This is a genomic window from Streptodolium elevatio, from assembly GCF_053592165.1.
This window is the reverse complement of sequence record NZ_JBSFVE010000009.1, coordinates 119,577-174,708: the sequence shown is the minus strand read 5'-3', so window position 1 is coordinate 174,708 and position 55,132 is coordinate 119,577. Positions and strand designations below refer to the sequence as shown.

General features: G+C 71.4%; 60 protein-coding genes, 1 tRNA gene and 1 pseudogene (2 of these 62 only partly in view). 32 read left to right on the top strand and 30 right to left on the bottom strand.

Translation table 11 applies throughout. The annotated features are described in order from the left end of the window. The 5 genes from ACWD12_RS18600 to ACWD12_RS18580 form a co-directional block, all read right to left on the bottom strand. Positions 1-1,026, bottom strand: partial view of an MFS transporter gene (locus ACWD12_RS18600; RefSeq protein ID WP_450100417.1) — the 5' portion only. 315 nt of this gene lie to the left of the window's left edge; 1,026 of the gene's 1,341 nt are visible here — the first part of the coding sequence; it begins with the start codon at positions 1,024-1,026; the stop codon falls past the left edge of the window. A gap of 306 nt (positions 1,027-1,332) precedes the next feature. After that, positions 1,333-3,537, bottom strand: a complete 2,205-nt coding sequence (locus ACWD12_RS18595) for a BTAD domain-containing putative transcriptional regulator (RefSeq protein WP_450100416.1) — start codon at positions 3,535-3,537, stop codon at positions 1,333-1,335. A gap of 250 nt (positions 3,538-3,787) precedes the next feature. Next, positions 3,788-3,864, bottom strand: a tRNA-Met gene (locus tag ACWD12_RS18590). Positions 3,865-3,972: 108 nt separating this feature from the next. Next, positions 3,973-4,956, bottom strand: a complete 984-nt coding sequence (locus ACWD12_RS18585) for a hypothetical protein (protein WP_450100415.1) — start codon at positions 4,954-4,956, stop codon at positions 3,973-3,975. Between the two features lie 63 nt (positions 4,957-5,019). Further along, positions 5,020-5,181: a hypothetical protein gene (locus ACWD12_RS18580; RefSeq protein ID WP_450100414.1), complete on the bottom strand. Its 162-nt coding sequence runs from the start codon at positions 5,179-5,181 to the stop codon at positions 5,020-5,022. Between the two features lie 207 nt (positions 5,182-5,388). Here ACWD12_RS18580 and ACWD12_RS18575 point away from each other — a divergent pair, with 207 nt between their 5' ends. From ACWD12_RS18575 to ACWD12_RS18565, 3 genes are all read left to right on the top strand, one after another. Further along, positions 5,389-5,535: a hypothetical protein gene (locus ACWD12_RS18575; RefSeq protein WP_450100413.1), complete on the top strand. Its 147-nt coding sequence runs from the start codon at positions 5,389-5,391 to the stop codon at positions 5,533-5,535. A gap of 192 nt (positions 5,536-5,727) precedes the next feature. Beyond that, on the top strand, positions 5,728-6,270 hold the full coding sequence (locus ACWD12_RS18570; protein ID WP_450100412.1) for an Asp23/Gls24 family envelope stress response protein: 543 nt from the start codon (positions 5,728-5,730) through the stop codon (positions 6,268-6,270). Positions 6,271-6,565: 295 nt separating this feature from the next. Beyond that, positions 6,566-7,198, top strand: a complete 633-nt coding sequence (locus ACWD12_RS18565; protein ID WP_450100411.1) for a M15 family metallopeptidase — start codon at positions 6,566-6,568, stop codon at positions 7,196-7,198. Positions 7,199-7,327: 129 nt separating this feature from the next. Here the strand turns inward: ACWD12_RS18565 and ACWD12_RS18560 are convergent, their stop codons facing one another. From ACWD12_RS18560 to ACWD12_RS18540, 5 genes are all read right to left on the bottom strand, one after another. After that, positions 7,328-8,986 carry a hypothetical protein gene (locus ACWD12_RS18560; protein WP_450100410.1) on the bottom strand — a complete coding sequence of 553 codons (1,659 nt, stop codon included), beginning with the start codon at positions 8,984-8,986 and terminating at the stop codon, positions 7,328-7,330. Positions 8,987-9,578: 592 nt separating this feature from the next. Next, positions 9,579-10,472 (bottom strand): IclR family transcriptional regulator, encoded by an 894-nt coding sequence (locus ACWD12_RS18555; protein ID WP_450100409.1) that lies wholly within the window; start codon positions 10,470-10,472, stop codon positions 9,579-9,581. 175 nt (positions 10,473-10,647) lie between these two features. Continuing rightward, positions 10,648-12,267 (bottom strand): FAD-dependent oxidoreductase, encoded by a 1,620-nt coding sequence (locus ACWD12_RS18550; RefSeq protein ID WP_450100407.1) that lies wholly within the window; start codon positions 12,265-12,267, stop codon positions 10,648-10,650. 63 nt (positions 12,268-12,330) lie between these two features. Next, a complete protein-coding gene (locus ACWD12_RS18545; RefSeq protein WP_450100406.1) occupies positions 12,331-13,098 on the bottom strand; it encodes a glucose 1-dehydrogenase in 768 nt (255 codons plus the stop codon). A 362-nt stretch (positions 13,099-13,460) separates the two neighbouring features. After that, positions 13,461-14,048, bottom strand: a complete 588-nt coding sequence (locus ACWD12_RS18540; RefSeq protein WP_358363636.1) for a GNAT family N-acetyltransferase — start codon at positions 14,046-14,048, stop codon at positions 13,461-13,463. A gap of 603 nt (positions 14,049-14,651) precedes the next feature. On the opposite strand from ACWD12_RS18540, the gene ACWD12_RS18535 reads away from it, so the two are divergent. The 13 genes from ACWD12_RS18535 to ACWD12_RS18475 all read left to right on the top strand — a co-directional run bounded on the left by ACWD12_RS18535 (position 14,652) and on the right by ACWD12_RS18475 (position 26,469). After that, positions 14,652-14,915, top strand: a complete 264-nt coding sequence (locus tag ACWD12_RS18535; protein ID WP_450100404.1) for a universal stress protein — start codon at positions 14,652-14,654, stop codon at positions 14,913-14,915. A 79-nt stretch (positions 14,916-14,994) separates the two neighbouring features. After that, positions 14,995-16,116: an acetate/propionate family kinase gene (locus ACWD12_RS18530; RefSeq protein ID WP_450100403.1), complete on the top strand. Its 1,122-nt coding sequence runs from the start codon at positions 14,995-14,997 to the stop codon at positions 16,114-16,116. Between the two features lie 301 nt (positions 16,117-16,417). Further along, positions 16,418-16,813 carry a hypothetical protein gene (locus ACWD12_RS18525; RefSeq protein WP_358363629.1) on the top strand — a complete coding sequence of 132 codons (396 nt, stop codon included), beginning with the start codon at positions 16,418-16,420 and terminating at the stop codon, positions 16,811-16,813. A 65-nt stretch (positions 16,814-16,878) separates the two neighbouring features. Then, positions 16,879-19,092: a hypothetical protein gene (locus tag ACWD12_RS18520; RefSeq protein ID WP_450100402.1), complete on the top strand. Its 2,214-nt coding sequence runs from the start codon at positions 16,879-16,881 to the stop codon at positions 19,090-19,092. A gap of 18 nt (positions 19,093-19,110) precedes the next feature. Further along, positions 19,111-20,427 carry a hypothetical protein gene (locus tag ACWD12_RS18515; protein WP_450100401.1) on the top strand — a complete coding sequence of 439 codons (1,317 nt, stop codon included), beginning with the start codon at positions 19,111-19,113 and terminating at the stop codon, positions 20,425-20,427. Beyond that, positions 20,424-21,602, top strand: coding sequence for a serine/threonine protein phosphatase (locus ACWD12_RS18510; RefSeq protein ID WP_450100400.1), 1,179 nt, complete (start codon positions 20,424-20,426; stop codon positions 21,600-21,602). Before ACWD12_RS18515 ends, ACWD12_RS18510 begins: the two co-directional genes overlap by 4 nt. Further along, a complete protein-coding gene (locus tag ACWD12_RS18505) occupies positions 21,599-22,837 on the top strand; it encodes a protein kinase domain-containing protein (protein WP_450100399.1) in 1,239 nt (412 codons plus the stop codon). Before ACWD12_RS18510 ends, ACWD12_RS18505 begins: the two co-directional genes overlap by 4 nt. A 30-nt stretch (positions 22,838-22,867) precedes the next feature. Then, positions 22,868-23,578: a vWA domain-containing protein gene (locus ACWD12_RS18500; RefSeq protein WP_358364355.1), complete on the top strand. Its 711-nt coding sequence runs from the start codon at positions 22,868-22,870 to the stop codon at positions 23,576-23,578. After that, positions 23,575-23,994 carry a hypothetical protein gene (locus tag ACWD12_RS18495; RefSeq protein ID WP_358364353.1) on the top strand — a complete coding sequence of 140 codons (420 nt, stop codon included), beginning with the start codon at positions 23,575-23,577 and terminating at the stop codon, positions 23,992-23,994. The genes ACWD12_RS18500 and ACWD12_RS18495 overlap by 4 nt, the downstream gene beginning before the upstream one ends. A 246-nt stretch (positions 23,995-24,240) precedes the next feature. Continuing rightward, the gene (locus ACWD12_RS18490; RefSeq protein ID WP_450100398.1) at positions 24,241-24,513 is read left to right on the top strand and encodes a hypothetical protein; all 273 of its coding nucleotides are present in this window, start codon (positions 24,241-24,243) and stop codon (positions 24,511-24,513) included. Positions 24,514-24,721: 208 nt separating this feature from the next. Continuing rightward, positions 24,722-25,183, top strand: a complete 462-nt coding sequence (locus ACWD12_RS18485) for a hypothetical protein (RefSeq protein WP_450100397.1) — start codon at positions 24,722-24,724, stop codon at positions 25,181-25,183. A gap of 119 nt (positions 25,184-25,302) precedes the next feature. Further along, the gene (gene fdxA, locus ACWD12_RS18480) at positions 25,303-25,656 is read left to right on the top strand and encodes a ferredoxin (RefSeq protein WP_450100396.1); all 354 of its coding nucleotides are present in this window, start codon (positions 25,303-25,305) and stop codon (positions 25,654-25,656) included. 165 nt (positions 25,657-25,821) lie between these two features. Beyond that, positions 25,822-26,469, top strand: a complete 648-nt coding sequence (locus ACWD12_RS18475; protein WP_450100395.1) for a BlaI/MecI/CopY family transcriptional regulator — start codon at positions 25,822-25,824, stop codon at positions 26,467-26,469. A 45-nt stretch (positions 26,470-26,514) separates the two neighbouring features. Here the strand turns inward: ACWD12_RS18475 and ACWD12_RS18470 are convergent, their stop codons facing one another. After that, entirely contained in the window at positions 26,515-26,985 is a 471-nt protein-coding gene (locus ACWD12_RS18470; protein WP_450100394.1) for an ROK family protein, read from the bottom strand. On the opposite strand from ACWD12_RS18470, the gene ACWD12_RS18465 reads away from it, so the two are divergent. Then, positions 26,984-27,301, top strand: a complete 318-nt coding sequence (locus ACWD12_RS18465) for a hypothetical protein (protein ID WP_450100393.1) — start codon at positions 26,984-26,986, stop codon at positions 27,299-27,301. The genes ACWD12_RS18470 and ACWD12_RS18465 overlap by 2 nt on opposite strands. An 86-nt stretch (positions 27,302-27,387) precedes the next feature. Here ACWD12_RS18465 and ACWD12_RS18460 read toward each other — a convergent pair whose 3' ends face one another. The 5 genes from ACWD12_RS18460 to ACWD12_RS18440 form a co-directional block, all read right to left on the bottom strand. Next, the gene (locus tag ACWD12_RS18460) at positions 27,388-29,085 is read right to left on the bottom strand and encodes a DUF6297 family protein (RefSeq protein WP_450100392.1); all 1,698 of its coding nucleotides are present in this window, start codon (positions 29,083-29,085) and stop codon (positions 27,388-27,390) included. Beyond that, positions 29,073-29,744 (bottom strand): ABC transporter ATP-binding protein, encoded by a 672-nt coding sequence (locus tag ACWD12_RS18455; protein ID WP_450100391.1) that lies wholly within the window; start codon positions 29,742-29,744, stop codon positions 29,073-29,075. Before ACWD12_RS18455 ends, ACWD12_RS18460 begins: the two co-directional genes overlap by 13 nt. A 275-nt stretch (positions 29,745-30,019) precedes the next feature. After that, positions 30,020-30,937 (bottom strand): DUF4232 domain-containing protein, encoded by a 918-nt coding sequence (locus tag ACWD12_RS18450; protein WP_450100390.1) that lies wholly within the window; start codon positions 30,935-30,937, stop codon positions 30,020-30,022. A gap of 581 nt (positions 30,938-31,518) precedes the next feature. After that, the gene (locus ACWD12_RS18445; protein ID WP_450100389.1) at positions 31,519-31,974 is read right to left on the bottom strand and encodes a MarR family winged helix-turn-helix transcriptional regulator; all 456 of its coding nucleotides are present in this window, start codon (positions 31,972-31,974) and stop codon (positions 31,519-31,521) included. A 13-nt stretch (positions 31,975-31,987) separates the two neighbouring features. Then, positions 31,988-33,280, bottom strand: a complete 1,293-nt coding sequence (locus ACWD12_RS18440) for an amidohydrolase family protein (RefSeq protein WP_450100388.1) — start codon at positions 33,278-33,280, stop codon at positions 31,988-31,990. Between the two features lie 210 nt (positions 33,281-33,490). On the opposite strand from ACWD12_RS18440, the gene ACWD12_RS18435 reads away from it, so the two are divergent. Next, positions 33,491-34,009 (top strand): hypothetical protein, encoded by a 519-nt coding sequence (locus ACWD12_RS18435; protein WP_358357062.1) that lies wholly within the window; start codon positions 33,491-33,493, stop codon positions 34,007-34,009. A gap of 40 nt (positions 34,010-34,049) precedes the next feature. On the opposite strand, the gene ACWD12_RS18430 is transcribed toward ACWD12_RS18435, so the two are convergent. Continuing rightward, a complete protein-coding gene (locus tag ACWD12_RS18430) occupies positions 34,050-34,478 on the bottom strand; it encodes a hypothetical protein (RefSeq protein ID WP_450100387.1) in 429 nt (142 codons plus the stop codon). A 269-nt stretch (positions 34,479-34,747) separates the two neighbouring features. After that, on the bottom strand, positions 34,748-35,572 hold the full coding sequence (locus ACWD12_RS18425) for an IclR family transcriptional regulator (protein ID WP_450100386.1): 825 nt from the start codon (positions 35,570-35,572) through the stop codon (positions 34,748-34,750). Between ACWD12_RS18425 and ACWD12_RS18420 the strand changes: the two genes are divergently transcribed. Beyond that, positions 35,562-35,687: a hypothetical protein gene (locus tag ACWD12_RS18420; RefSeq protein WP_450100385.1), complete on the top strand. Its 126-nt coding sequence runs from the start codon at positions 35,562-35,564 to the stop codon at positions 35,685-35,687. The genes ACWD12_RS18425 and ACWD12_RS18420 overlap by 11 nt on opposite strands. Here ACWD12_RS18420 and ACWD12_RS18415 read toward each other — a convergent pair. From ACWD12_RS18415 to ACWD12_RS18400, 4 genes are all read right to left on the bottom strand, one after another. Next, a complete protein-coding gene (locus ACWD12_RS18415) occupies positions 35,661-36,464 on the bottom strand; it encodes an alpha/beta fold hydrolase (protein WP_450100384.1) in 804 nt (267 codons plus the stop codon). The two genes, ACWD12_RS18420 and ACWD12_RS18415, sit on opposite strands and share 27 nt — an antisense overlap. Beyond that, complete coding sequence (locus tag ACWD12_RS18410) at positions 36,461-37,756, bottom strand: amidohydrolase family protein (RefSeq protein ID WP_450100383.1); 1,296 nt, start codon at positions 37,754-37,756, stop codon at positions 36,461-36,463. Before ACWD12_RS18410 ends, ACWD12_RS18415 begins: the two co-directional genes overlap by 4 nt. A gap of 115 nt (positions 37,757-37,871) precedes the next feature. Beyond that, positions 37,872-38,648 (bottom strand): SDR family NAD(P)-dependent oxidoreductase, encoded by a 777-nt coding sequence (locus tag ACWD12_RS18405; protein WP_450100382.1) that lies wholly within the window; start codon positions 38,646-38,648, stop codon positions 37,872-37,874. A gap of 99 nt (positions 38,649-38,747) precedes the next feature. After that, positions 38,748-39,494, bottom strand: a complete 747-nt coding sequence (locus ACWD12_RS18400; RefSeq protein WP_450100381.1) for an SDR family NAD(P)-dependent oxidoreductase — start codon at positions 39,492-39,494, stop codon at positions 38,748-38,750. Between the two features lie 241 nt (positions 39,495-39,735). Here ACWD12_RS18400 and ACWD12_RS18395 point away from each other — a divergent pair, with 241 nt between their 5' ends. The 4 genes and pseudogenes from ACWD12_RS18395 to ACWD12_RS18380 form a co-directional block, all read left to right on the top strand. Then, on the top strand, positions 39,736-40,317 hold the full coding sequence (locus ACWD12_RS18395) for a carboxymuconolactone decarboxylase family protein (RefSeq protein ID WP_450100379.1): 582 nt from the start codon (positions 39,736-39,738) through the stop codon (positions 40,315-40,317). Continuing rightward, entirely contained in the window at positions 40,314-41,273 is a 960-nt protein-coding gene (locus tag ACWD12_RS18390; RefSeq protein WP_450100378.1) for a fumarylacetoacetate hydrolase family protein, read from the top strand. The genes ACWD12_RS18395 and ACWD12_RS18390 overlap by 4 nt, the downstream gene beginning before the upstream one ends. A gap of 4 nt (positions 41,274-41,277) precedes the next feature. Next, positions 41,278-42,117 carry a fumarylacetoacetate hydrolase family protein gene (locus ACWD12_RS18385; protein WP_450100377.1) on the top strand — a complete coding sequence of 280 codons (840 nt, stop codon included), beginning with the start codon at positions 41,278-41,280 and terminating at the stop codon, positions 42,115-42,117. 66 nt (positions 42,118-42,183) lie between these two features. Continuing rightward, positions 42,184-42,291, top strand: a pseudogene (locus tag ACWD12_RS18380) (pentapeptide repeat-containing protein); the annotation flags it as partial. A 66-nt stretch (positions 42,292-42,357) separates the two neighbouring features. Here ACWD12_RS18380 and ACWD12_RS18375 read toward each other — a convergent pair. Then, a complete protein-coding gene (locus ACWD12_RS18375) occupies positions 42,358-42,861 on the bottom strand; it encodes a hypothetical protein (RefSeq protein WP_450100524.1) in 504 nt (167 codons plus the stop codon). 328 nt (positions 42,862-43,189) lie between these two features. Between ACWD12_RS18375 and ACWD12_RS18370 the strand changes: the two genes are divergently transcribed. After that, positions 43,190-43,765, top strand: a complete 576-nt coding sequence (locus ACWD12_RS18370) for a GNAT family N-acetyltransferase (RefSeq protein ID WP_450100376.1) — start codon at positions 43,190-43,192, stop codon at positions 43,763-43,765. Between the two features lie 183 nt (positions 43,766-43,948). Continuing rightward, the gene (locus ACWD12_RS18365; protein WP_450100375.1) at positions 43,949-44,782 is read left to right on the top strand and encodes an alpha/beta fold hydrolase; all 834 of its coding nucleotides are present in this window, start codon (positions 43,949-43,951) and stop codon (positions 44,780-44,782) included. An 80-nt stretch (positions 44,783-44,862) separates the two neighbouring features. On the opposite strand, the gene ACWD12_RS18360 is transcribed toward ACWD12_RS18365, so the two are convergent. From ACWD12_RS18360 to ACWD12_RS18350, 3 genes are all read right to left on the bottom strand, one after another. Then, a complete protein-coding gene (locus tag ACWD12_RS18360; protein WP_450100374.1) occupies positions 44,863-45,237 on the bottom strand; it encodes a DUF3703 domain-containing protein in 375 nt (124 codons plus the stop codon). 357 nt (positions 45,238-45,594) lie between these two features. Further along, positions 45,595-46,449 carry an SAM-dependent methyltransferase gene (locus ACWD12_RS18355; protein WP_450100373.1) on the bottom strand — a complete coding sequence of 285 codons (855 nt, stop codon included), beginning with the start codon at positions 46,447-46,449 and terminating at the stop codon, positions 45,595-45,597. Positions 46,450-46,815: 366 nt separating this feature from the next. Further along, positions 46,816-47,013 (bottom strand): hypothetical protein, encoded by a 198-nt coding sequence (locus ACWD12_RS18350; protein ID WP_450100372.1) that lies wholly within the window; start codon positions 47,011-47,013, stop codon positions 46,816-46,818. A 237-nt stretch (positions 47,014-47,250) separates the two neighbouring features. On the opposite strand from ACWD12_RS18350, the gene ACWD12_RS18345 reads away from it, so the two are divergent. After that, a complete protein-coding gene (locus ACWD12_RS18345) occupies positions 47,251-47,604 on the top strand; it encodes a VOC family protein (RefSeq protein WP_450100371.1) in 354 nt (117 codons plus the stop codon). Between the two features lie 63 nt (positions 47,605-47,667). On the opposite strand, the gene ACWD12_RS18340 is transcribed toward ACWD12_RS18345, so the two are convergent. Beyond that, a complete protein-coding gene (locus tag ACWD12_RS18340) occupies positions 47,668-48,021 on the bottom strand; it encodes a MerR family transcriptional regulator (protein WP_358357069.1) in 354 nt (117 codons plus the stop codon). A gap of 65 nt (positions 48,022-48,086) precedes the next feature. Here ACWD12_RS18340 and ACWD12_RS18335 point away from each other — a divergent pair, with 65 nt between their 5' ends. Further along, positions 48,087-49,304, top strand: coding sequence for an MFS transporter (locus ACWD12_RS18335; RefSeq protein ID WP_450100370.1), 1,218 nt, complete (start codon positions 48,087-48,089; stop codon positions 49,302-49,304). A gap of 32 nt (positions 49,305-49,336) precedes the next feature. Further along, positions 49,337-50,134, top strand: coding sequence for an alpha/beta fold hydrolase (locus tag ACWD12_RS18330; protein ID WP_450100369.1), 798 nt, complete (start codon positions 49,337-49,339; stop codon positions 50,132-50,134). Positions 50,135-50,709: 575 nt separating this feature from the next. On the opposite strand, the gene ACWD12_RS18325 is transcribed toward ACWD12_RS18330, so the two are convergent. After that, a complete protein-coding gene (locus ACWD12_RS18325; RefSeq protein WP_450100368.1) occupies positions 50,710-51,615 on the bottom strand; it encodes a S41 family peptidase in 906 nt (301 codons plus the stop codon). A gap of 57 nt (positions 51,616-51,672) precedes the next feature. On the opposite strand from ACWD12_RS18325, the gene ACWD12_RS18320 reads away from it, so the two are divergent. The 4 genes from ACWD12_RS18320 to ACWD12_RS18305 all read left to right on the top strand — a co-directional run bounded on the left by ACWD12_RS18320 (position 51,673) and on the right by ACWD12_RS18305 (position 53,705). Beyond that, positions 51,673-52,212 carry an ArsR/SmtB family transcription factor gene (locus ACWD12_RS18320; RefSeq protein ID WP_450100367.1) on the top strand — a complete coding sequence of 180 codons (540 nt, stop codon included), beginning with the start codon at positions 51,673-51,675 and terminating at the stop codon, positions 52,210-52,212. A 176-nt stretch (positions 52,213-52,388) separates the two neighbouring features. Next, positions 52,389-52,553, top strand: coding sequence for a hypothetical protein (locus ACWD12_RS18315; protein WP_450100366.1), 165 nt, complete (start codon positions 52,389-52,391; stop codon positions 52,551-52,553). 208 nt (positions 52,554-52,761) lie between these two features. Beyond that, a complete protein-coding gene (locus tag ACWD12_RS18310; protein WP_450100365.1) occupies positions 52,762-53,220 on the top strand; it encodes a nitroreductase family deazaflavin-dependent oxidoreductase in 459 nt (152 codons plus the stop codon). 59 nt (positions 53,221-53,279) lie between these two features. Next, positions 53,280-53,705, top strand: coding sequence for a nuclear transport factor 2 family protein (locus tag ACWD12_RS18305; RefSeq protein WP_450100364.1), 426 nt, complete (start codon positions 53,280-53,282; stop codon positions 53,703-53,705). A gap of 41 nt (positions 53,706-53,746) precedes the next feature. Here the strand turns inward: ACWD12_RS18305 and ACWD12_RS18300 are convergent, their stop codons facing one another. Both ACWD12_RS18300 and ACWD12_RS18295 read right to left on the bottom strand, forming a co-directional pair. Beyond that, positions 53,747-54,994, bottom strand: a complete 1,248-nt coding sequence (locus ACWD12_RS18300; protein WP_450100363.1) for a cytochrome P450 — start codon at positions 54,992-54,994, stop codon at positions 53,747-53,749. Between the two features lie 11 nt (positions 54,995-55,005). After that, positions 55,006-55,132 carry the end of a 2,4'-dihydroxyacetophenone dioxygenase family protein gene (locus ACWD12_RS18295; protein ID WP_450100362.1) on the bottom strand. Its footprint extends 335 nt past the window's final position, so the window shows 127 of its 462 coding nt (coding positions 336-462); the start codon falls outside the window, past its right edge — the gene reads right to left on this strand; the stop codon is at positions 55,006-55,008.

Here is a 55,132-nt window from a genome sequence, read left to right as displayed (position 1 = left end):
GATTCCGGCGCCGACGCCGATCTGGGCCGCGGCGAGCAGCCAGACCGGCCAGCCGAGCACGATGCCGAGCGGGTAGAGCGGGTACGCCAGCATCGCCACGGCACCGGCGGCGAGCGGCCGTTGGGGCTTGTAGCGGATCGCCAGCAGGCCACCGGCCACGGTGCCCGCGCCCAACGCGCAGTTGAGCAGGCCGAAGGCGGTCGCGCCGTGCTCGGGCACGATGACGCCCGCGGCCACCGAGAGTTGCGGCCCCCAGGAGAGCACCGCGAAGACCATCCAGATGACGATCACGCCCCAGAGCCAGCTTCGCGAGCGGAACTCCCGCCAGCCGACCGCCAGGTTGCGCCACAGGGTCTCGCCGACCGGCGGGGCGGGCACCGGCCCCAGCCGGAGCACGAAGAGGCAGACGGCGCTGGTCCCGTAGGCGACTGCGGACATCACCATCACCCAGCCGGTCGCCCCGAAGCCCACCAGCGCCCCGGCCAGCGCCGGGCCGCCCAGTCCGGTGACCGCCTCGGAGGTACGCAGCACCCCGTTGGCCCCCTGCACGTCCCGGGACACCAGCGGGACGGTCGAGGAGGCGCCCGGCTGGAACATCGCGTTGGCGGTGCCGGCCACCACCAGGAGCGCGTACAACTGCCAGAGGCGGTCGATGCCGTGGATGAACAAGAGGGCGAGCAGTATGTGGGCGGCGAGGTTGGCCAGATCGGCGGCGATCATCATCCGGCGGGCGGTGAACCGGTCGGCGAGCACCCCGCCGAACAGCACGAGTCCGGCGAACGGGCCGACCAGGAAGGCCATCGCGTACCCGGCGGCGTTCAGGCCGTACCCGCCGCCGAGCAGGCCGGCCGAGACGGCGACCGGCAGCATGGCCCAGCTCAGCAGACCCGCGCTGCGGGCGGTGAAGTAGTACCGGAACTCGCGGGACCAGATCGCCGGCCCGCCGACCGGCAGGGCCTCGGCCGGCCCGGCCCGGCCCCCTGCGGGCTCGGCCGTCGCGGTGCGGTCGGTCGGACGTACTCCCATGACGGCTCGGCCCTTCGGAATCCATGGCGGGTCGACCCGCCGGTACGGGGTGGGCGCGGGAACGGCACCGCGGTGTGACCACCGTAAGGAGGGCGGCTCGTCAGGGGTCTGCTGCCGGACCAGAGGTTCGGGCGCCCGGCGAGAAGCCGCACCCGCCCGAAGGCGCCGGTGCTGACGTGGGCTTTTGTCGGGCCCCACGACTGGTCTCGCCGGAACCGGCAGAACCGGCGGAACTGCCGGAGCAGTTGTCCGCCTGCTGCGAGGTCCGGCGTCAGGGTCAGGGGTCAGAGCGTGCCGCGGAAACCGTCAGGCCGCCGCGTCGGTGTGGCGGCGCTGCCAGTCGAGGAGCCGCTTCCGGGCGGCGTGCGCTTCCGCGTCCTCGCCGACCAGCTCACGGGCGTACGCGCGCATCAGTTCGTCCAGCACGAACCGGCCGGGCGTCCTTTCCCGCACCAGATGGGAGTCCGCCAGGCTCACCAGCAGTGCGGCGGATTCGGCCGGGGTCGAGTCCGCGAGCGCCGCGGCGTCCGCGGTGAAGGCCGAGCCTGGCATCAGTCCGAGGAGCCGGAACATCCGCCGGGCCGCTGCCGGGAGCACGCGGTACGAGAGGTCGAAAGCGGCCCGCACCGACGAGCGCCGGTCCCCTTCGATGTGCAGCTTGGCGAGCACGTCGTCGCCCGCCAACTCGGCGCAGTAGTCGGCGATTCCGATGTTGCGGGCGACCATGTTGGCACCGGCGGTCCGGACGGCCAGCGGCAGGCCGCCGCACACCCGTACGAGCCTGCGGGCCGCCTCCTCCTCGGCCGCGACCCGGCAATCTCCGACGATGCCGCCCAGGAGACGGCTGCCCTCCTCCGGATCGAGCACGTCGAGGAGGACCCGGCGGGCGCCGTCGCTCGCCACCAGCCCGGCGAGCTGGTTGCGGCTGGTGACCACCACCGCACACCCCGGGGCGCCGGGAAGGAGCGGCCTGACCTGCTCGACGTCGCGTGCGTTGTCGAGGACGACCAGCACCTGCCGGTCGGCAAGCAGCGTGCGGTAGAGCGCGGCGGCCTCGTCCTCGTCCTCGGGCAGGTGGCCGGGCGGAGCCCCCAGGGCCCGGAGGAATTGGGCGAGGACGTTGCCAGGACGCAGCGCCGGGAGCGGTGAATGGCCACGCAGATCGACGAACAGCTGCCCGTCCTTGAAGTGCTCGCGCCGCTCGTGCGCCCAGTGCGCGGCGATGGCGGTCTTGCCGACGCCGGGGGCACCGACCACCGCGACCAGGTCGCGGCGCCGCGCGGGGTCGGGCGAGACGAGGGCGTCCAGCACCCGCATCTGCCGGGCCCGGCCGACGTGGCTGCCGATTCTGGCGGGCAGCTGGGCCGGGGCCGGGAGCCGTCCGGCAGGCACCGTACGGTCACCCGGCGCCGCGCGCTCGCGGTGCTGCCCGGGATGCCGCCCCGGGTCCCCGGTGGCGGGCGGCTCCCGGCGCAGCACCCACAGGTGGGCATCGCGGACCTCAGCGCCCGGCGCGATGCCCAGCTCCTCGTCGAGCCGGGCGCGCAGGCGGCCGAACACGTCGAGCGCGGCGGCCTGTTCGCCGCTGCCGGCAAGAGTGCGGATCAGCCGGGCGTGCAACCCCTCGTGCAGCGGCTCGGTGGCGACCATCTCCCCGAGTACCGGGACAGCCTCCTCCGGTCGACCCAGCTCCAACGCGGCGTCGGCGTGCAGCAACGCCGCCGCGACCCGCCTGTCGTCGGCCGCCACCGCGGCCGGGTGGTGGCGCAGCACCGGGTCCACGTCCGCGAGCACCGGGCCGCGCCAGGTCCGCAGGGCCTGTGTGAGCGACTCGTACGCCGCTCCCGTCTCCGCCCCGCGCAACTCGCGTTTGGCCCGGTCGAGCAGTTCGTCGAAGTGCCCCAGGTCGATCTGCTTCCGGGACACCTCCATCCGGTAGCCGGTGGGCGTACGGACGACGGTCGGCGGTGGGACGGCACGCGCCCCGCCTGGTTCCAGAAGGTGGCGGACCTGGCTGACGTACGTGTGGACCAGGCTCTGGTGGGAGTCGGGCGGCCCGTCCGGCCACAGCGTCGCGGTGATCTCCCCCAGGGTGGCGGGTTCGGGGTGCGTGAGCGCCAGCAACCCGAGCAGGCGGCGCAGCATCGGGCTGGTGACGGGGACCGGGGACCGGCCGCGCAGGAGGGCGAGCGGACCGAGGATCAGGAGTCGGGGCCGGGCGACGGCGCGCACCGGCCCAGTACGGGCGGCGGCCCGCAGGTCCGACAGCTCGCAGGCGGTCAACTCCAGTGCGCCGGCCAGGCGTTGCAGGGTCCGAGACCGGGGCCGCCCGACCCGGTTCCGCTCGATGTCGCGCAGCGCCCTGGTGCTGATCCCGGCCCGCGACGCGGCGGCCTCCTGGCTCAGCCCGGCCCGCTTGCGGAATGTCCGGAGGCGCGTGCCGAAGGAGTCCGGGTCGTCCGTCGCGCCTCCAGGGGGATGGTGTCCCGTGGCCGACGTCCTCTCCACCATGGCCTGCATCCCCTCGGCACCTCGTGTCCGTGCACGACCGGTTCCGCGGATCCCCGGCCGGTGATCAGTTTGGACTAGACCAATGCGCGGGGCAAGGAGGTGGAGTTCGCCCCCGAGGAGGCCTGGAAAGCATCCAATAGTGGGCGTTTCGGGTCATTCTTGACCGACCTGGGCCCGATGCCGCCGGACGCGCTTCCCGCCGCGTCCGGGCAAACGATTGAGGGCCCGGCGATTGCCGGGCCCTCAACGGTGGTAGCGGGGACAGGATTTGAACCTGCGACCTCTGGGTTATGAGCCCAGCGAGCTACCGAACTGCTCCACCCCGCGTCGATGTGATCACTCTAGCGTGTGAACGGGGTCGCGCTTGACCACCGCACGCGCCGCGCACCCGATCGGCGGTCCATAGTGGGGCAATTCGACATGCCGCATCGTGCGTCAGGGAAGTTCTTCCAGTCCGATCCGGTACCAGGCACGCCCGCAGAGCACGTGAAGATCGGCGCCCTGGCTGAAGATCCGCCACCTGTCGGGCAGCGGAGAGCCGTCGGGCAGGACGAGGCGGAACCCGGCCGTCGGATGGAAACGGCCGTCGGCGAGCCTGCCGGTCACCTGGAGGAGGTCGTAGTCGTGATCGCGGCCGAACGCGGCCACCCGGTCCGCGCCGACCAGCAGGGCATGGATTCTGGACAAGACGTCCTGGGCCCAGCCGACGACTCGTTCGTCCTGGATCCGCACGATGGGTTCGCCCTTTTCGTAGGAGACCCAGGCCGTCTCCCCGTCGACGTTGAGTGCGGGCGCACCCCACATAGATCCCCACTCGTCCGAGGAGTACGACCAATCGCGCCGCAGGTCCGGGCCGAAACGCACGAGGCCGGACGCCCCGACCGGCGGCGGCGCCCCGTCCCGCCCCCATCCGAAGTTGCCGAAGATGCCCTCGTCGAAGTAGCGGACCCAGGAGTTCCCGCCCGGCGTCGTGAAGACTCCCCCGATCCCGTCGCCGAACACGCCGTCGGCCACCACCTGTCCGTCCGCGTCGTACGCGACGGCGTTCCGCTCCGGCCCCTCCGGCTCCGGCCGCCACAAGGCCCGGGTGCCCACCAGCAACACCCGGCCCGCGGGCAGGAGTTGGACGTACGGATGTGAGACCGTCAGCTTCGGGATCCGCGCGGCCTCGACGGGCCCGGGTGCGTGCACGGTGACCCGCGCGGACACCTCCGCCGACATCCGCGTCTCGGGGAAGGAGACGCCGGACGGCGCGGTGATCCGCGTCCGGGTCGCCTCGGCGGAAGCCCGCGCCGTCCAGAGCACGACGAGCCGACCGCCGGGGGCGAGCCCGACGGACACCGGCTCGTCGGTCGCATCGCCGCCCGCCCCCGGGTCCAGCACCGCGTGATGCCGCAAGCGCACCGCGACTTCGTCCACGTCGACCCCGTTCCGTAGCCCGGTCCACCGTCACGGACCGTCCGGTTCGCAACGGTAATCGAGTCAACGTGGGAGGGTCGGCGCGATCATCCCGGCGGCATCTGCGCTGCGGTGCATCACCAGCAGCCTCGTGTCCGAGCCGCCGAGGACGGCGTTGCGGATGCCGCCGCGTCCCTGGGCGTGTGCGGCGACCTTCTTGCGGCGGGGACCGCGATCAGCGGGCACACCCCGGCGCGGCACCACCCTCCGACGACGAGCGCAGGTGACCGCGGTGAGAACTCGTGGTCCCCTCATCGGTTTTGGGACCCCGACCTGGAGTAGGGTGGGGCTCGTCGAGGATATTTCGTACGCCGACCCAGATATCGGCCTCGTTCGCGGCGAGCACGAGCGCCGGACGGGTTCGTGCCTTTCCGGAGGCAGCAGGTCGGCACCATGACCATCCTCACCGCAACCGACGACCGCCTCTCGGCGACCGTCCGGACACATCGCACCATCCCCGCCACCCGCCTCACCCTGGCGCGGTTCGGCCGGCACGACCTATCGCCGCGTCAGGCGACGGCGACGCCGGGCCCGGAATGACGCGGATCCCTCTCGTACAGCGCTGAGCGGCGCCGACACCTTCACGGTGTCCGCGTACGCCCGCATCCCCCGCCGCGGCAGAGGCCGCCGCCGTGCGCCGCGGTGCGTCGCCGGCAGCTCCCGCGCGCACCGCCGACAGCACCAATCCCCTTTAATCGCACGCCCGTTCACTCATCCAGGAGGTGGCTTCGCATGACGGAGTCGACCAGCACCGCGACGAACAACCCGACACCGACCGGCCCGACACCGACCAGGCCGTCCACCCAGGCACTGACCCGCCCCGACCCGCGCAAGCGCCTCGCCGAGAACGGCGCGGACAGCGCACCGCCCACCCCCCGGGAACCGGCCGCGAGCCGCGGCAAGACCAGCGTCGCGGACGGCGTGGTCGAGAAGATCGCCGGCATGGCCGCCCGCGAGATCCCCGGCGTGCACGCCATGGGCGGCGGGTTCGCCCGCACCTTCGGCGCCATGCGCGACCGCGTCCCCGGCACCACCGCCAACGTCAGCCGCGGCGTCCGCGTCGAGGTCGGCGAGAAGCAGACCGCCGTCGACCTGGAACTCGTCGTCGAATACGGCGTCACCATCACCGACGTCGCGGGCGGCGTACGCGCCAACGTCATCGACGCGGTCGAGCGCATGACCGGCCTCCAGGTCGTCGAGGTGAACATCTCCGTCAACGACGTCCACCTCCCCGACGACGAGTCGACGGACGGCACCGAACCGCGCGTCCAGTAGCCGCCACCGCGCCGCGACCGGGCCGGGACGCCGGCACCTCCGCACCCGACGCACCATCAGCTCGGTAGGAGATGCCGAACCTACGGCGGGCGAAGCCGCAGCGGTCGCCGCTGGGGAGCACGCAGGTGGTACAGGTCGCACAAACGGGAATTCCCGCACCGCCCCGAACACTCCGTCCTCGCCCCGCTCGCCGGGCCGAGGACGGATCCACGCCCGCAGCGCGCGCCCAAGGCCATTCCGCGCGGATCAGATAGCACGTCGCAGGCCGCATCCCCCTCGTCCCTACGCTCTGCGCATGATCCTGCTGAACGATCCCCGAGTCCGCGCGGTCGACATCCGCGAATGCGGCGAGCCGCTGGTCGAGATCACAGGTGCGCCCGGGCTACTGCTGGACGACCGGGAAAGGGACCCACACGGGGCCTGGGGGCGGGTACGCACCGGCGTACTCGCACGCCTCCGCACCGCTGCCACCAAACTCCCCGAGGGGTTACAGCTGTTGGTCATCGAGGGCCACCGCAGCGCCGCGGAGCAGCAGCGGCGGTTCGAGGCGTACGCCGACGGCCTGCGCCGCGCCGGAGTCGACGACCCCACGGAACTTCGGTGCCAAACCAGCGCTTTCGTGTCCCCGGTCGAAGTGGCGCCGCACTGCGCGGGCGCCGCGGTCGACGTGACACTCGCCGACCCCGCCGGCCACGAACTCGACATGGGCGGCCCGGTCAACGGCCACCGCAGCGGCCACGAGGCGTCGTGTGCGATGCACGCCGCCCACATCTCCCCGCAGGCCCGCCTGCACCGCGACATCCTCACTGCGGCCATGACCGCAGCAGGCTTCGTGAACTACCCCTCAGAGTGGTGGCATTGGTCCCACGGCGACCGCTACTGGGCCCTACTGACCCCTACCCATACCGCCCACTACGGCCCCATCTGACCGGGGACACGCTATCCGCCTGCCTTGGCTGGAGACTGCCTTCTGGCGGATGTGGGTGGGGGCGGGTTGTGCGGGGATTTGTTGGGCTGGGGGCCTGCCCCCGGGGGTTCCGGGGGCAGGGCCTTGGGGTCAGGGGATGGTGAGCGGGCTGGCGAACATGGTCGCCTTGTCGCGGGCGTTGATGTCGGGCGGGTTCTTCCTGAGGTTTATGAGTCCGAGGCCGGTCATCAGCGTCGTCTGGTCGTCGAGGCGCCATTCGGGGTGTTGCAGGTCGAGGACGTGTCCGACTTCGTGGGCGTGGAGCCAGCGCAGGTCGTACGGGCCGACGACCGCGCCGGGCTTGCCTGCCGGGTGGGTGCCGCATCCGTTGATGGCGCCCTGGTTGTCCCGGACTTCGGAAACGATGTAGATGACGATGTCCTTCGGGCCCGCGCCGTTGCGGTGTTTGGCCAGGGTGTCCTGGTCGGCACTGGCCGGAGCCAGGTTTTCGTTGCAGGGGCCCACCCGCACGGTGTCCAGGCCGGGGATGCTGATCTGCTCGGTGCCGACCAGCTCGACGCCGATCTCCACTCTGCCGAACAGGAGGCTCATGTCGGCGATTTGGTTGTGGACCAGGGTCTGGTCGACCGGCATGTTGACGGCCTTGACGTGGACGCGAACACGTTCGTTGGGCCGCCAGGTGGTGCCGACCGTACGGTTCGGGTTGACCCAGAACACGTCCAGGACGTCGGGGCGTCGCGAGACCATGGTCAGGGCTCCGGGCAGCGCGCGGTGCGCGGAGGTGGCGTCGGTGGCGCCCCAGCCGCCGGGTACGCGTTCGTCGTACCCGAGGCTCTGGACGCGGTTGTCCGCGGCCACCCAGGCCACGTCGAGCTGCCCCGGCGTACGGCTGGCCACGGCCAGGGAGCCGGACTGCGCCGCGCCGGGCCAGGCGATCGGCCAAGGGGCGGGCCAGTTGGCCCAGGGGTTCCACGCGGTGGTGCCGATGCCGCCGTCCGGGCCGATCCAGAACACGTCGAGGTAGTCGGGGCGTCGGGCGATCGCCACCAGCCCGGCGCGGCGGACGGTTGTGTGGTCGCTGATCCGGGCGTGGCCGGCCGGGGCGATGGAACGCGAGGGCCAGTTCGCGTTGACGTTCCACCATGCGGTCGAGACACCGCCGTCGGGGCGGATCCAGAACAGGTCGAGCTGGTCGCGTACGCGCGACACCACGGACAGCGCACCGGCCGGGTACTGTGCGGCGGCGGGTGCGGTGATCGGCCACGGAGTCGGCCAGTCGAGCCAGACGTTCCACACGGTGGTGGCGATGGCGCGATTCGGCTGGATCCAGAACACGTCGAGTTGGCCGGGGTTGCGGGCGACGGCGGCGAGGGCACCCGGGAGGGCCGCCCGCGCGGGTGCGATGGACCGCGGCTGGGACCAGCCGCGGGCGGTGGCGTCCCACCAGGCCGTGGAAACACCGCTGTCCGGACGGATCCAGAACACGTCGAGGTGCTGGGGGTTGCGGGCGACGGCCGCCAGGCCTCCGGCCGAGGCGCCGGTGGCGGCCGAGCCGGGCGGCGCCACCTGGCCGCCGGCCCAGAGGTGGGTGGTGTCGTTCCATGTGGCCGTGTTCACGGCGCCGTCGGAGGCGATCCAGAAGACGTCGAGATGGCCGGGCCCGCGCGCGACCGAAGTCATGGTGCTGTTCTCGGCGTTGGCGGCACCCGGCAGCGCGAAGTCCACGCCGCTCCACGCGTGGGCGGACGGCATGGGAGCCAGCAGTGCGGTCAGGAGGGCGAGCGCCAAGGCGGCGATCAGTCGCCGGGGAGCGCTGCGCGACGGCCGCGACGCACGCTCGGACCGTCCGACGGAGCCACCGTACGCGCGGCCGCCGCGCCGGGAAGCGCACCGGCCGGGTGCGGCGGTCCCACCGAGAGCGCGGATGATCGGCGCGGCTGTCGCGGTGATTCGGGCACGAGCCGAACCCGCCTGCCACGAAGGTCTGTTCATGGTTCTCCCGTTCTGCGCACGGGCCGCGGAGCGCGGCCGGTCACAGGGGATGTGGCGGCGGACAGCCGGACCTCTCAGGTTTCCGCGAAGTTTTTTCTCATGGCGCGTCGCGGCGGTTGGCGGCGGTGCCGCGGCAAGGGTGCGGGGGCCTCGAGGACGCGGCTCGCACGTCGGCCGGAGGAAGCGCTGTCGGGCTGGTGTCGCGGGAGCAGGTGCCGCGGGAGCAGGCACCGCAGGGGCACGCACCGCAGGGGTAGGCGCCGCAGGGGTAGGCGCCGCAGGGGTAGGCGCCGCAGGGGCAGGCGCCGTGGGGGCAGGCGCCGTGGGGGCAGGCGTCGCGGGGGGGGAGCAGGCGCCGCAGAGGCTTCCGGCTGGCCCGAGACGGTGGCTAACGGGTCCAGGGGTTCCAGCCGCCGATGGCCTTGGTTGCCGCCTCGGCCGTCTCGGTGATGGTGCGGGTCCATGTCGCGCAGGTGCGGGTCGGGACGCGGCGCCGGCCGACCACGACGGAGAGCGTGTAGTGCTGCGTGCCCTGGTGGTCGTGGACGGGCGCATGGATGGTGGCCACGTCGACGGTCTCGCCCGGGGGCCGGGTGGTGTACTCGTGCCAGTCGGCGGCGGGCAGGTAGTCGCGCAGCGTCGAGACGATGGTGTCCGGCATGCCCGAGGTGACGAGGTTGGCCAGGACGTCGTTGCGGGCGGCCGGCGCGTCGCCGAGGCGTTCGATGAGGAAGCCGGCCTCGCGGGCCTCGCCGGTGAGGCGGCGCAGCGCGGCGCGGGTCGCGGTGACGGGGATGAGCGGGGGCCGGCCCAACCAGGAGTCGACCGCCTGGTCGCCGTTCCACAGGAGTTCCGGCAGGCCGAGCGGCGGGACGGCGGGGAAGCGTTCGCCGACCAGGTCGCGCGGGCGGCCGACGGCGATGGTGCCGGCGCGGCCGACGACCACCATCTCGCCGTCCCGCAGCGCGGTCAGCAGGCAACTCAGGCCGAGGTCCCGGTGCAGGCCGTGCAGGTACGGCAGCAGCACGTCCAGCGGCGCGACGCCGCCCTCCGCGGCGCGGCCGAGCCGCGTGAGCGTCGGCCCGAGCCGGTACGCCTTGTCCTCGCCGCGGTGCACGAAGCCGGTCTCGGTGAGGGTCGTCAGGATGCCGAGGCAGGTGGGCTTGCTCAGTTCGAGCCGGTCCGCGATGACGGCCAGCGACAGGGGTGTCGAGGCGTGCTCAGCGAGGAGGTTGAGGACCTGGGCGACGCGTTCGGTCGGTGGGGAACGCCGCTCGGGCATGGTGTGCGCCTCTTCCGTTCGCCGGGCCGATACATACGCGCCGCCCGCCCCGCCGGACGGCGGTGGCGGATGGCGCGTCGGAAGGATTCCACAGACCGTGGCCGGTGTGCCGAGGCGGGTGTCCGCCTCGGCACTCGAACGGGCGGGTCGGCCGAACCCGGCGAAGGGGTGTCGGTCAGACCTGGCGGGCCGGCCGGCTCGCGGCGTGCCGGCCGGCGAGGTAGCCGAAGACCACGCCGCCGGCGATGGTGGCGCCGCCGCTCGGGTACGCCCAGCCGAACAGGTTTGCCGTGGTGTTCCCCGCCGCGTACAGGCCCGGCACGACGCCGCCGCCCTGGCGGCGGACCCGGCCGTCGCGGTCCACGCGCGGGCCGCCGTTGGTGCCGAGCGTGCCGGGGAGGATCTCGACGGCGTAGAACGGCGCCTCGCGCAGCGGCGCCACCCGTCCCGGCGCCATCAGGCCCCGTGTCGTACGGTCGAAGTCGGGGTCCTCGCCCTTCTCGGCGTACTCGTTGTAGCGCGTGACGGTGGCCTCGAGGGCCGCCGGGTCCACGCCGATCCGGCGGGCGAGGTCCTCGACGGTCTCGGCGCGGTGCACCCACTCGGGGTCGGGGCCGCCGGGCAGCATCGACAGGATGCGCTGACTGTCACGTACGGTGCGGTCGAAGATCAGGTAGGCGGGCCCCGAGTTGGGGAAGCCGACCCCGTCGAAGGCCCCGAACAGCTTGGGGAAGTCGTTGTACGGCAGCGCCTCGTTGCCGAACCGGCGGCCCTCGCGGTTGACGATGATCGACGCGGGCTCGGCGCGGCCCCACTCGAACTGCGGGACGTGTTCACCGTCCCGGGTGATGTCCGGGTCGATCATCGCGGGCGTGCCCCAGTACGAGGTCATGTTGCCCAGTTCGGCGCCGGCGGCGACGGCCATCGTCAGACCGTCGCCGGTGTTGTTGCGCCACGGCGACAGCGGCTGGACGTCGTACCCGATGTGCGCGCGCACCAGCTGGGGGTTCCACTCGAAGCCGCCGCACGCCAGCACGACGCCCTTGCGCGCGCCGACGGTCAACGTCCGCCCCTCGTGTTCCGCGTGGACGCCGACGACCTCGCCGTCGGTGATCACCAGGCTCCGGGTCGGCGTGCCGAGCAGGGTCTCGACACCGCGTTCCAGCAGCCCTTTGAACAGGCGGGCGATGAGTGCGGCGCCCTTGGGGCGGATGTCCTCGGCCTCGCGGCGCGCGAGCTCGGCGAGCAGTTCCGGGGTCTTCGGCGCCATGTCCTCGCTGAGCGTGGTGGCCGCACCGAGCGACATGAGCGTTCCGCGGCTCGCCAATTTGTCTACCCAGTTCGGGAGTTCGCTGCCCACGGGGTACGGGTCCGGCTCGACGGCGCGGCCCGGGAGCGAGCGGCTGCCGGGGAGTTCCCACGTACGGTAGTAGTCGACGAGCGCGGTGACGTGGGTGCGTAGCGGCGTGTGGTCCTCGAGGTAGCGCAGGGTCTGTGGTGCGGTGTCGACGAAGACTTCGAGGAGTTCCGGGTCGTGCTCACGTCCCCCGGCGATCGCGCGGATGTAGGCGAGCGCGTCCTCGCGGTTGTCGGTCCCCTCGGCCATGTGGTGGTTCCCCGGCAGCCACATGACGCCGCCCGAAACGGCGGTGGTGCCGCCGAGTTGGTCGGCTTTCTCGAGGACGAGGACTTCCGCGCCGCCGTCGTGGGCGAGCGTGGCGGCGGTCAGCGCGGCGCCGCCCGAACCGACCACGATCACGTCGACGACGCGGTCCCACTGCTGGGTGTCACTCATGTGCGGTGTGCTCCAAGGGAGTTGAGAGAGCGCGCCGGGCGCGCGGGTCGGTTCGGGGTCGCCTCAGGCACCCGGGCCCGCCGTCCATCCGCCGTCGAAGACGAACTCCGATCCGGTGGAGTACGACGACTCGTCGGACGCGAGGAACAGCGCGAGGCTCGCTGCCTCGTCGACGGTGCCGATACGGCGCAGCGGGAGTGCGGCCATCGGGTCCATGCCGAGCCCCTTGGCCATCTCGAGGCCGGCTCTGGCCATGTCGGTGTCGATGGCTCCCGGGTGCATCGAGTTGACCCGGACGCCGAGCGGCCCCAGTTCGATGGCGGCCGACTTGGTGAGCCCGCGGATCGCGAACTTGGTGGCCACGTACGCGCTGGTGTGCGCGGCTCCGACCAGGCCGTTCATGGAGGACACATTGATGATCGACCCGCCGCCGGCCGCGGTGATGGCCGGTGCGGCGGTACGGATGCCGAGGAAGCAGCCGAGCAGGTTGATCTCCACCACGCGCATGAAGTCGGCGGTGGTGGTGTCGGAGATCGCGGCGAAGTGGTTGACGCCCGCGTTGTTGACGAGCACGTCGAGCTTGCCGAACCGTTCGGTTGCCAGGTCGACGGCGGCCGCCCACTGCTGCTCGTCGCGTACGTCCAGCCCGGTGTACACGGCGTCGGCGCCCAGCTCGGCGGCGACCTGCATGCCGTCGTCGTCCAGCACGTCGGCAAGCACGACCTTCGCCCCCTCGGCGACGAACCGCCGTGCATGGGCGGCCCCCTGGCCCTTCGCCGCGCCGGTGACCAAGGCGACCTTGCCGACCAGGCGGCCGGTGTCTCGCTCCACGAGCTGTCCCTCTCCGTTGCGCTCCCGCGCTCGCCCAGGACCCTGGGCGAGCGCGCGTACCGTCGCTCACTGAATTTCATATATGAAACGCTTGTTACAAACAAGCGTCTCCTGATGGAGCGTCAGCCAACCTGCCGGCCGAGGGCCGCCGCTCAGGGCATGGCGGTGCCGCCGTTCACCCGCCGAAACCGGCCGGTGCCGGCCCGGGACGCCGGGGAGGCAAGGGAACAAAAAGCACAGGCGACGTCGTCGCCGCTGCCGATGCGCAGTAGCGCGGCGCCTCGATGTCCGAGGCGCCCTGCGGGTCCCGCGCCCCGGATCAGCTGGTCAGCTGATCAGCGGCGTCCGGCCCCCGGGTGCGGTCACGAGACCAGGCTGTGGCTCCACACCTCGTGCTCGGAACCCACGTCGTCGGCCCCGAGGTGTTCGATCCTGGTCCATCGCCACGCCCGCAGCGCACCGAGAGCAGGCGCGTTCGACGCGTCGACGAATGCCACCGCCAAGGCTGCGTCACAACGGCTCAGCAGCAGTTCCATCAGCGACGTGCCCACACCGCGGCGCCGGTACGCGGGCAGGACCATCAGATCGGCGATGACGAACACGCGTCCCGAGGCGGTGAGTTCCTCGATGTGCCGGGGCAACCGACCGAGCGCGCCGCGCCAGTGGTCGCCCTCGCGTCCCATCGGGAAGCCGTACGCGCAGCCCGCCGCCCCCGCGACGCTGCCGGCAAGGGCCATCTCGAACCCGGGCCGCTGGTTGTCGGAAGCGAAGCGTCCGAGGAACTCCTGCCGGTCCCGGAACTCCTCGCCCCGCTCCCCCCGGTACGCCTCCACCGCCAGGTCCGCGACCGACTCACGCTGCTGTTCGGCCTGCCAGCGGGTCAATCCGCGAAGGAAGACCTCGGCCGTCTCCGCGCCCCTCGGGCGCGGGTCTTCCGCTGCTGTCGCCATGTCGGCTCCCTTCCCGCCCACGCATCCGGACCACGTCGGTGCCGACGATCGACTGTCGCTTTCACGGGTGTTCGCGGCGGTGCCGACCGGGCCGAGGATCCACGTGATCACCGGAGCATTGCCGACGACCGGAACACGGAACGAGGTGAGATCCGCAACGAGCAGGAACAGCACCGGTCGAGGCCGCGGGGTCTCGGCAATTCGGCACGGAGCGCATCGCCCCGAGAGGCGGTGACCCGACGCCGTACTTGACAGTCAACGGTGACCGGCCGCCGCTGTCAACGCGTCGGCGGCGACCCGGTTCGCCGTCCGGAATGGGGCCGGGCGCGACACCTGCTGATCTGCGCACCCTTTGAGACGATACGCCGCAGCTCTATCCGCGGCCCCTGCTTGGGTCTACGGTGAGGCCTACAGCCCCCGCCCACGGCTATGGACGACATGCGTCCGCCGGGGAGGCGTACGGGACCCTCCGAATGTTCGACAGACGCGTCGCCCTCCCGGGCCCCGTCACGACCGCCCGACGACACCGACACACGCAGCGGCGCGCAGCGGCGACCTCGCGTGGCCGCGGCCCTGTTCGCGGCATCAGGACAGGGCTGAGCGGTGGGTGTCCGCTTTCCTGCCCACTGCGCGGGGATGCTCGGCGCCGCGACGGCGGCCTGGTCGGCGAAGTACCCAGAGGTCGAGGTGATCCGTCAGCCCGTTCACGCCGCGCCCGCCGGCGTACTGGTCGACGTCTCCGCACGAGTCGCCCTGACGGTGGTCGGCCGCAAACTCACCGGCAGTCTGCTCGGCCTGCGCCTCGGCCCGGTCGCGCGCGCGGTGCTGCTCCACACCCACGGCCCGTTCGCCGTCGTGCCGTTCTGACGCCGAGCGCGGCGGCATCGACGACGACCGTACCGGCGACCGGACCGTGCCCGGATGAACCGATATCGAGGAACTGAACATGCGTGTACTTGCCGTGAACGCGGGATCGGCCGGCCTGAAGCTGAGCCTTCTGAACGCTGATGTCGTCGAGGAGAGCGCCGAACTCCCCGCAGATCAGCACGGTTTCGACGTCCACGAACTCGGCGCGCTGCTGAACACCTGGCCCACGCCGGACGCGATCGGCCACCGCATCGCGCACGGCGGTGCGTACTACTCCACCCCGGTCCGCGTCGACGCCGCAGTACGGGACGTGCTGTACGAGTTGTCCGACCTGGCCCCGCCGCACCAGGCCCTCGCCCTCGCGGCGCTGGACGCCGTCGCCGCACTCCTTCCGGAAGTCGGCGCGGTGGCCTGCTTCGACACCGCGTTCCATGCCGGCATCCCGGCGGCGGCCGCAACGTACGCCGTCCCCTCGGATTGGCGGGAGCGGTACGCGGTGCGCCGCTACGGCTGCCACGGCCTGTCACACGCCTACGCCGCCGCCCACGCCGCGCACTTGCTCGACCGGCCGTTGCACGGCATGCGGATCGTGACCTGCCACCTGGGCGCGGACGCCTCGCTCGCGGCGGTCCTCGACGGCCGCAGCGTGGACACCACCACGGGATTCACTCCGCAGGAGGGCCTGGTCACGGCGACCCGTTCCGGCACGGTGGACCCCGGTCTGGTGCTCTGGATGCACGAGCACGGAGGGTTGTCCGTACGCGAGATCACCGCCACGCTGCGGGAGCGGTCCGGTCTCACCGCATTGACCGGAACGGGGGACATGCGCGCGGTCGAGGCGGCGGCTGCCCGGGACGACCGCGCGGCCAGGCTCGCCCTCGACGTCTACACCCACCGACTCGTCGGCGGCATCGCGGCGATGGCGGCCGCCACCGGCGGAATCGACGCCCTCGTGTTCACCGGCGGAGTGGGCGAGAAGTCACCCACCGTGCGTCAGCGGGCTGCCGAACGCCTCGGGTTTTTGGGCGTCTTCGTCGAACGCCGGCGCAACGCCACCACCCGCGGGGACGGGGACATATCCACTGCGGAGGCAGCGGTACGGACGCTGGTCGTCACGGCGAGGGAGGACCTCCGTATCTCCCAGGAGACTCGCAAGTTGCTCGAGCGCCGCAGCGGCCGGAACGGGCGCGCGCCTGTCTGACACTTGTCCGATCACAAGGCTGAACGGACACCTCACCGGGCTGCAGCCCGGCTGCGGTTTCTCTCAGTTGGACGGACGGGGCGCGTTGGCTTCGTTCGGCACTTCGGAGTTGGCCGTTTGTGTGCGTCGCGCTCACGTCGCACCCGCATCGCGCGCTGGTCGCGCCCTCGTCGCGCCCTCGTCGCGCCCTCGTCGCGCCGACGCGGATTCCGGAAAAGCGCGCGCAGATCCCATCCAAGTGGTTTACCCTTGCTAGCCAAGCATTTTGCGGTGCCTCATGGGCACAAGCGGGGGGATTGCCATGGATCCGGTGACTGCTGTCGCGGCCGCGACTGTCGCGCTCTTGGCCAAGGGTGCTCTGGAGAGCGCGGGCCAGGAAGCGGGGCGCTCGGGATGGTCGGGCGGCGCCCGGCTTCTGGCGCGGATCCGTGCGCGGTTCCGCGGGGACCCCGCCGCCGAAGCCGCGCTGGACGAGGTCACCCGCGCGCCCGACGACGAAAGCGCCCGACAGGTCCTGGAGTTGACGCTCGCCACCCACATGCGGAGCGACCGCGCCTTCGAGGACGAGGTGCGCCGGATGGTGGACGAGAGCGTCGCCGGAACCGGCAATACCACACAGGTCAACGCGGCTGTGATCAAGAACGCCCAGGTGTTCAACGAGAAGGTCGAGATCCAGGGCGACTGGAACATCTCCTAGCAATCCGGAGACCACCCCACGTGGTTCGCCCCGCGCCGTCACCAAGCCCGGAAGTCCTCGACCCGTTGAGCTCAGACACAGCAGCCGAGCCGCGCCCGGCCGAACGTCCGGCAACCGCCGACGGAACGGCGGTCACCGCTCCTCCCGCAGGCACCTCCTCCCCGGCTGATCCACGCCCGCCGAACGACGAATCGGACGGCCCGGTCAGCGAGTCGGACGCGCTGCGTTCGCTCGCCTCGGGAGCGGGGGCCGACGCCGACGAGCGCTCCGAAGCACAACAGGCATCCGCTCTCGCCGACCTCATCGCGGCGCGCCTGAACGCCGACGCGTCGGGAACCCGTATCGGCACGCTCGCGCTTTTCAACGACACCGTCAGTTTCGGCGGCGGCTTCCACACCGGGGGTGCCCGGGTCGCGCCGAGCGCCCGGCACAGTGGCGCTTCCGCGGTGATCGACGGCATCGAACTGGGCGACTACACGGAGCGGTTCGTACAGCCGACGGGCTACGCAGCGGCCGTCGAGGGCCTGTCCAGACAGGGCCTCCTCGTGCTGACCGGGCCGCCGGGCAGCGGACGTACCGCCACCGCGGTCAACGTGCTCTCCGAGGCCGTCGCGCTCGGCGGCACCCCCGACGGTGGCTGCCACCGGCTGCTCGACCCGTCGGCCTTGTCCGAACCCGGTTGGGTACCTCCCGCGAAGAACCGCGGCTACGTCGTCGAGATCGACGAAGGTCCGTCGGCTGCCGGAAAGTTCGGGGTACGCCAACTGACGTCCGTGGCGGGCGCGGTACGCGCGGCCGGCTGCCACCTCGTCCTGACCGGCGGCCACGACCTCGCGCTCGCGGTCGCCGACACCGACGGCGGAGACCCGTTCGCCCACCACGAACTCGCACCTGTCGACCCGCTGGTGATCCTGGAACACCGGGTGCTCGGCGCCGGCCCCGGCACCGCTGCGCGGGCTCGGCTGCGCGCACGCCTGGAATCCGGCGGCGTCGTCGGCGCCTTGCGGGAGCAGCCGGCCGCCCGGCACGCCGCGCGGTTCGCCACGGTGATCACCGCCGGAGGCGACCTGCACGCCGAGGTCGCGGCCCTGCGCGACCCCGGAGACCAGGTCCGGTCCTGGTTCCGGCGGCACCGGGAACCGGCGGCCGTCGCCTTCGCCTTGGCCGCGGCCGTGCTCGAAGAGAGCAGCTACCTGACCGTCGCCGACGCCGCGGTGAAGCTGCACACGGCGCTGACCCCGCCCGAACCGGCCCCGCCGGACCTGCGGTTCGCGGACCGCATCGGGCACGAACAGCAGTGGATCCGGCTCGATTCGACCGGCTCGGGCCCGCCCCGGGTCCGGTTCCGGGGCCCGCTGCTCGGCAATGCCGTGCTGCTGCACGCCTGGAACACCCTGGACGGACGCCGTGAGGCGTTCCTCGAATGGCTGCGCCGAATGCTCGGCCACCGCGACATCGAGGTCCGGGCCCGTGCCGCGGTCGCCGCCGGCGTCCTGATCTGGGCGGACCGGCACTACGCGGTGCATCGGTTCCTCACCGCCTGGGCGGGCAGTACGTCGTGGCCGCAACGGCAGGCCGCGGCGACCGCGCTGGGGGTGGCAGGCCGGCAGCCGGAATCCGCCGACGCAGTCTGGGAGTTGCTGGGCGACTGGACGCGAGGCGGCAACAGCGCGTACCAACGGCGCCTCGCCGGGACCGCGGCGAACGCGGCGGGCGGCTTCCTCGGGCGCGCGGCCCCGGACCGTGCGGTGCAGGTCCTGAAGAGCGCGCTCGACCGCGGCGACGACTGGGGCACGTTGCCGTCGGTCGCCTGGGGCGGCGTGCACCTCGTCCACCAAGGGCAGGCAGGCGCGGTCCTCGGCGCGTACCTGGACTGGTCCGAGCCCGAGGACCAGTCCCCCATGGTCGTCAAGACGCTGTCCGCCTTCGTCTTCGCGGTCTCCCAGCCGTACCGGCCGCCATCCCCGGCCCCCGGGGTCCCGGGAGTTCCGGTGCTGCTCAGCTCATTGCCGGAACACTCCGGGGCAATGGCCGAGTTGTGGGCCCGCGCGCTGGCCAGGCGTCCGGTGCAGGACTCCGCGTTGGCCGCCTTGCGGGAGTGGATCGACACCTACGCGCCTCTGTGCCCCGGAAGCCACGAGAGCATCGCGGCACTGCTCGCCCGGATCGCCCGCAGGCGGGGCAGGCACCGCGAACGGCTCCTCTGGTGGCTCGACAAGTGGGCGGGGGACGACGACCGACCGTCGGAGTACGCGGCATGGCTGCGCCGCCGCATCTGAACCGGCTTGGAGAATCGAGTGAGCGAGGTGCCAGACCACACCGTGCAGAAGCAGACGTACGACCCGGTCCTCGACGTCATGGAGCCGTCGAGGTGGCGCCTGACGACTCCGCTGCGCCCGCCGGGCCCAGGCCGTGCGCTGGTTCTGGTCCGCGACGACGGCTCTCCGCTCGTCGTGCACGCCGGGGACGAGATCCCGTCGCCGCGCTACGGGGGCTACCGCAAGGTGTTCACCGTCGACCTCGGCGAACACCGCCTCGTCCTGGACATCCCCCTGCTCAGTCGCGACCCGGCGTTCTCCTTCCGCAGCCGCGTCGACCTGGTCTGCAAGGTGACCTCGCCGACCGAGATCGTCACCCGCGGCATCCGCGACATGAGCGGTGCCATGTACGGCTACCTGCGCAAGCTGCTGCGCGAGGTGGCGCGCTGCTACGACATCGCCGAGTTCCACGAGGCCGAGACCGCGCTGAACGCCGCGCTCGGCTCGTTCACCGGCGACGACGCCGTCCGGCTGCGCAACATCCATGTGGAACTGCTGGTCGACGAGGACGAGATCGCCACCAGCGGACGCGAATTCCGCGACGTGGTACGGGATACCCGGCTTGCGCGCATGCGGCGCGGGCGGCACGTCGAGATGCTCCGCGACGAGGGCATCGAGGGGCTCATCGCCGAGATCGTGGAGCGGGAGGGGCCGCGCGCGGCACTCGCCTGGATCGATAAGGACGAAGCCGAGAAGCGCGCGGTCAAGAGCGAGGTCCTGCGGATGGTCCTGGAGCGCGGCGACGCCGACCGCGAGCCCTTCGAACAGGCCGAGCTGGAACGCGCGGTCCTGGCGGCGGCACTCCGGGACGGGGAGGACGGCCTCGGTGCGCCGATGCGGCGCGGACGACTCGGCGGTTCGCCGGCACGGGCCCTGGAGCCGGGCCCGGCCGAACCCGCGGAAGCGGCGCCCGAACCGCCGCTCGTCAGCGGGGAAGTACTTCGTGAGTCCCCCGAGCGGCGCGGCGGCGGCCGGGTTTCCGGGGTCGGCCGCGAGCCCGGGGCCGCGCGCGAGCCCGGTTCCCGACGTGTGCCCGGTGCCGGACGCACGCCTGGCGCCGGGGGTACGTCCGGCACCGGGGACACCCCGGAGCGGAGAAGGGAGTTCGGCCGTGGCACGGCTCCACGGCGTGCCGCCGCGTCCGAGGCTCCGCCCGAGGACGAGCCGTTGCCGCCGCCCGGCCGGGCATCGGCCCCGCGTACCGCCGACGCACCTGAGACGCCGACGCCGCGGGTCAGCCGCGTACGCGGAACCGCCAAGCGCAGGCCCACCGACAACGGCGGGGAGCCGCGATGAAGCACACGCGCCACGACGACCGCCACGACAGCAGCGACCCGACCCCCCGGCCCTGGTCGCTGCACGGTGCCGCGACACTCGGACTCGGCCCCACTGCCCCGGGTGGACCGCCCACGCCGCGCTCCGTCCCGCGTCCCGCTCCCCGGCACGCCTGGGGCCGGGCACAGGGACAGGTCCAGGCGGTGTCGGTGTGGACCGAGCAGGTACCGGGCCGCGGCGAGGACGCGGAGCCGCTCGTCGCCCACCACTGGCGTTCGGCGCAGGGCCTGCTCGCCGTGTTCGACGGCTCGGGCGGCGCCGGTGCCGCCCCGACGTGGCAGGCGCCCGACGGCACTTCGCGCACCGGTGCCTGGGTGGGTGCGCGCACGGCGCGACTCGCCACCGATTGCTGGTTCCACGACGTGACGCGGGAGCTGCAGGATCCCGAACCGCAGTCGCTGCACGAGTACTTGAGGTACTTCCTCGAGAACGCTCCGCAGCGGCGCAGCAAGATCGGCGGGACTATGCGACGGCAACTGCCCACCACCCTGGCGGGCCTGCACTATCGGCTCCCCGAGGGGCGAAGGGAGGTCGAACTGCGCGCCCTGTGGGCGGGCGACTCGCGGGTGTACGCCCTGCTTCCGGGCAGCGGGCTGCACGTCCTCACCCGCGACCACACGCGGGAGAGCGACGCGCTGGAGCTTCTGCGCAGCGACCCGCCGATGACCAATCTCGTGTGCGCCGACCGCGACTTCGAGATCGACAGCCACCAGATCTCGCTGCCGCTGCCGTGCGTTTTGGTCGCCGCGACGGACGGGTTCTTCGGCTACGTCCACACACCGTCCGACTTCGAGCACCTCCTGCTGCGCACGCTGCAGCAGGCGGACAACGCCGCGCACTGGGCCGACCTGATCCGGCACGAGGTGGAGTCGTTCACCGCCGACGACTCCTCGCTCGCGCTGCTGGCGCTCAGCTTCCGGGACTTCGACTACCTGCGCACCGAATTCTCGGACCGGTTCCTGAAGTTGCACGACCAGCAGGTCTCCAGGCCGGCCGTACTGACGGCGGCGCAGACCACCGTGGCGGACCCCTACCAGACCGCGGCCGAGGTCCGGGCGTGGCAGGACTGGTCGTGGCACAAGTACCGGGGCTCCTACGAATCGTGCCTGCCGCCCCTTCCCGAGGAGCCCGCGTGAAGCAGGGAGATGTGATCGCGGGGTACCGCATCACCACCGCACCCACCAACGCCAACGGCGGGAAATGCATCTGGGCGTTTGCCGAGAAGTCCGGAAACGCCTACTTCATCAAGCAGTTCCTCGAACCCAAGCGCCCCAAGGACGACGCCGCCGACTCGCCCAGCTTGCGCATCAGGCGGCAGGTGGCCCAGGAGTTCGAGGAGCGGCACCGCGGCATCATGAAGCGGCTGCGGCCCGACGCCCCGGGCGGCGGAAACATCGTGCTCGCCACGGACTTCTTCCACGAGGGAAGCACGTACTTCAAGGTGACGGAGCGCATCGACACGGCGAGCCTGGCGCGGCCCCAGGACCTGGAGCCGCGCCAGAAGGCGATCCTGCTCAAGACACTCGGCACCAGCCTGAAGCAGCTGCACGACATCGAGGTGGTGCACGGAGACCTCAAGCCGCTCAACGTCCTGGTGCAGAAGCGGGACCGGGCGGCCTTCCACACCGCGAAGTTGATCGACTTCGACGACTCCTACCTCGCGGGGAAGCCGCCCGCACCCGAGGACATCTCCGGCGACTCCCTGTACGGAGCCCCGGAATGGCGCCGCTACCTCCGTCGGGACAGCGGCTTCGGCCCCGACCGGCTGACGTGCGCCGTGGACGTCTTCGCCCTCGGCCTCATGACACACCTGTACGTGACGGGCGAACTTCCGGGTTATGACGACAAGTTCGGTTCGCCGGCCGACGCTGTCAACGCGGGTGAACTGCTGCGTCTCGACCCGCGCCTGCCGGACACTCTCCAGGGACTGCTGCGGCGCATGACCCTCGCAGACCCCAAGCACCGTCCGCGGACGGCGGCTTACCTCAAGGCGCTGTCCAATCCGGAGGCGTGCACTCTCCGCCCCCGCCCGGTACGCGGTCCCGGTCCGGCGAAGTCGCCGGGCGAGGAGGGTTCCACATCGGGACCCCGGACGAGTCGCGTGCGCGCCAATCTGGGACCGCGTACGGGCGGCCAAGCACCCGTGCCGACCGATGCAACGCCCGTTCCCCCGAAGACCAGCGGGCCTGCAACGCCGGTCGGCCCGGTGCCCTCGGACAACCCGGCGACTTCAGCCGCGCCAGCGGCTACTGCCGGTCCAAGAGCTCCGGAGCGCCCGGCCGCTTCCGACACCCCGCCCGCTTCCCGGACCTCCCGCGTCCGCATCAACTTCGGTGATCGAAACCGCGATCGAGGGCGCGGAACACCCTGACCTCCCCCTGATCTCTCTCAGGAGTCATCCATGAGTTCTCCGAACAACCAGTACCAGGGCAACCTTCAGTACGCCGTCGACATCGTGCTCTGCATCGACGCGACCGCGAGCATGTACCCCGTACTCGAAAGCGTGAAGTCGAGCGCGTTGCAGTTCCACGACCGCCTCAACGACGTGATGGCGAAAAAGGGCAAGGCGATCAGCCAACTGCGCCTGAAGACCATTGCGTTCCGGGACTTCGGAGACGACCCGGACACGGCGATCGAGCAGACCGAGTTCCTGCACCTTCCGGACCAGAGCAAGGAGTTCGAGACGTTCGTGCGTGCGATCGACGCGGACGGCGGCGGCGACATCCCGGAGTCGGGCCTGGAAGCCCTCGCTCTCGCGATCAACGCGCCCTGGGAGAAGGGCCTCGACCGCAGGCGGCACGTCATCGTCATGTTCACCGACGCCCCGGCCCACCCGCTCGGCACCGTGGGCGCGTCCGCTCGGAGCTACCCGGCGGACATCCCGCGCGACATCGACGACCTCTTCGAGCAGTGGGGTTACTCCCGCAGCCAGAGCGCGGTCATGGAGCAGTCGGCCAAGCGCCTCGTGCTTTTCGCGCCGGACGAAGCCCCCTGGGGCAACCCGATCGCCGAAGACTGGGACCTGACCCTGCACTTCGAGTCCAAAGCAGGCGAGGGCCTCGAAGAGTTCGAGATGGACGAGATCATCGAAACGATCGCGAACAGCCTGTGACCCTGCACCTGCAGTGGCCCGGATTCCAACTCGACTACTGCGAGGGAACGCTGCAGTTGCGCTGGCCCGCCGCCGTGATCATGGACGCCAAGGCCGAGCGGTGCGCGGCCGCCTCGCTGCGCTCACGGTCGGAGGACGGATCCGGGCAACTGACCCTCCGGTTCAAGAGCGCGGCTCCGGAGACGACCGACCTGATCGCGGTGCGGGTCGACGTCCCGGTCGGCCACGTGGGGAGGGTCGAGGGACTGGTCGAGCTGCTGCGCCGCGAACACGGCGTCCCGGACCGGCCGGGTGATGAGGAGACATCGGACCTGGTCCGCATCCCCGCGGAGGAGGCGGACTGGCTCGTCGCGCCCACGGGCCCCGCGTCGGAGCAGCTCTTCGACGAGGTGATGGACAGGGTCGCCAACAGCTGAGCCGGGACGTACGCACAACGGCGCGCACGACGACGAAAGGCGCACAGGGGTGGCGGCAACAGGCAACTGGCGCTGCGCGGATTGCGACACCTTCAACGCACCCGTGCAGAGGGCCTGCGTCATTTGCGACAGCACTCGGAGGGCGACGTCCGCCCCTGCCACGGCCCCGGCCCGCAAGAGCGCTTCGCGGCCGGCGGCCAAGCGGCCGTCCCCGGCCAAGCCAACCGCGGACTGGCGCTGCGCCAAGTGCGATACGAACAACAGCAAAACGGACACATCCTGCGTCGTCTGCGATACGCACTGGAAGGCCGCCTCCAAACCGGCGCCCAAACCGGCGTCCAAGACGGCGAAGAAGGCCGCGAAGAAGGCGCCGACCACCTCGGCCGGGCCCGGCTCGGACCGCCCGGCACGACCGGCGTCCGCGAAGCCGACGCCGACGAAGGCCGTTCCGCGGCCTCGCCCGACGAGCCCGCGAGGGACGACCGGTACGGCACGGCGACCGGCAAGCCCTTCCGGTGAGGGCCTCTTCCACCCGCCCCCGAGCGAGACAACCGGCTACGTCCCGATCGTCGCGGGCCCACCGCCACCGACCACCACGTCGCACCGGGTGCCGACCTCGGCCACCGCACCGCCTCGGACAGTGCGGACGACGACGGGTCCCCCTCGTCCCTGGGAACGGCCGCCGGCCTCGGTTCCCACGCACGAGTCCTCCGGCTGCCTGAAGAAGGTGGCCATCGTCGTGTTCGTCCTCGGCCTCCTGTACGCAATCGGCAAAGGCTGCGACGACGATCCGTCGTCCGACAACTCGTACGCGACCGGCGGCGCCACGAGGACGGCCATGTCCGGCAGCGCCGCCCCGAGGGCGACGTCGAGCGGGGGCGCGCCCTGCCCGGCACGCATCGCCGGCCGACTGCCGTCGGGCAGCGGCGCGCAGCTCGTCAAGGCGTTCCGCACGGCGAACAAGCAGATCACTCTGTGCCTCACCCGCGAGGGCAAGCTGTTCTACTTCGGCGAGTTCAGCGATCAACGCGAGCCGGGCATTGCCATGCCGGCCCAGGCGACGGGTGGCGGCTACGAGGCGAGCAATCCCCCGTACCGCTATGTCATCCACGGCAATGTCGTCACGGTCTACAACGCGGGGACCCAGGTCGGCGAGGAGACCCTGACGCCGCTGCCCTCCCCGAGCTGACCGCTCCGCGGCGTCACCTGCGGCGGGAGACACCTCTCCGCCGGGGGTGACGCCGGGAGGCGCCTCACAGCCGTTGCGGTCCAGACGAGCAGAACCAGCCTGGAGAGGACGGCAGTTCGATGACATTTGTGATCGCCTTGCCCTGCGTGGACGTCAAGGACAAGGAATGCCTCGAAGCTTGCCCAGTCGAGTGCATCTACGAGGGAGACCGCCTGCTCTACGTCCACCCGGACGAGTGCATCGACTGCGGTGCCTGCGAACCGGCGTGCCCCGTCGAAGCGATCTTCTCCGAGGACGACACCCCGGACGAGTGGCGGCACTTCAACGCCGTCAACGCCGAGTTCTTCGCCGACCTCGGCTCCCCCGGCAGCAACGCCAAGCTCGGCCCGGTCGGACGGGACCATCCGACCGTGGCGGCGCTGCCGCCCCAGGGCGCCGAAGACTCACCTCTCGCGGCACCGCCCATGATCTGACGGCCCCAGGGCCGCCCGCGAGTAATTCACAGCGTCTGCCCGGGGATGTTTCGGGCCGGAGGCCACCGCTCCGCGGGATCCACGCGGGATTCACCTCGTGATCACACCGCAGCGTGTAGCATCCCGCCCCAACACTCCCATGGATCTTCGGAAGGCACGTTCCCCATGAAGGAAGTACGGTCGGATCCCGCGGATCTCAAAGGCCAATACGCAGCCCAGGTGGCCGCGGACCTGGCGAACAACGCCCGGGAACAAGAGCGCGTGAGCGCCGAACTGGCCGTGCTCGAGAAGCAGTTGCAGGCTCTCCAGGATGACCGGGCGCTCCTGGAGAGCATCCGGCAGGCTGTCACCACGGGCACGCTTCCCGACGCGGCCGCTCCTCCGCGGACAGCCGACGGCGCGTCGTCGCCGGAGCCCGGTCAAGGCGCCGCCGTACCGGCGCCGCGGGAGAAATCCCCTGCCGCCGACCGCGCTCGGGTCGCGGAGTCCAAGGCGTCCCCCACTCGCCCCGCCCGGAAGAAGTCCGCGAAGAACGACGGACCCACACTGGGCGAGCTCATCCTCAGCCACCTCGTCGCCCAGCCCGAGCCGCGGTCCGCCGCCGAAATCAGCGCCGCCCTCGGCGAATCGCACCCGCAGCGCGCCCCCAAGGCCACAGTCGTGCGTACGACCGTCGAAGGCCTCGTCGCCAAGAGCCTGGTCGAACGCTCGAAACAAGGCTCCTCGGTGTTCTACTCCGCCCTCGCCTCGCCGCCCCAGAGCCGCGGCGACAACGCCGAGACCGCCCCCGCACCCGAGGCACCTGCAACCTGATGCGCTGACGGCGACCCCGGCGTCGCGTCGTCGACGGTCGGCGGGCTATCCGAACAGCGTCGCCAAGGCGCCCGGTGTCAGGGCGTGTTCCCGGGCGAGCGCGACGGCTCCGACGATCGCGGCGCGCTCGCCGAGCGGGCCGGTCTCGATCCGGAGCGTACGGGTGGCAAGGGGCAGGACGCGGCGGTAGACCACCGCCTTGATCTCGGCCACGACGTCGTCGCCGACGGCGGAGAACGCACCGCCGATCAGGATCCGACCGGGATTGTGGAAACTCACCACGGCGGCCAGAACCTCGCCAATCCGGCCCGCCGCCACGCGCAGCGCCCGGCGGGCCCCGGCGTCCCCCTCCGCGGCCAATCGGGCGACGTCGCGGGCCGTGTCCACTTCCCGCCCGGAGGCGCGGAGTTCGCGGACGAGGGCCGCGCCGGAGGCGACGGCCTCGACGCAGCCGGTGTTGCCGCGCTGGGCCGCCGTCCTCGGCGGAGTCGTGCTCGCGCTCGGCGTCCTGGCCATGACCGTCGGCACCATCCGCGGGGAGGCGGCCGACGACCTGCGTACGCTCACCGCGACCGGCGCGACCCGGAGGATCCGCCGCAACCTCACGGCCGCCACGGCGGGCGGTCTCGCGGCGGCCGGAGTGGTGCTCGGCACGGTCGGCGCGTACCTCGTGCTGACCGGCGCCTACTTCGACGACCTGGGGACCCTCGGGCACGTGCCGTACGGCCCGCTCGCCCTGGCGCTGTTGGGCGTCCCCGTGCCGGCCGCGGCGACCGGGTGGCTGATCGCCGGGCGAGAACCGCCGTCCACGGCCCGGCGGCTCCTCGAGTAGTGCCGCGGCCGGGACGGTTCGCAAGCGCCCCCGGACAAGCGATTTCGCCGCTGCATACCGTCAGGGTCCCCACAATGGAATCCGGCTCACCGACGGGATTGGGCGCGGACGCGGGTCCACCACAGCATCACGGCGGTCAGCGTCCAGCAGGCGGCGAGCCGGATCGGCGACGTGGCCGGGGCGTCGCCGAACACCGACCACCGCGCGTCGAGCAGCACGGTGAGGCCGGCGACGCCGACGATGGGGCCGGCCGCGTACCAGAGGACCGCGACGAGCGGGCCGAACTCCGCGAACGCCGGGTGGGCGAGCAGCAACACCGGGGCCGGTGGACGGTACGCGCCGACCAACCCGGCGGCGACCAGGACCGGCGCCGCCGCGAGCACGATCAGGGGCGCTCCAGGATGCGCGAGCACCGCCACAGGAAGTGCCAAGAGACAGCCGGTGACGACCATCACCAGCGTCGGAGCCAACGCGTGTTCCAAGGCCACGCGTTCGAACGGCCGCGGCAACCAGGCGGCGCGGCGTACGTCGTCGCCGTCCAGCCGTGCGGACTCCAAGACCGCACCTGCGGCGAAGTACCCCAACAGCGCGGCGGTGATCCCGAGCAGGGCCGCCGCGGCTCCGGAGGCCGCCACCGCGGCGATCGCGGTCATGCCCGAGAACGCCAGGAGCACCGCCATCAGGCCCAGTCGTCGCGGCGCCGCGACCAGGCCCACCCCGTCACGCCAGAGGATCAGCAGCGACCCGCGGCGCGGGGCACGGGATCGGGCGGCCCAGCGTTGCGCCCGGCCCAGACGGCGCACGCCCCCCGCACGTGCCGCGGACGCGGCCCCGGACGCGGACAGTTTGGCGGCGCGCAGGTCCAATGCCCAGATGCCGGCCAGAACTCCCGTGGACGCCTGCGTACGCGTACGAAGTTCGGCGGTGGGGATGCCCGCGACCAGGCGCGGGGCCACCACCAGCGCGGCCGCCACCGTGACCGCCGACAACGCGAGCGCGACCGGCCACAGCGGCACCTGCCCGCCCGCGACGGCAAGCACCGGTTGGGACGCCCATCCCCAGGGCCCCGACCACAGTTCGGCTGCCTCCAAGGCCCTCGAACGGTGCCCACGCGCCGCCGCGACCACCTGGACCGCACCGCCGACGAGCACCAACACCAGGACCGGCAGAGCCCGTTGCAAGGCCTGCGCCGCCCGTCGCGAACGCTCCACCAACAACGCCCCGACCACGGCCGGTACCGCGACACCCACGCCGAAGCCCACGAACCCCAGGAACCCGACGCCCACACTGCCCAGCCCGGCGGCGGCAATCCCCAGTGCGCCGACGAGTCCCAGGAGCAGCGCCGCGAGCACCCACACTCCGGCCGACAGCGCGAACCACGGCAGGAGCACCGCGCCGCGGCGTACCGGAAGCGCCAGCAACCAGTCCACATCAGGGCGAGAGGGTGTGACGGGACCGCGCCACAGTCCGTCCCACGCGGTGACGATCAGGATCCCGGCCGCCGCGACGACGAGTCCGGAGGGCAGTACGGCCGCCAGTTCGTCCGCGTGGGCGGCGAGCGGTCGTTCCCGACGCACGCGGTGGATCGCGCCGGCCATGTAGACGCCGTACCAACTGCCCAGCACGAGCAGGACCGTGTACGCCGCGTACCCGAAGCGCCGGGTCCGGCCCGCGCCCCGGCGTGCCCGCAACCACGTGCTCGTGCGGCGCGTGGTGTCCTGCGCGGAGGACGGCACCGTACCCGCGGCGTCGACGTCGGGCGCGGCGGGGCTCAACGCTGCCATTGCGCCGACGTACGCTCGGGCGGCCCGTCGGAGACCACGCGGCCGTCCTCCAGGACCAGGACACGGTCCGCCACCGAGTGTGCGAGGGCCGGGTGATGGGTGGCGAAGAGCACCGCAGTCCCGCGCTCACCCTCGGCACGCAATCGGGCCGCGAGGCGGTCGCGCGCGGTTACGTCAAGTCGTTGCTCCGGCTCGTCGAGCACCAGCAGATCGCGCGGACGCACCCATGCCGCCGCCAGCAGCATGGCCTGTGTCTGCCCGGAGGACAGCGAACCGGGCAGCGCGTCGGCGTGCGCGGCAAGCGTTTGCTCGTCCAGGCACCGTTCGATCACGCTGTCGGGATCCGGGACGGCGTGCGCCACCGCGACCAACTCCAGGTGCTGGCGGACCGTCAGGTCCGGGTAGCAGCTGAGGGCCTCCGCGACCACGGCGACCCGGGAGCGTACCCGGGGGTCGTCCTCGTCCATGGGCAGACCGTCGAATCGGATCGAGCCGGTCGTCGGCCGGTCGCGCCCGCAGGCCAGGCGCAGCAGCGTCGACTTGCCGGAACCGTTCGATCCCGTCAAGGCCACTCGTTCGCCCGGGGCCAGGCGGAGATCCAGGTGCTGCAACGCCTCCCGCTCCCCGAATCGACGGCTTACACCCGTAAGCGTCAACAACGCCGCCTCACCACTCCCCGCGCGCACCTACTGCCGAACACGTACCGCGACCCGACGACGCGCCAAGTCCCGCCACGACGTGATCCACCACGTCCCGCCACTCTAAGCCGCCGCCTCCAGTGCCCGGATCTGCCGCCGTCGGCCGATACCGCCGTCGGTGGAGTTGCCCGTGGGCAGGGTGGTCCCGGCCGAGATGCGGGTGGAGCCCGGTGCCGGGCGCGGGGCTTCCGGCCGGGCGTGGGTGGCGCCCGGCCGGAAGGACCTGTTCGGGACGGTCACCTCGACAGGACGAAGTCCAGCGCGTAACCGGGGGCGGTGGTCCAGTACGTGACGCGTTGGAAGTCGTTGGCGTACAGCGGAGTCGCGCCGGGCATGGGGACGTCGATCGGCCCGCCTGCCTTGCTGCCGGGAGCGCTGCCCTGGAGGGTGAGGCTGATGCTCGTCACCTCGTACTCGTCCATCGGCCCGTTGAGGACCATGGCCGCGTACGCCTCCTTCCCCGGTGCGAGCGTGACCGGCACGCCCGGGTCCGGGTCGCTGTCCTCGATCACGGGGGCCGGGGCCCGGCCGTTGCCGAGCAGGATGTAGGGGTGGCGGTAGAGATCGCAGGTCGTGCTGCCGGCGTTCTGGACGGTGATCAGGAGGTGCCTGGTCTCTGTGGCGTCCGGGGGCTCCTTCTGGGAGGAGACCGCCAACGCGTCCGTCGTGCACGGCGCGATGGTCGCCTTGCCGCTCGCGCTGCCGGTGCCGACGGCGCTTCCGTTGGCGGGCGCGGCTCCAGGCTTTGCGGCCCCGGGGTTCGCGGCGCTCGGCTTCGAGGCACCGGGGGTGCTCGGGGCGCTCGGAGCCTTCGGAGCGGTCGCGGCGCTTGGGGTACCGGCTGGGCTGTCGGCGGGAGTTCCGGGAGTGCCCGGGTCCGCGGCGCTCTGGGCGGCATCGGGCGACGTGGCGGCGACGCCCTCCGGCTGCGCCGCCGCGACCAGCGGACCCGGGGGCGGCAGCACCGTCTGCCGCTTCTCGCCACCGCTGCCCGTCAGGGCGACCGTGGAGACGACTGCGACGGCGGCAACCGCGGAGACCGTGCAAGTCGCCCACCCGACCCGGCGGTTGCGGCGGCGGGCGTTGCTCCCTGCGTCGTCCGGCGCCAGGAACGAAGCGTCATCCCCGTGTGTGCGGTGCTGAGACCCATACATTCTGCTGTTCCTTCCTGTTGTGGAGCCCGGTGGCCGGCGGAATGCCGCTGCCGGCCCGGGCATGACACCGGCGAGGATGAGGTGGGTGCGCCGCCTCGCCGTGCCACGAACCGACCGGGTGTCACAGCAGGGCGAATTCGTTCAAGGCAGCCGCTTCCTCACGCTTCCCTCGCACCTCTCTGCCCGGACAAACCCCGATTCGGCGCCCTGGGGTTGCATGGGAGTCGAGCCCGATTCCACATCCGTTGAGGGGAAAGGCCCGAACCGCGGCGTTCGCGGGAAGGCTTCTCAAGAGCGGCGATTGCCGGCGATGGGAGGAGCGTTGTGGTGGCGGCGGGCGTGTCGGTGGGGCCACCGACGCCGACGACGACATTCGATTCGGACGCGCGCATCGGCTTCTCCTGCGATCCGCGGACGATCGGCCGTTCGGCGCACCCGTTGCCGGTGTCCGCGGCGCATGGCTCCCCCCTGTTCCCGGGCTTGGGGCCTTCTACGCCTCCACCGTCGGGCCGCGCCGCGGGGATCGTCCCACCGGGACACGGATGACGAGATCGCCCGTCATCCGGCACGGCCAAAGCCGGTTATGCGTCCTCGACCAAGGCGATGAGTTCGTCGAGGTGGCGCACGTACTCGCCGCGGCTTTTCGCCGGCAGCGGCAGGCCCGCCTCCCACTCGTGCAGGGACGCGTTGACGCTTTCGGCGATGTCGCGTCCCTCCGCGGTGAGTTCCAGCGCGATGCGGCGGCGGTCCGCCGGATCGGGCAGGCGGCGGACCCAGCCCGCGGCCGCGAGGCGGTCGACGGCCAGGCTCAGCCCGCCCGTAGTCCGGCCCAGCACGCCCGCGACCGTGACCGGCGACGCGCGACGGTCCGGGGAGCGCCGGATGGTGGCCAACACCAGGTAGTCGGCGACGGACAGGCCGTACGGCTCGACCAGCCGGTCCAGAACCGTCGTCACCAGCATGTTCAACCGCACGATGCGGGTGAGCAGCCCGGCCGCGCCCTCGGGCAGGCCGGGCCACTCGGGGGCGTCGCTCATCGACCTGGGCACCTCACGACGTGATCCCGAAGCGTTCGAGCCCGAACGCCCGGATGGCATTGCCGCGCAGCATTGCATACACCTCGTCGGCGTTCATCCCGGCGCCCTCGCACAGGCGGTGCGCGACGGCGCGGGAGTTGGGCCAGGTGCCGTCGGAATGCGGGTAGTCGGTCTCGAACAGGATGCTCCGCATGCCGACCGACTCGCGCGAGATCAGGCCGTGCTGGTCGTCGAAGACGCAGCCGTACACGCGGCCCTTCACGTACGTGCTCGGCGGGTCGGCCAGGTCGACGCCGCCGACGCCGTCGCGCCAGACCAGGTCGGCGCGCTCCAGCAGGTACGGCATCCAGCCGACCTGGCTCTCGGCGTACGCGATGGTCAGCGCCGGGAATCGGGCCAGCGTTCCGGAGAAGATCCAGTCCATCAGCGAGCCCTGGGCGTTCTGCGAGCTGAGTGCCATGCTGACGGCGAGCGGTGCGTCCGGCGAGGTGCTGGGCATGTGGGACGACGAGCCGATGTGCATGGTGACCGCGGTACCGGTCTCCTGGCAGGCGGCCCACAGCACGTCCCACTCGCCCGAGTGCATGGACGCGAAGCCGAGCCGGTGGGGGTTCTCGGAGAAGGCGATGGCGTACGAGCCCTTCTCCGCGCACCGCCGCACTTCCGCGGCGGCGAGCTGCGGGTCCCACAGCGGGACCAGGGTGAGCGGGATCAGCCGCCCCCGGCCTGCGCCCGCGCTCCACTCGTCGATCATCCAGTCGTTGTAGATGCGCAGGCAGCGGTAGGCCAGATCCTTGTCCTTGCGCTCGGCGAAGCCCTGTCCGCAGAAGCGCGGGAACGTGTTGGGGAAGTTGACGGCCGCCTCGACGTGGTTGACGTCCATGTCGGCGAGGCGCGCGGCCTGGTCGTACACGCCGGGGCGGAAGTCCTCGTAGATCGCTGGGACGTTGCGAACCTCGTCCTCGGGGAAGCCGGCCGGCGCGTGCAGGCGCCCGGTCGGGAAGACCAGGTCGTCGTACACCCAGACGTCACACCACTGGCCGTCCTCGACTTTGCGCTCGAACCCGTAATTGCCACCGGAGAACGCGAGCTTCACCTTCTCGCGCACCACGCGCGGACCCTGCTCGCGCAGCTCCGCCGGGAGTTCGTTCTGCCACAGGTCGCGCGGTTCGAGGACGTGGTCGTCGACCGAGATGATCAGCGGCATGGCATCGGGCGCGGGCGTGACGCCGGCCGACGCGGAGGCGGAGGCGGCAGGGGCAACGGAAGCGGAGGCTGTGGCGACAGGGACAGGGGCAGGGGTCATTGCGGTGGGCCTTCCGGGTCAGGGTCGAGGGCACGCCGAGGCCGGGCGGCGTACCCGCTCGAGCGCGTACGGCCGTTTCGCGTGCGGGATCCGCGCTCAGGTCCGGGCTCTGCTTCGCGCCCCTTGAAAGTAGCTTTTCAAAAAGCTACTTTCCACAAAGCGATCTGCACAAGCCCCGGTTCGCGCCACAGCGGAAGGACGACCGCCCTCATGGCCGACGAGACACCCCCCGCACACGCCGCCTCCGAACGCGCCCCGGAGCTGCGGATCACGCACATCTCCGAGGCCCCCTGGCACGAGGTCAAGGCCCAGTCGCACAACGGGCGCCGCACTTCGGTCTGGGAGAAGTTCCTGGAGTGGACACCCGAGCGCATGGTCATCTACGCCCGCTACGACGCGGGCGTCGTCGTCGAACGCCACGGCCACATGTCGGAGCACTACGTCTTCGTCATCGCGGGCGAAGTCCTCATCGGCGATCGCCCCTGCCCGGCCGGCACACACATCACCCTTGAGCAGGGCGCTGTCTTCGGTCCGCTCGTCGCCGGCCCCGAAGGCGCCACCCTCTACGAGATCATGGCGGGCGACCCCCGCGCGTTCCCCGCCGACCGCGAGGGCTTCGAACGCCTCCTGGCCGAACGCGACATCACTCCCCTGCCGAACCCGCCCGTGCCGTGGCCGGACTGGCTGGCGGCACGGACCGACGGAGACCCCGCGGCACAGCCGCGGTGAACGCCGGCGGCGACGCGGCGGCGCCGCCGCCGGGCGGATGTCAGTTGGACTTGACGACGGTGAAGGCCACCTGGCGGTTCGCCAGTCCCAGGACGGTGACTTCGGTGAACTTCACCTCGGGATTGGTCGTGTAGTACTGCATGACGCCGTCGATGACCGCGTCGCCGTCGTCGGCGCCGTCGAACATCGTGAGGACCTGAACCGCGAACTGCCCGTCGGGCTGCGGCTCCAGGCGGACGTCCTCCATGTCCGCGCCGTACGGCTGCGTGCGCAGCCAGGCCAGGAGCGAGGCGGCGTACGCCCGGGACGCCGCGGTGCCGACACCGTCGGGAGACTTCGCCGGGCTCCCGGCGGACGTGGCCGTGGGCTTGTCCCCCGCACCGGCCGGCGCCTGGGCGGTGAAGGACGGGAGGTCCTGCCGGCCGTCGTCGAAGCCCTTCGCGCCCGCACCCGGCTTCGGCGCCGGCATCGTCGGTCAGGCCAAGCCCGTTGCCGTCCCCGTCACCACCGCACGCGGTCAACAGTCCAGCGGCGACAACGGCAGCGGCAACGACGGATATCTTGCGGCGCATACTCTTCCCCGAGACGTCCATTGACGGCCGGCTGCCCGGCAGACCGACCAAGACCGACCAAGACCGACCGAGACCGACCAGACGGTAGGGTACGGCCCCCCTTCGACCGGACGCTCCTCCCCTGCCGGCGCGGACGCGAACGGATCCGACGCCGACCCGAAAGGCTTCAGGGGCAGGCGGCCAGTTCGCGGGAGATGCTGCGCGCGGCGGTTTGCACGGCCAGGCCCAGTTGACGGGGGCGGGCGACGTGGTGCGGGACGAGTACGCCGAGGACGGCGGCCACGGTGTTGTCCCCACCGAAAACGGGCGCGGCCACCGAGACGATGGTCTCGGTGGCGTCCTGGCGGCGGTAGACCGCCAGGCGCCGACGGCGTACCTCGGCGAGAGTGCGGCGCAGGGCATCTGGGCGTACGAGGTCGTTGCCGGGTTCGCTGTGGAGGGGACGGGAGAGCATCTGCTCTTGGACCTCGGGAGGGGCGAAGGCCAGTAGCGCCAGGCCGACGCCGGTGGAGTGCAGGGGCAGTTGGCCGCCGATGCGGTAGTCCACCGGTGCGGCGTACGGCACCGACAGCCGTTCCACGAGAATCGCGGACCGGCCGTCGCGGACCGCCAGTTGCACGTGTTGGCGGGTGACCTCGGCGAGATCGTGCATGAACGGCAGCGCGACCTGGCGGAGGCCATGGCCGCGTGGGGCGAGGGTGGCGACCTGGAGGAGCCGCAGGCCGACGGAGTACCGCCGGGCGTCGTCGCGTTCCAGCGCGCCCCACGCGGTCAGCCGGTTCGCGAGGCGAAGGACGGAACTCGCGGGCATTCCGGTGCGGCGGGCCAGTTCGCTGAGGCTGAGCGTGCGGTGGTCGGCGTCGAAGGCGGCGAGGAGCGAGAGCGCGCGGTCGACCACGGGCTCACCGTTCTGGGGACGCCGCCCGCGACGGTGCGGCGGCGGGTCGGTTCCGGGGTGTGCGGGTTCCCCGGCGCCTGCGGTGGTCGGCATCGTTTCGCACGGTATCGCGCGCATCGCCGTCATCGCGCGCATCGCCGTCATCGGGGGCATCGCCGTCGGCGCGGGCGTCGCGGTGCTCCTAGCGCGCTTCGGCGGCACGGAGTGAGTGCAGGAACGCGACCGAGCGGCACACGATGCCGGGTATGTCGGAGGCATGGGTCCACATGTGGCCTGCCCCGGGCACGAGGTCGAGTTCCACCCGGGCCCCCGCGCCGCGCAGGGCGTCCGCAAGGCGGACGCTCTGCGCGGGAGGCACCATGCGATCCGCCGTACCGTGCACGAGCAGGACCGGCGGGGCGTCCGCGCGCGCGTACGTCGTCGGACTCGCGGCCCGGGCTAGGTCGGGGACGTCGGACGGAGGCGCGCCGAGCAGGTGCGCCTCGCGCGAGTCGGGGCCGGTGTCCGCCGCCGCTCCCACGGCGGCGAGGTCGGCGGGCAGGGCGAGGAGATCGGTGGGCGGGTACCAGGCGACCACTCCCGCAACGTCGGGGCGCGGATCGCCGCCCGCGCCGAGTGCGGCCAACAGGGCGACGTGCGCTCCGGCGGACTCGCCCCACAGGTACACCGGAAGGCCGGTGGGACCGTGCTCGCGCACCCACGCGACGGCCGCCAGTACGTCGTCCAACTGCGCCGGAAACCGGGCTTCCCCGCTCAGCGCGTAGTCCGTGGCCACGACCGCGAAGCCCTGTCCGGCCAGTTGCCTGTAGAACGCGAGGCCGCCGAGTGCGTCCAGTGGTTCGCGGCGCGAGCCGCGGCGCCACCCGCCGCCGTGCAGGTACACGATCACGGCCGCGGGTTCCGGAGGCAGATACAGGTCCAGTTCGGGTGCGCGGCGGCCTTCCACCTGGCGGTAGGCGGCAGTGCGTACGGTCGGCGCCGTCACCGGGTCTCGCTCGGCAGCGACTCGGTGATCTTGTGGAACCGGCCGTCGCGCATGATCGCGAGGAGGTTGTCCGGGCGCTGCACGAGGGCGATGTCCTTCGTCGGGTCACCGCGAACCACGACGGCGTCGGCGAGGTAGCCGGAAGTCAGCAGGCCGACCGGCATGTCGAGGAGCAGTCCTCCGTAGAAGGTCGCCGCGCGCAGGGCCTCCGCCGGAGTGTGCCCGAACAAGGACACGAACAGTTCCAGGTCGCGTGCGTTCCGCCCGATCGGATTGTTGGGGAACCCGTAGTCGCCGCCCGGCAACACACGCAGGCCGCGCTTGCGCAGCTCCGGGTAGAGCCTGGTCATCGCGTCGAGGGACGCGATCGAGCCCATCTTTGCGGCCATGGCTTCGTCGATCCCGAACTCGGCGCCCTCGTGGACGTTCGCCCACATGATGCCGACGGCGGGCGAGAGGAAGACCGACTCCCTGTGCTCCTCCAGCAGATCGATCGCCTCGGCGTCGGCGTAGGAGCAGTGGTAGATCGAACGGAACCCGTTGCGGACCGCAAGTTTGATCGAATCGGGCGACTGGGCATGGCAGTTGAGCCATACGTGCGACTCGCGGGCCTGAGCGCCCGCGGCGGCGGCCTCGTCGGGCCCGTACTGCGTGACCATCGAGCCGCCGGCGAAGAAGACGTCGTCGTTGCTGAGCAGGAACTTGACGCTGTCGAAGCCGATTCGGGCCTGCTCCCGGACGAACTCCCGTACCGCGTCCGGACCCGTGGCCTGCGGTGCCGGACCGTCAGGCCCCATGCGCACCGGGTTGTTGTCGCGTTCGAAGGAGGCCGCGCGCATGCGCGGACCCGGGACCTTCCCGGCCGCGATGCGGTCGCGCAGGCGTACCTCGGTGGGGACGGGCGTCAGCGAGCCGGCCGAGTAGGCACCGGTGAAGCCGTGGTCGAGCAGGATGCGGGCGTTGCGTTCGGCGATCGCCAGGTGCTCGTCGGGTGTCGGCATGTGGTGGAAGAAGCTGACGTCCATCGGCGGGTTGAAGGACGGGTCGAGGTGACCGACGGCCGAGGGGAAGGTGAGGTGCGCGTGTGACTCGATCATGCCGGGCATGACCGTGGCGCCCCGGCAGTCCACGACGCGGTCGCCCGGCTCGGGTTCGGTGCGGGTCCCGATGCGCACGCTCTCGATCCGGTTGCCGCGCACCACGACCTCGCCCGGCACGCTCGGTGCTCCCGAACCGTCGAACACGAGGCCGCCGACGAACCGCACGCGGCCTTCGATCGCGCTGTCATCCATGGCAGTTGTCCTCCCGATGCGCGTCAGGTGGTACTGGTTCGGTGGTGCTTGGGAACTTGGTGCTTCGGCGCTTGGGTGCTCCGGTCCTCAAGCACTTGGGTGTCGGCGGTCGGGATCAGGCGCCGACCATGTTGTAGCCGCCGTCGGCGACGAGGAATCCGCCGGTGACATGCGCGGCGTCTTCGGTGGCCAGGAACAGCGCGGCGCCCGCCAGTTCTTCGGGACCGGGGATGCGTCCCAGCGGCGTATTCGCCCGCAGTTGCTCGCCGCGGCCGGACCGCCAGTCCTGGCGGCCGAGGGTCGCCTCGGTCTCGATGAACCCGGGTGCGAAGACGTTGACGCGCACGGTAGGTGCGAGGGCGTGCGCGTACGACTTGGTGAGACCGATGACGCCGTACTTGGCCGCCGCGTACTGCGGCGCCCGGGCACTGCCGCGCACGACGACCGTCGAGCCGATGTTGACGATGGCCCCGCCACCCTGGTCCAGGAGCCGCACACCGAACTCGTGGGTGCAGAGCATCGTGCCCTTCACGTCCACTGCGAGGACGTGGTCGATGGACTCCTCGGAGATGTCCCGCCACGACAGCTGCTCGCGGGCGACGTCACCGACGTTGTTGACCACCGCGTCGAGGTGCCCGAAGTGCTCCCACACCTCGTCGGCCATGCGCTTGATCTGGTCCCACTCGGCGATGTCGGCCTGGACGACGAACGCCTTGCGGCCGGTTTCCTCGATCCGTGCCGCCGTCCGCTCCGCCCCCGCGCGCGAACTGCGGTAGTGCACGGCGACGTCGGCGCCTTCCTGGGCCGCGCGTACGGCGATCTCCGCACCGAAGCCGGTTCCGGCACCGGTGACCAGGACGGTCCGGCCGTCGAAACGCTGGGGGACTGCCACGTTTTCTCCTCGGGACGTGCGGTGGGGCGGGAAGCAGGCGGGGTGGGGGCGGATGCGCCCATGGAAGTCGAGGTCGGAGGTCGGAGGGCAGAGGTCAGGTCAGACGAGGGTGCGCCCGCCGTCCGCGTACAGGACATGGCCGGTGACGAACGACGCCTGCGCGGAGCACAGGAACAAGATCGGGCCGACCAGGTCGTCGACGGTTCCGAGGCGCCCGGCCGGGACGAGGGAGGTCAGGGATGCGCGTACGCCGTCCCGGTCCAGATGCCCGCGGGTCAGGCCCGTCTCGGTGTAGCCGGGGGCGACCGCGTTGACCGTGACGCCCGACGCCGCCCACTCGCGGGCCATGACGCGGCACAGCTGATTCACGCCGCCCTTGGTGGCCGCGTACGGCGCATGGTGCTCGTGGGCGAGCAGTCCGGACACCGACGACAAGTAGACGATGCGGCCGTAGCCCGCGTCGACCATCAGCTCCCCCACGGCTTTGCCGGTCCAGAACGCGCTGTCGAGGTTGATGCCGACGATGTCGCGCCACACCTCGTCGGGCGTCTCCAGCACCGGACGCCGGTCGTTGACGCCGACGGCGTGCACGAAGATGTCGAGTCCTCCCAAGATCGACGCCGCCTCGCCGACGCAGGCACGGCAACCGTCCGCAGTCGCAAGGTCCGCGGCGAGCGGAGTGATCGCGGGAGTGTCCTCGGTGAGGGCCTTGAGCCGCTGTTCGTCGACGTCGGCGACGACCACACGAGCGCCGGCCTGCGTGAGGCCGGCCGCGGCGGCCACGCCTATACCCCCGGCGCCTGCCACCAACGCTTTGCGGCCCCGCAGGCCCAGCCAGTCCGTCACCGCAACACCTCGCCGTCGTCAGCCGTTTCGTCCGCCGTGTCGTCAGCCGCGTCGTCAGCCGTTGCCGGCTGCGTACGGCGGTCTCTACTTGCCGGCGCGGTGCACCTGTCCACCGATCCACCGATCCACCGATCCACCGGCCACGCCGACGGTAGGCCCGCCCGAAGGACGGTCGGAACGCGGTTTTCATTGAATGGCAAGGCGGTTACGGAGTGCGGCCCCGCTCCGGTGTGCTGGGCCGATGAGCAGATTGCCGCTTTTCGACCCGGGCGGGCTGGACGAGCCGCAGCGCGAGCTGTACGACACCATCACCGGCGGCCCGCGCGCCGCCGACCCGTCCGGGTTCGCGCTGACCGACGAGACGGGCCGCCTGGCAGGCCCCTTCAACGCGATGCTCCTCGCGCCGCCGCTCGGCACCGCACTGCAAGGGCTCGGCGCCGCGGTGCGGTACGCCACGACACTGAGCCCGCGCGTCCGCGAACTCGCCATCCTCGCGGTTGCGGCCCACTGGGACTGCGCGTTCGAGCGCTACGCCCACGAGCCGGTCGCACGGGCCTACCGAGTCACCGACGAGCAGCTGAGCGCACTGCGCGGCGGGCAAATCCCCGAGCTGGCCGACGCCACCGAACACACGGCCCTGCGACTGGTCTTGGCCCTGCTGCGCGAGGGGGACGCCGACGACGACACTTACGCCGGTGCCGTTTCGGTGCTCGACGACCGCACGGTGTTCGAACTGACCACGCTGGTCGGCTATTACGCGACGCTCGCGCTCCAAATGCGCGCCTTCCGCGTCACCGCCCCCGGAGAGGACGGCCCCCGATGAAGCTCGTGACCTTCGACGCCGTATCCGACGCGACGTCGGACATGGCGTCAGAGACGACCCCGGACATGGCGTCGGACATGGCGTCAGGCACCGCGCCCGGCAAGGGACTTGTCGGGTACCTGACCGACGATGTCGTCGTGGAACTGGACACCGCCACAACCCGCCAATTCTTCGAGCGCGGTGGGAAGGTGCCGGAGACCGGGCGCCGCCACCGGCAGGCCGACGTACGGCTGCGCGCGCCGATCGTGCCGAAGAAGTTCTTCCACACGGCCGGCAACTTCCGCGAGCACCACGACGACCTGGCCCGGGTGAACTGGTCCCATCCGGTCAACAAAGGCATCGTGTTCTTCCAGAACGTAGACGCGATCGTGGGGCCCGACGATCCGATCGTCCGCCCGGAACACCTGACCGACGAGCTCGACTACGAGCTCGAACTCGCCGTCGTGATCGGCAAATCCGGAAAGTTCTTCTCCGCCGACCAAGCCGCCGAGCACATCGCGGGCTACCTGGTGTTCAACGACATCACCGCACGCGACATCCAGCGCCGCGAGATGGAGTCGGGCGTGTTCTCCTTCTCGAAGGCCATCGACACCTTCTGTCCGATCGGGCCGTACATCCTCACCGCGGATGAGGTCGACGACCCGCACGATCTCGACATGGAGCTGCGCGTGAACGGCCAGGTTCGGCAGAAGTCCAACACGAGCCGGATGCAGGTGTCGATCCCGCAGCTCGTCGCGTACCACTCCCCGCAGATCTACAGCGCGGGCGACATCATCACCACCGGCACCGTCGCGGGTGTCGCGGCCGGTACGAGCGACCCGTTCGCCAACTACCTCAAGCCGGGCGACGTGGTGGAGGCCGAGATCGAGCATCTCGGCGTGCTGCGGAACCCGGTGGTGTCGTGGCGCGACGCGTACGGTGCCGAGCCCCCGTCCGCCGACCAGTGGCGGTGGTGAAGCCGTGCGCCTTGCCAACCTCGCCGACCGCGCGGTCCTGGTGGCGGACGGCGGCGCGGTCGACATCGCCGGAGCGAGTTCCGACCGTTTCGGCCCCGACCCGATGGCGCTGCTCGCCGACTGGGCGGCGTTCGTACGCTGGGCCACTACGGCCCGCCTGCCGCCACCCACCCCCTTCGAGGCCGCCCGTCTCGACGCGCCGTCGCCGCGCCCGCGCCAGGTCTTCGCCGTGGCACTGAACTACCCGCCGCACGCGGCCGAGGCCGGATACCGGCCTCCCGCCGAGCCGTTGGTGTTCACCAAGTATCCGACCTGCGTCACCGGGCCGGAGACGACGGTGGAACTGCCCGGCGACCGGGTGGACTGGGAGGTCGAACTCGTCGCCGTGGTCGGGGTCGGCGGACACCGCATCGCCGCGGCCGACGCCTGGCGCCACGTCGCCGGGCTGACCGTGGGCCAGGACCTGTCCGAACGCCGGACGCAAATGCTGGGCACGCCACCGCAGTTCTCGCTCGCGAAATCCTTCCCGGGCTTCGGCCCGACCGGCCCGGTGCTGGTCACCCCCGACGAGTTCGCCGATCCGGACGACCTGGAGATCACCGGGCTGGTGAACGGCGCCATGGTCCAGCAGGCCCGCACCAAGGAGCTGATCTTCCCGGTAGCCGACCTCGTCGCGCGGATCTCGGCGGTCTGCCCGCTCCTTCCCGGCGACCTCGTCTTCACCGGGACGCCGGCCGGAGTCGGGAACCGCATGACGCCGCCGCGCTACCTCACACCAGACGACGAACTGGTCAGCCGGGTCGAGGGGATCGGCACCCTGCGTACGCGCTTCCGCGCCCCCTGAGGCACGCGCCCTCCGACGACGGGCGGAGGTGCTGCGCGCCATCTAGCGGCGGCGGCAGCACCTCACTTGCCTCAGCTCATCTCTGCTCAGCTCACCTCTGCTCAGCTCACCTCTGCTCAGCTCACCTCTGCTCAGCTCATCTCTGCTCAGCTCACCTCTGCTCAGCTCACCTCTGCTCAGCTCACCTCAGTCCCAGGGTCCTTGGGCCGACCCCGGGCGCGCCTGATGTCACCGACACGGCTACGCCGACGCCGAGTTGCCTCCGGACCCCGCCGGATACGCCCGGACCAGGAGGTCGAACGCGAACGCCGTCCCGCACGACAGCGGCACGTCGCGTCCGAGCAGGGACACCGAAACATCCGTACGCAGCCGCTGGTTGAGCCCGTCGGTGACGATGAGCTGCCCGGCGTCCTCGATCTCCTCGTGCACCCGTTCCGGCCGCCCGGTGCGTGCGTAGGTACCGCCGACGTCGGCCACCGCGCCCGCCGCAATCGGCGACCGCGCCACCCCGTCCTCTTCGGCCGGTTCGAGGGCGATCTGCGCGCTCACGCGGCCGTGCCGGAACATCCGTGTGTCCTGCGGTCCGAAGCCACCCCGGTACGCGCCCTCGGCCGTCTCGACGAAGATGCCGGCGTGCGCGCCGTGCACCGAGTTCTCGTACAGGTCGACCGTGACCGACAACCCGCCGACAGTGCCCTCGCAGGCCAGCGCGTGGCCGCGCTGAAAGGTCGTCGACGTCGGCACACTCCGCTGCGTTTCGGTAGCCTGCGCCGTGGCCGGAGCAGCCGCCACCGCCAACGCGGCCACGGCACCGGCCGACGCGGCCACCCAACACGCCCGGCGGCCCCTGATGCGAATTCCCATTGCCTCTCCCCCACATGATTGCCCGTCAGGGGGTGGACGCCTACCCCGCGCCCCAGGTTGCCGCGACGAAGCGGCACCAGGGTTTTCCCGGAGATCACTTCGGAGATGCGCCGCCCGCTGCCTCCCGGCCACGCGCGCAATGACCACCGAACGCGGGGGCTTCGTGGTCATTCGCCTGTCGGCAGGCGCTGAGCTATCGTCCGTTGCCGTGACCGAACCAGTGATAACCGTCGCCACTCCGGCAAACCGCGAACGGATCGTGTCCTCACTGGTGGCTGCGTTCACCGGTGATCCGGTACTGCGCTACCTGTTCCCCGACGAAACCACATACCCGGCATACGCGGCCGCCTTCTTCGGTCACCTCTTCGACAAGCGGGTGGGCAAGGGGACGGTCTGGACGATCGCCGACGGCGCCTCGGTGGCGATCTGGGAACCGCCGTACACGGACGACGCGCCCCCGTCGGACGCGGCGTGGGCACCCCCGCTTCCCGCCGACGTGCTCGACCGCGTCCACGCGTACGACGAGGCGGTGCACAAAGTCCTTCCTCCCGCGCCCTATTGGTACCTCGGAGTCCTGGGAACCCATCCCGACCACGCCGGGCGGCGGTGGGGCCACGCCGTGATGGAAGCCGGACTGCGACGCGCCGTCGCCGACGGGTTGCCTGCGGTCCTCGAAACCGGCACCGCGGCCAACGTCGAGGTCTACCGTCGCGCGGGCTGGGAGATCGTGGACACGGTGTCCGAACCGCTGCCCATATGGATCATGCGGCAGAAGCCCAGCTGACGGTCGCCCGCACGGGCCTGCCTGCTATCACTCATCCCCTGGGGTCTTGCCAGGCGCCGACTCGGCGTCTCCGCCGACGGCAGAAAGTCATGAGTATTGGGAACATTCGGCGTTGTCGAGCCGTATGCCGACCAACAGTGGCTCGCCTGACGCGGTGTCAGGGGACGGGGAGGGCAGGGACGTATGGACACGGTGGTTGTCGGCGGGGTGCGGATCGCGTTCGAACGGGTGGGTTCGGGGCGTCCGGTGGTGTTGTCGGGTGGGACGGGAATGCCGCCGGTCGCCTGGGAGTTCAGCGGGCTGCGCGACGCACTGGTGGCGGCGGGCTACGAGGTGGTGACGTACGCCGCGCGCGGGGTGGCGCCGTCTGATGCGCCGCCGGCCCCGTACGCGATGGCCGATCTGGCCGGCGATCTGGCCGGGTTGATGGACCACGTGGGGTTCCGGGACGCGGCGGTGCTCGGGTATTCGCTGGGCAGCTTCACCGCGGAGCTTCTGGCCCGGACCCGCCCGGACTTGGTCGGGTCGCTGGTGCTGATGGCCGGAGCCGGTCCGATGACGGGCGTGGTGGACGCGGTACTCGACGCGGAAGCGGAACTGATCGCGCTGGCAGGGCGTTTGCCACCGAAGTTCGCGGTGTTGCAAACGCTGTTGAGCACGCTGTCGCCGCTGGTGCTGCGCGACGACGTCGAGCAGGTGGCGAACTGGCGCGAACTGCTGGGCGGGCAGGAGTCGGTGTGGGCGTCACCTGACGGGGAGGCGGGGCAGTCGGCCGCGTCGCAGGTGTGGCTGCGCGACCCGGACCGCATGGCCGCGCTCACCGAGATCAGGACTCCCGCCTTGGCGCTCGCGTTCGAGCACGACCTGTACTTCCCGCCGCACACCGGGCGCGCCGCTGCCGAACTGCTGCCGCGCGGACAGTTCGCCCAGGTCGACGGGGCCGCACATGGCGGCCTTCTGACACATCCGAAGGAGACGGCCGACGCGGTGCTGCGCTTTCTCACCTCAATTGCCTGACACCCGGCCCGGGCCCTGTCTGGAGCTCGGCTCTGGAGCTCGGCTCTGGAGCCGGCCGATCAAGCCCGCTCCCACATAGGTCAGGCCGACGGGCCGAGCGTCACGCCCGCGGCGCGCAGCAGAACCGCCAAGTCCTCGGGCACCGGCATCGGCCGGGTCAGGCCATCACGGGTACGGCCGGTGTTGCCGGACGGGTATCTGCCCGCCGCCGAACCGGGCGCGGCGACGAGCAACCGCACGGCCTGGCCCACCACTTCGCGCGCATCGCGGTCCCGGAACGCCAGACGCAGCATCACCGCGTGGGTACGGGTGTGGGCGCCCGGCCAGGGCTGGGACAGGATGTGCGCGCGCTCAGCCGCCTTCCACCGGTCCGCGGTCGGCCCCGCGGCGCGGGCGGCGGCCATCTCGGCGGCGTACGCGGCCCGGAGCGCATCCGGCATCGCACGGCTCGGCACAGTGGTCCTCCATCGACATCATCTCCCGGTTCGGGCGCGCGCGCCGGCGCGACCCGCCACCGACCGGCCGAAGACGGCTTCGACCACCTGGCCCCACCAATGTCGCCTATGCGGCCCCCGACGTCACCCTCCCCCGCGTCATCCAGGACCGTTTGCCGGGTGATGAAGTACCGCGGATGGTGACCACGCGCCGGACCGTGAAAGGCGGTTCAGCGTCCTCAACTCGGCACAGGGGCGCGGACGGACACCTCGTCGACGCGACATCGCAGTTCGGGTCGACGTTTGCCCGACAGAATCCGCACTCGCACCGCCCCGGACACCCCGCGGCCGCCGTCCGGCCGGTCGCCGCCACCCGTCCTAGGTGCGAATCCCCACTGCCCCGAACACGACGATGTTGTCGAGGTCTTCTTCGCTCAGCAGCGGGGCGTCCGGCTCGGGGCGCCACAGCGGGATCCTGACCAGGCCCGGGTCCACCAGGTCGAAGCCGTCGAGGAGTGCGGCGATCTCCTCCCTGGTGCGGGGGACAACGGGGGAGTTCGTCCGCTCGTACACCTCTTCGGCGAGGTGCTTCAACTCCTCCGACCGGTACGTCACATGGCTGACGATCAGCATGCTTCCCGGGGCCATGGCCTCGCGCAGGCGGGCGACGATGCCCGCCGGGTCCTCTTCGTCCCGGATGAAGTGCAGGAGCATCGCCAGCACGACGACGACCGGCTGGTCGAAGTCGACGACCTCGCCCACGTCGGCGGCGCCGATCACCTTGTCGGGTTCGCGCGCGTCAGCCTGCGTGTACGTGACCCGGCCCCGCGGGTCACCGGGCATCAGGGCGCGTGCGTGGGCCAGGACGACCGGGTCGTTGTCGACGTACGCCACCCGGGTCTCGGGCCGGATGGCCTGGGCCACCTCGTGGACGCTGCCTTCGGTGGGCAGGCCGGTGCCGATGTCGAGGAACTGGGTCATTCCCCGCTCGGCCGCGAAACGCACCGCGCGGCGCAGGAATTGGCGGCCCGCCTGGACCACGAGGCGCGCTTCCGGGGCGGCGTCCAGGATCCGATCGGCGGCAGCACGGTCGACGGCGAAGTTGTTCTTGCCGTCGAGGTAGTAGTCGTACATGCGCGCGGGATGCGCGACTGAGGTGTCGATCCCCTGAGGACTCTGGGTTTCGATCTCGTTCCCCCGCGGCAAACGCCACGGCGTGGTGTCGTCGGACATCTCGACCACCCCCTCCGGCCAGGCGACGAAGCAACGCGCACCCCGACGATATCGACCCCGCCCGACCGCCCGCGCATCGGTCCCGCCAATTCCCGGTACGAAAGGCCCCACCGCCTTGTCTCGGCTGCGTCCACGCACTCCCCGACACCGACGCCACCCGACCGGCACCCGGAGCATCTCCCCGAGAACAGGCCGTCGAGCATCCGTTCGACGAACGCGGGTGGCCGGCGCCGAGAGGCTCCGGGCGGTCCCGGCGGCGGTCACGAGCCAGGCGGCCGTCGAACTCGAAGGCGGCGTGCCGTTCCTGGCGGACGACCGGTTCCCGGGCACCGCCACGCCGGTTCGGGGATCAGTACCCCGAGTCGCTCACGTACTGGGCGCGTCCGGCGGCTGCGACAGTCCGAGGAAGAGCTGCCCCAGAGTGGCCAGCGCGTGGAGATGGCTGATCACCAAGGCCCGCTCGGAGCCGGACAACTCGCCGTCGAGGAGGAGTTGGTGGAGTTGATGGGCTTCGTCGGCGAGGGCTTCGGCGCGGACGCGGTGTTCGGAGGCAGTCTCGGGCATGCCCCATCCTCTCGCGTTATCCACGCGTGCGGTTCCGTGTCTCGCCGCCGAAGCACCCGAACCGACGAGACGACCGACTGGAAGGCCCGCCATCGCAAGCGCGACGTGCCGTCCGGACCGACAACCAGCCCGGCCCCGAAGGGCTGTCGTCACGCGCCGGACCGAATTCGGCATCACGAACTTGGCCCAGCCCCGGCTTCGCGGGGTGGACCGACGGCCCTGTCTATGCTCGGGCCCATGGCACTGGAATGGGAACAAATCATCGTCGACTCCGCCGACCCCGTCGCTCTCGGGCGCTGGTGGGCGGAGGCTCTCGGCTGGGTTGTGGTCGACGAAACCGAGGAGATCATCGAGATCCGTTCTGAGCCGGACCGGATGCCCGGCCTGCTCTTCGTGCCTGTCCCCGAGGGCAAGACGTCGAAGAACCGGCTCCACCCCGACTTCCGCCCCGACGACCAGGAAGCCGAAGTCGCCCGGCTGCTCTCCCTCGGCGCCCGGCGCGCCGACACCGAGCAGGGCGAGCAGCTCTGGGTGACCCTCTTGGACCCCGAGGGCAACGAGTTCTGCGTTCTGGGTGAGCGGAGGAAGTGAGCGAAGGCCGGGAAGTCGTCCGAGCCCCGAAGGCCCTGCTCCGGGCGGTTCGAGGACAATCTCTTAGCCCGGCTTTGCCGTGATCACGGTGTCCAGGAGGTCGCGTGAGGCTGCCAGGTCGGCGATTGCGGCGTCGATTCGGGCGCGTTCGTCACGGAGTTGGGCGATCAGGTCCGCGCAGGTCGGGACCAGTCGCGGTCCGTCGTCGCGGACGCAGGGCAGCACCTGGGCGATGACCGTCGTCGACAACCCGGCGTTGAGCAGGGTGCGGATGCGCCGCACCGTGGCGACGTCGGTCTCGGCGTATTCGCGGTAGCCGCTGGGGAGGCGGGAGGGCGACAGGAGTCCCTGCGTCTCGTAGTAGCGCAGCAGTCGCTCGTTCACTCCGGTCCGCCGGACCATCTCGCCCATGCGCATTGCCATTGCGAACCTCACTTCGCGCGCTTGACTCTGACATCGATGTCAGACCTTAGCTTCGCGGCATGGCGACCACTGCAACCGCCCCCACCGGCGACGCTCCGGCCGGGCGCAGGCACCTCAAGCACCGGCTCGGCCCGCTCGCCACACTGGCCGTGCTCACCGCGTCTGTGTTCATCATCGGCACCGCCGAATATGTGATGACCGGTCTCGTGCCCGCGCTCTCTGCCGATTTCGACCGACCGGTGTCGACGACCGGCTCCCTGGTCGGCTGGTACGCGCTGACCGTCACCGTCGCCGGGCCGCTGGTCACCATCGCCCTGCTGCGCCTGCCGCCGCGCCGTGTCCTGCTCGGCATGCTGGCCGCCTTCACCGCGGGCAGCGCTGCAGCGGCCCTGGCCACCGGCTTCGACACACTGCTCGCGGCACGTGTTCTCACCGCGCTCACGCACAGTACGACGTTCGCCGTCGCGATGGTGGCGGCCATATCCAGTGCGCCGGCCGGGCAGCGCGGGCGCGTGGTGGCGGTGGTCGCGTCCGGGTGGAACCTCGCGTCGGTGCTCGGGGCCCCGCTCGGCACATGGATCGGCGACCGGTTCGGGTGGCGTACGACGTTCTGGGGCATCGCCGCGTTCGCCCTGCTGGTCTTCGTCGCGGCCGCGGCGCTGGTCCGTCCGCGGTCAGCCGCCCCGCCGACGCCGCGCACGGAGGTGGCCGCACTCCTGCGCCCGCGCGTGGGCCTGGTCTTGGCCGCCACGGTGCTCGTCCAGGCCGGCCTGTTCACGGCCTACACGTACATCAGTCCGCTGCTGCAAGGCCCCGGCGGCTTCTCCAGCGCGGGCGTCTCGGTCCTGCTCGCGGTGTTCGGTGTGGGCGCGCTGCTCGGCAACGGGCTCGGTGGGAGACTGGCGGACCGCGCGCCCGCCCGCGCGTTGTGCCTCGCAATCTTCGTGCTCGCCTCGGTGCTGGCGTTGACCGCGGGTGCCATCCACGCGCAATTGGCCGCCGTTGGCGCGGTCTTCGCACTCGGGACGGCATCGGCCGTACTGATCCCGTTGCTTCAGGAGCGCGCGCTCGACGCCGGCCCCGGCGCGCCGACGCTCGTGACGGCCGTCAGCGCCTCGGCCTTCAACCTCGGTATCGCGGGCGGTTCGTGGCTTGGCGGCCGCGCTCTCGACACCGGACTCGGACTTCCCGACCTGGCCTGGCTCGGCGGCGCGGTGGTGCTCGTCGCGCTCGCCCCGGCGCTGGCCGCCGCACGGCTTGACCGCACCACCGAGTAGTACATCCCGACACATCACCATCAAGGACGGACATGACACGCACCCTCCCCGCATCGCCGCTCTCCCGCATCGTCCGGGGCACCGGACCAGGACTGCTCCTCGCCCACGGCGGAGGCGGCGGCGTCGAGCCCAACTTCGGGCCGATCCTCGAGGGCCTCGCCCAGCGGTACACCGTGGTGGGCCCCGACTATCCGGGCACCGGCCGCACCCCACGCGCCACCGAACCCCTCGACCTGGACACCCTGGCCGACCAACTCGTGGCAACCGCCGTCGAGGAAGGTCTGGAGACGTTCGCCATCGCGGGCTACTCGATGGGCGTGCCCCTGGCCATACGCGCGACGACCCGGCATCCCGAGCGCGTCAAGGCGCTCGTCCTGACCGCAGGGTTCGCCCATCCGAACCCTCGCCTGCGTCTCGCGGCCCGCGCGTGGCTCGGCCACCTGCGCGCCTTGGAGCTGGACCCGAACCGGCTTGCCGAGTTCCTGATCCTGACCGGCTTCAGCGCCCCCATGCTGGATCGACTCGACCAGGCCACCGTCGACACGCTGGTCAAGGACAGCGCCGCCAACACCCCGCCCGGTACCGAGGACCACGTCCAACTTGTCACGCACATCGACGTACGGGCCGACCTGGCGGCGGTACGCGCACCGACACTCGTCATATCGACGACCCTCGACCAACTGGCCACACCGCACCTGCACCGGGAGGTTGCGGACGGTATCGCCGGAGCCCGCCTCGCAGAGATCGAATGCGGTCACCTGCCCTTCGTCGAGCGCCCGCAGGAATGGCTCGACGCCATGCGCACATTCCTCGACGAGGTACACCGCTGACCGACGCACCACCGCATGGGCCCGCTCCCTCCGCGGGCCCATGCGTGTGACGAACAACCAGGGATCCGAGAGGCGGGCGAATCTGAGGGCTCGTCTTCACTGCAAGCTGTCAGCGCGCGCCGGGGAGGTTTCCGCGGTAGGGCGGCACCGTAGCCCGGCGGTTCCACGGACTCCCGTGATGAGCATTCGCCACCGGTGCGAACACGGCGGCATCGTCGCGGAGTCGGGCGGCGAGATCGACATCGTCACCGGTCCCGGCATCGGCACCGCGCTGCACCTGCGGCTGCGCGCCCGCGCCCGGGGCCTCGAACGGCACGGCGTCCTGCGCGTGGTCTCCACCCGGCCGCTGCTCCCCCGCATCCTCGTCGCCACCGGGCTTGAGGAGTACTTCCCCCTGCCCGCAGCATCGACGACGCGGGGCCTTTCCCTGCCGCCCATCTGTCCCAAGCGGACTGACTGGAGGCGACAGCCTTGCCGACAGCGCTGCCCCGACGATGGCGAACAACTTCGATGCCCAGCATGTGAGTTGGACAATCGCCGCACGCGCGACACAGTCCGGCGACGAGCCGGCCAGGTCAGGATGCCAGTTTGGCGAGGGCCAGGGTGCGGGCGCGGGCGAGGGATTCGTCGGCGGGGCAGGGGACGTCCGGCTGCACACCGGTGCCCTCCCAGTTCGTGCCGGAGACGGGGTTGACGGCGCGCCCGACGGGGACGGTGGCCTCCAGGTGCGGGTGCACGGTCCAGCCCTGGCAGGGATGTGCGCCGCCGCGGGTGGGCTCGCCGACGACCACGGCGCGGCCGAGCTGCTGGAGGTCGTACGCCAGCTCCTCGGCGGCGGAGAAGGTGGTGCCGCTGGACAGCACGTACAACGGCTTGCTGCCGCCGAAGCGCGCGCCGGGAACATGCGGCAGGCTCCAGGACTGCTCGGTGCGGTCGCCACGGCGCCAGGACATGGTGTTGAGGTGGGTGCGCTCGTCGAGCAGGTAGCTGCACACGAAGGCGACCGTGTCCGGGTCGCCGCCGCGGTTGCCGCGAAGGTCCACGATGAGTGCTTGGGCGCGGGAAGCCAGGGTGAGCGCGGCGCTCAGCGGTTCGGCGGCCCACTCCAGCGGGAACAGCATGGGTGCCAGCTCCACCACGGCCACCCCTCCGTCGAGCAACTCGACCCGGGGTACGCCGCCCAGCGAGGTGTCGAACTCCCGGCGCATGGACTCCAGGGTGGCCGCCCCCTTCTTCTCGGGGACCGGTTCGGTGTGGTGCTTCAGTCGTAGGTGCCGGTCGCCGTTGGCGGACTGGAGGTCGGCGGTGACCAGCCGGGCAAGCTCCTCGGCGTCGTCGACGTCGTACGCGCCCTCGGCAAGGCGTCGTTGCAGCAGGCCCGCGACCTGCTCGGCTATCTCGGGGAAGGTGTAGTGCTCGGTCAGGAGCCGCGCTGTCTCGTCGATGACAGGGGCAGGCGAGATCTTCGTCGGTGTCGTCATGGCCGGAAGTAGATCATCGCCCTTGCGAAAGCGTCAAGAACTTTAGACACTTTCGCCATGCCTGATGAGACCTCCCACCTGCCGCCTCCTGAGGACGTCCTGGAGATCGGCGCACCGGAACAGTTCGCGGCGCTCGCCCATCCGCTGCGGCAGCGGCTGCTTTTCGCCCTCGGCCACCAGCCCGCCACCGTCAGCCGGCTTGCGGCGCAGCTCGACGCGAAGAAGGGAAACGTGGCCCACCACCTCAAAGTGCTCCGCGAAGCCGGGCTGGTGCACATCGCCGAGACCCGCCAGGTCCGCGGCGGCACCGAGCAGTACTTCCAGCGCACGGCCCGGCACATGGTCGTCGCCGAACCCCAGGCGGCAGGCACCGCCGCGATGCTCGCCGCGTTCGCCCAGGAGCTGGAACGCTCACCCGCCGAGACCCTGAGGCTGCGCCACCTGCGCCTCAGCCCCGCACAGGCACGAGCACTCGGCGAGACCCTCACCAACCTGGTCGACGAAGCCGAGGAAGGCGGAGCCGACCAGCCCCTGCACGGCGTTTTGGTGGCGCTCTACCAGCAGGCCCCACCGACCGACACGACTGGTTCCACCTAGGTCGTGTCTTCAAATTCTCGCCGGGCCCGCGGGCCGTGGCACGCACGCTCGCCGCGTTGCGGACCTTGCCCGGCCAAACCCAGGCCGAGCTGCGGCCCGCGCCTTGCGAGCGCACGCACCACGGCCCGCGGGCTATCCGACGCGAAATTTGAAGACACTCCCTAGGAGACATGGCGTTGCCAAATCAGACTGCCCGGAACCACCCGAACTGGTGGCCTGCCGAGAAGGTGTTGTCGGAGGTGCTGCCGGGCTCCACCGGACTGGAGCCCGACGGATTTTCCGGCCTGAGCCCGGAATCGTGGATCCCGTTCGAGATCGACGACTCTCAGCCGATCTTGTGATCGCTTCCCGTCCGTCGGCAAGGTGCTGGTGGTTCATCACAACGGGTTGCTCGCGGTGTTGAACGGGAGGGTTTGCGACCGTCTTTTTCCTGCGGCAGGGCTGGCTGTCGGGGATGTCGAGAACGGGTTGCCAGGTTCGTTCTCTGGGCAGAGCAGATGGGGCCACCGTGGCCGCAGCGCACGCTCGTCCCTGGAAGGAACCGCCGGCATGGCCGTCGCCGAAGACATTGACCGCGCCACCGACTCGCAGCAGGACTGGGTTGCGGAGCAGACCCGCGCGTACCTGGCCTCGGGCGGCACCGAGGGACATGTGAACAACGGGGTGCACGTCCTTGTGCTCGCCACCACCGGGCGCACCACCGGCAAGCCGCGCCGGACCTGCCTGATCTACGGAATGTCAGGCGACGATTTCGTGGTGGTCGCCTCCAACGGCGGAGCCGACGAGGATCCGGCGTGGCTCAAGAACCTGCTTGCGGACCCGAGTGCCGGGGTGCAGGCCGGCACCCGGCGGTTCACCGCCCGGGCGCGCGTCGCGTCCTCGGACGAACGCGCAACCCTGTGGCCCGAGATGGCACGGATCTTTCCTCTCTACGACGAGTACGCGCAGAGGACCGACCGCACGATCCCGATTGTCGTGCTCACCCCGCAGGCGGAAAGCGAGTTGTAACTCCGTACGGCGTACCGTACATTGTACGGAGTAGCGCCACCGCACCGGGAGGAACAGCCGTGTACCAGCCGACCGCCGAGGAAACGCAGGCCATCGAGGCGTGGTTCGCCGAGTTCGACGCGCTCGCCGAGCGCGGCTCGATCGAGGGGCTGGCCGATCTGGCGGTGTTCCCGATGAACCTGGCCACCGACGTCCCCGGCGGCCACGCCGCGGTGCGGCAGTGGACCCGCGAGGAGTACATCGAGACGATGCGCGAGGCCATAGGCGGCGGAACCGCCGGGCTCGACCTCACGTCCACCCGGACGCCTCGTTTCCTCAGCGCGAACCTCGTCGTCGTGGAGACCGAGGCCACGATGACCGTCGACGGGCAGCCGCAGAGCATGCACTACGTGGACCTGCTGGTCCGCACGGAGGACGGCTGGGCGTTCCAGACGATGGTGCAAGGCGGCTGGGGACACGGCTGGCCCACCGCCAAACGCGGCTGACTCCACGGCGCTCGACGGCGAGACGGGTTGCGTACGACGACTCAGCTGCGCATCAGCCGTACCGGTAGCCGCGTCAGGGAGTTGTTGAGGTTGGAGCGCAGCCGCTTCGGTTCGCCGGTCAGCTCGATGTGCGGGAACGTCGCGAGCAACTCCTCGAAGAACACCCGGCCTTCCAGGCGGGCGATGTGCACGCCGAGGCAGAAGTGCTCGGCGAAGCCGAACGAAAGGTGCGGGTTGGGCTTGCGGGTGATGTCGAAGGCCTGCGGGTCGGCGAAGACGTCCTCGTCGCGGTTGGCGGACGTGTAGTACACCGCGACCTTGTCGCCCGCCTTGATCCGTACGCCGCGCAGTTCGACGTCCCGCGTGGCGGTGCGCCGGAAGTAGTGCAGCGGGTTGGCCCAGCGCAGGATCTCCTCGACCGCGCCGGGGATGAGCGACGGGTCGGCGCGCAGCGCGGCGAGCTGGTCGGGATGGGTGAGCAAAGCGTGCAGGCCGCCCGACAGCATGGTCTTGGTGGTGTCGTTGCCGGCGGTGACGAGCTGCATGAAGAAGGACCCGAAGTCGAGGTCGGTCATCAGCTTGCCGCCGAACTCGGATTCGAGGATGAGCGTGGTGAGGTCCTCGGGCGGCTCCTCGGCACCGTCCGACTCCTGCCGGCGCCGCATGGCGAAGCGCACCGCGTACATCGCCATTTCGCGGGACGCGTCGCCCGGACCGTAGCCGTCGTTGCCGGCGACCTCCGGGTCCTGCCGGCTGTTGGTGCGCTCGGCGAGGCGGTGGATGTGATCCCAGTCCTCCGGCGGCAGGCCCATCAGTTCGTCGATGACCTGGGTGGGGAGGCTGGAGGTGACGTCGTGCACGAACTCGACGTCGCCGTCCGGGATGCGGGCGAACATCTCCCGGCAGATCTCCCGGATGCGCCCCTCCATGCCGCCCACCACCCTGGCGGTGAACGACTTGACCAGCGGCTTGCGGTACGCCCGGTGTCGCGGCGGGTCCATCGCCAGCAGCGTGCCGCGGAGCGCGTCGAGGCGGTCCTCGTCCAGGTCCTCCAGCACGATGCCGCCGCGTTCCGCGGAGAAGATCTCCGGGTGCTGCGAGACGTACTCGACGTCCTCGTGCCGCAGGACCGCCCAGTAGCCCCCCGCCTTTGAGGTCGCGGTGCCCGGCATGTCCTGCCAGAAGACCGGGCTGGTGCGCCGCAGTTCGGCGAGGAGCGCGTGCGGGGCGCCGGACGCGTAGCTGTCGGGGCTGTAGATGTCGGGCGCGGTGTCTGGGGTGACGGTCATCCTGCTGCTCCTCAGGCGACCAGGACGTTCGGACGGCCGTAGCCCTGCATCTCGCACAGCCGGTAGTACGACCGCAGCGAGCCGGGGCCGTCGGTGACGAACTCGACGTCGCCGTCGGCGTCGAGGTTGAGGTTGGCG

Excerpts from the sequence above, each read along its gene's own strand:
- ACWD12_RS18595 (WP_450100416.1), bottom strand. The coding sequence starts at position 3,537 with ATGGTGGAGAGGACGTCGGCCACGGGACACCATCCCCCTGGAGGCGCG.
- ACWD12_RS18575 (WP_450100413.1), top strand. The coding sequence starts at position 5,389 with ATGACCATCCTCACCGCAACCGACGACCGCCTCTCGGCGACCGTCCGG.
- ACWD12_RS18570 (WP_450100412.1), top strand. The coding sequence starts at position 5,728 with ATGACGGAGTCGACCAGCACCGCGACGAACAACCCGACACCGACCGGC.
- ACWD12_RS18565 (WP_450100411.1), top strand. The coding sequence starts at position 6,566 with ATGATCCTGCTGAACGATCCCCGAGTCCGCGCGGTCGACATCCGCGAA.
- ACWD12_RS18555 (WP_450100409.1), bottom strand. The coding sequence starts at position 10,472 with ATGCCCGAGCGGCGTTCCCCACCGACCGAACGCGTCGCCCAGGTCCTC.
- ACWD12_RS18550 (WP_450100407.1), bottom strand. The coding sequence starts at position 12,267 with ATGAGTGACACCCAGCAGTGGGACCGCGTCGTCGACGTGATCGTGGTC.
- ACWD12_RS18540 (WP_358363636.1), bottom strand. The coding sequence starts at position 14,048 with ATGGCGACAGCAGCGGAAGACCCGCGCCCGAGGGGCGCGGAGACGGCC.
- ACWD12_RS18530 (WP_450100403.1), top strand. The coding sequence starts at position 14,995 with ATGCGTGTACTTGCCGTGAACGCGGGATCGGCCGGCCTGAAGCTGAGC.
- ACWD12_RS18525 (WP_358363629.1), top strand. The coding sequence starts at position 16,418 with ATGGATCCGGTGACTGCTGTCGCGGCCGCGACTGTCGCGCTCTTGGCC.
- ACWD12_RS18510 (WP_450100400.1), top strand. The coding sequence starts at position 20,424 with ATGAAGCACACGCGCCACGACGACCGCCACGACAGCAGCGACCCGACC.
- ACWD12_RS18500 (WP_358364355.1), top strand. The coding sequence starts at position 22,868 with ATGAGTTCTCCGAACAACCAGTACCAGGGCAACCTTCAGTACGCCGTC.
- fdxA (WP_450100396.1), top strand. The coding sequence starts at position 25,303 with ATGACATTTGTGATCGCCTTGCCCTGCGTGGACGTCAAGGACAAGGAA.
- ACWD12_RS18475 (WP_450100395.1), top strand. The coding sequence starts at position 25,822 with ATGAAGGAAGTACGGTCGGATCCCGCGGATCTCAAAGGCCAATACGCA.
- ACWD12_RS18465 (WP_450100393.1), top strand. The coding sequence starts at position 26,984 with ATGACCGTCGGCACCATCCGCGGGGAGGCGGCCGACGACCTGCGTACG.
- ACWD12_RS18470 (WP_450100394.1), bottom strand. The coding sequence starts at position 26,985 with ATGGCCAGGACGCCGAGCGCGAGCACGACTCCGCCGAGGACGGCGGCC.
- ACWD12_RS18460 (WP_450100392.1), bottom strand. The coding sequence starts at position 29,085 with ATGGCAGCGTTGAGCCCCGCCGCGCCCGACGTCGACGCCGCGGGTACG.
- ACWD12_RS18450 (WP_450100390.1), bottom strand. The coding sequence starts at position 30,937 with ATGTATGGGTCTCAGCACCGCACACACGGGGATGACGCTTCGTTCCTG.
- ACWD12_RS18445 (WP_450100389.1), bottom strand. The coding sequence starts at position 31,974 with ATGAGCGACGCCCCCGAGTGGCCCGGCCTGCCCGAGGGCGCGGCCGGG.
- ACWD12_RS18440 (WP_450100388.1), bottom strand. The coding sequence starts at position 33,280 with ATGACCCCTGCCCCTGTCCCTGTCGCCACAGCCTCCGCTTCCGTTGCC.
- ACWD12_RS18435 (WP_358357062.1), top strand. The coding sequence starts at position 33,491 with ATGGCCGACGAGACACCCCCCGCACACGCCGCCTCCGAACGCGCCCCG.
- ACWD12_RS18430 (WP_450100387.1), bottom strand. The coding sequence starts at position 34,478 with ATGCCGGCGCCGAAGCCGGGTGCGGGCGCGAAGGGCTTCGACGACGGC.
- ACWD12_RS18425 (WP_450100386.1), bottom strand. The coding sequence starts at position 35,572 with ATGCCGACCACCGCAGGCGCCGGGGAACCCGCACACCCCGGAACCGAC.
- ACWD12_RS18410 (WP_450100383.1), bottom strand. The coding sequence starts at position 37,756 with ATGGATGACAGCGCGATCGAAGGCCGCGTGCGGTTCGTCGGCGGCCTC.
- ACWD12_RS18395 (WP_450100379.1), top strand. The coding sequence starts at position 39,736 with ATGAGCAGATTGCCGCTTTTCGACCCGGGCGGGCTGGACGAGCCGCAG.
- ACWD12_RS18390 (WP_450100378.1), top strand. The coding sequence starts at position 40,314 with ATGAAGCTCGTGACCTTCGACGCCGTATCCGACGCGACGTCGGACATG.
- ACWD12_RS18365 (WP_450100375.1), top strand. The coding sequence starts at position 43,949 with ATGGACACGGTGGTTGTCGGCGGGGTGCGGATCGCGTTCGAACGGGTG.
- ACWD12_RS18355 (WP_450100373.1), bottom strand. The coding sequence starts at position 46,449 with ATGTCCGACGACACCACGCCGTGGCGTTTGCCGCGGGGGAACGAGATC.
- ACWD12_RS18350 (WP_450100372.1), bottom strand. The coding sequence starts at position 47,013 with ATGCCCGAGACTGCCTCCGAACACCGCGTCCGCGCCGAAGCCCTCGCC.
- ACWD12_RS18345 (WP_450100371.1), top strand. The coding sequence starts at position 47,251 with ATGGCACTGGAATGGGAACAAATCATCGTCGACTCCGCCGACCCCGTC.
- ACWD12_RS18340 (WP_358357069.1), bottom strand. The coding sequence starts at position 48,021 with ATGCGCATGGGCGAGATGGTCCGGCGGACCGGAGTGAACGAGCGACTG.
- ACWD12_RS18335 (WP_450100370.1), top strand. The coding sequence starts at position 48,087 with ATGGCGACCACTGCAACCGCCCCCACCGGCGACGCTCCGGCCGGGCGC.
- ACWD12_RS18330 (WP_450100369.1), top strand. The coding sequence starts at position 49,337 with ATGACACGCACCCTCCCCGCATCGCCGCTCTCCCGCATCGTCCGGGGC.
- ACWD12_RS18325 (WP_450100368.1), bottom strand. The coding sequence starts at position 51,615 with ATGACGACACCGACGAAGATCTCGCCTGCCCCTGTCATCGACGAGACA.
- ACWD12_RS18320 (WP_450100367.1), top strand. The coding sequence starts at position 51,673 with ATGCCTGATGAGACCTCCCACCTGCCGCCTCCTGAGGACGTCCTGGAG.
- ACWD12_RS18310 (WP_450100365.1), top strand. The coding sequence starts at position 52,762 with ATGGCCGTCGCCGAAGACATTGACCGCGCCACCGACTCGCAGCAGGAC.
- ACWD12_RS18300 (WP_450100363.1), bottom strand. The coding sequence starts at position 54,994 with ATGACCGTCACCCCAGACACCGCGCCCGACATCTACAGCCCCGACAGC.